The sequence below is a fragment of the Bacillus sp. FSL K6-6540 genome, assembly GCF_038007545.1.
The window spans coordinates 1,380,531-1,437,008 of record NZ_JBBOXH010000002.1 but is presented as its reverse complement, the minus strand read 5'-3'; the positions used below and the strand labels follow the sequence as shown (position 1 = coordinate 1,437,008).

The 56,478-nt window shown below is 38.8% G+C and carries 60 protein-coding genes and 7 tRNA genes (2 of these 67 running past the window's edge); 30 read left to right on the top strand and 37 right to left on the bottom strand.

All coding sequences use genetic code 11. From position 1 onward, the window contains the following. Positions 1-389: the 3' portion of a spore coat protein CotP gene (gene cotP / locus MHH82_RS39765; protein ID WP_021481645.1), read on the top strand. The gene continues 43 nt to the left of window position 1, outside the view; the window shows 389 of its 432 coding nt (coding positions 44-432); the start codon falls outside the window, past its left edge; the stop codon is at positions 387-389. 14 nt (positions 390-403) lie between these two features. Here the strand turns inward: cotP and MHH82_RS39760 are convergent, their stop codons facing one another. Continuing rightward, positions 404-1,111 (bottom strand): DUF421 domain-containing protein, encoded by a 708-nt coding sequence (locus tag MHH82_RS39760; RefSeq protein ID WP_072175204.1) that lies wholly within the window; start codon positions 1,109-1,111, stop codon positions 404-406. A 206-nt stretch (positions 1,112-1,317) separates the two neighbouring features. Between MHH82_RS39760 and MHH82_RS39755 the strand changes: the two genes are divergently transcribed. From MHH82_RS39755 to MHH82_RS39740, 4 genes are all read left to right on the top strand, one after another. After that, the gene (locus MHH82_RS39755) at positions 1,318-1,902 is read left to right on the top strand and encodes a DUF421 domain-containing protein (protein WP_038827547.1); all 585 of its coding nucleotides are present in this window, start codon (positions 1,318-1,320) and stop codon (positions 1,900-1,902) included. Positions 1,903-2,025: 123 nt separating this feature from the next. Beyond that, complete coding sequence (locus MHH82_RS39750; protein WP_038827548.1) at positions 2,026-2,256, top strand: spore germination protein; 231 nt, start codon at positions 2,026-2,028, stop codon at positions 2,254-2,256. A gap of 32 nt (positions 2,257-2,288) precedes the next feature. Continuing rightward, the gene (locus tag MHH82_RS39745) at positions 2,289-2,582 is read left to right on the top strand and encodes a hypothetical protein (protein WP_072175202.1); all 294 of its coding nucleotides are present in this window, start codon (positions 2,289-2,291) and stop codon (positions 2,580-2,582) included. A gap of 204 nt (positions 2,583-2,786) precedes the next feature. After that, on the top strand, positions 2,787-3,023 hold the full coding sequence (locus tag MHH82_RS39740; protein ID WP_003244342.1) for a spore germination protein: 237 nt from the start codon (positions 2,787-2,789) through the stop codon (positions 3,021-3,023). Positions 3,024-3,076: 53 nt separating this feature from the next. Here the strand turns inward: MHH82_RS39740 and MHH82_RS39735 are convergent, their stop codons facing one another. From MHH82_RS39735 to MHH82_RS39720, 4 genes are all read right to left on the bottom strand, one after another. Further along, a complete protein-coding gene (locus MHH82_RS39735; RefSeq protein WP_014475948.1) occupies positions 3,077-3,415 on the bottom strand; it encodes a thioredoxin family protein in 339 nt (112 codons plus the stop codon). 185 nt (positions 3,416-3,600) lie between these two features. Next, positions 3,601-3,990 carry a DoxX family protein gene (locus MHH82_RS39730; RefSeq protein WP_014475946.1) on the bottom strand — a complete coding sequence of 130 codons (390 nt, stop codon included), beginning with the start codon at positions 3,988-3,990 and terminating at the stop codon, positions 3,601-3,603. Between the two features lie 98 nt (positions 3,991-4,088). Next, positions 4,089-5,027 (bottom strand): ring-cleaving dioxygenase, encoded by a 939-nt coding sequence (locus MHH82_RS39725; RefSeq protein WP_014475945.1) that lies wholly within the window; start codon positions 5,025-5,027, stop codon positions 4,089-4,091. A gap of 15 nt (positions 5,028-5,042) precedes the next feature. Next, complete coding sequence (locus tag MHH82_RS39720; RefSeq protein WP_340796740.1) at positions 5,043-5,663, bottom strand: nitroreductase family protein; 621 nt, start codon at positions 5,661-5,663, stop codon at positions 5,043-5,045. 472 nt (positions 5,664-6,135) lie between these two features. Between MHH82_RS39720 and mneP the strand changes: the two genes are divergently transcribed. The 3 genes from mneP to MHH82_RS39705 all read left to right on the top strand — a co-directional run bounded on the left by mneP (position 6,136) and on the right by MHH82_RS39705 (position 8,732). Beyond that, positions 6,136-7,029 (top strand): manganese transporter MneP, encoded by an 894-nt coding sequence (mneP, locus tag MHH82_RS39715; RefSeq protein ID WP_340796739.1) that lies wholly within the window; start codon positions 6,136-6,138, stop codon positions 7,027-7,029. A gap of 111 nt (positions 7,030-7,140) precedes the next feature. Then, positions 7,141-7,953: a MerR family transcriptional regulator gene (locus MHH82_RS39710; RefSeq protein WP_032727134.1), complete on the top strand. Its 813-nt coding sequence runs from the start codon at positions 7,141-7,143 to the stop codon at positions 7,951-7,953. An 89-nt stretch (positions 7,954-8,042) separates the two neighbouring features. Continuing rightward, entirely contained in the window at positions 8,043-8,732 is a 690-nt protein-coding gene (locus MHH82_RS39705) for a DUF554 domain-containing protein (RefSeq protein WP_015252719.1), read from the top strand. 57 nt (positions 8,733-8,789) lie between these two features. On the opposite strand, the gene MHH82_RS39700 is transcribed toward MHH82_RS39705, so the two are convergent. The 3 genes from MHH82_RS39700 to ydfH all read right to left on the bottom strand — a co-directional run bounded on the left by MHH82_RS39700 (position 8,790) and on the right by ydfH (position 12,934). After that, positions 8,790-10,961 carry an MMPL family transporter gene (locus MHH82_RS39700; protein ID WP_021481654.1) on the bottom strand — a complete coding sequence of 724 codons (2,172 nt, stop codon included), beginning with the start codon at positions 10,959-10,961 and terminating at the stop codon, positions 8,790-8,792. 115 nt (positions 10,962-11,076) lie between these two features. Beyond that, positions 11,077-11,718 (bottom strand): two-component system response regulator YdfI, encoded by a 642-nt coding sequence (gene ydfI, locus MHH82_RS39695; RefSeq protein ID WP_003244318.1) that lies wholly within the window; start codon positions 11,716-11,718, stop codon positions 11,077-11,079. Then, entirely contained in the window at positions 11,711-12,934 is a 1,224-nt protein-coding gene (gene ydfH / locus MHH82_RS39690) for a two-component system sensor histidine kinase YdfH (RefSeq protein ID WP_072175195.1), read from the bottom strand. The genes ydfI and ydfH overlap by 8 nt, the downstream gene beginning before the upstream one ends. A gap of 267 nt (positions 12,935-13,201) precedes the next feature. Between ydfH and MHH82_RS39685 the strand changes: the two genes are divergently transcribed. From MHH82_RS39685 to MHH82_RS39675, 3 genes are all read left to right on the top strand, one after another. Then, complete coding sequence (locus MHH82_RS39685; RefSeq protein ID WP_072175194.1) at positions 13,202-13,342, top strand: hypothetical protein; 141 nt, start codon at positions 13,202-13,204, stop codon at positions 13,340-13,342. Further along, entirely contained in the window at positions 13,339-13,518 is a 180-nt protein-coding gene (locus tag MHH82_RS39680; RefSeq protein ID WP_072175193.1) for a hypothetical protein, read from the top strand. The genes MHH82_RS39685 and MHH82_RS39680 overlap by 4 nt, the downstream gene beginning before the upstream one ends. Positions 13,519-13,603: 85 nt before the next feature. After that, complete coding sequence (locus MHH82_RS39675) at positions 13,604-14,047, top strand: carboxymuconolactone decarboxylase family protein (protein ID WP_072175192.1); 444 nt, start codon at positions 13,604-13,606, stop codon at positions 14,045-14,047. 80 nt (positions 14,048-14,127) lie between these two features. On the opposite strand, the gene MHH82_RS39670 is transcribed toward MHH82_RS39675, so the two are convergent. After that, positions 14,128-14,808 (bottom strand): ArsR/SmtB family transcription factor, encoded by a 681-nt coding sequence (locus MHH82_RS39670; RefSeq protein ID WP_072175191.1) that lies wholly within the window; start codon positions 14,806-14,808, stop codon positions 14,128-14,130. 89 nt (positions 14,809-14,897) lie between these two features. Here MHH82_RS39670 and MHH82_RS39665 point away from each other — a divergent pair, with 89 nt between their 5' ends. After that, a complete protein-coding gene (locus MHH82_RS39665; RefSeq protein WP_072175190.1) occupies positions 14,898-15,521 on the top strand; it encodes a flavin reductase family protein in 624 nt (207 codons plus the stop codon). 117 nt (positions 15,522-15,638) lie between these two features. On the opposite strand, the gene MHH82_RS39660 is transcribed toward MHH82_RS39665, so the two are convergent. Next, the gene (locus tag MHH82_RS39660) at positions 15,639-17,087 is read right to left on the bottom strand and encodes an aminotransferase-like domain-containing protein (RefSeq protein ID WP_072175189.1); all 1,449 of its coding nucleotides are present in this window, start codon (positions 17,085-17,087) and stop codon (positions 15,639-15,641) included. Positions 17,088-17,219: 132 nt separating this feature from the next. On the opposite strand from MHH82_RS39660, the gene MHH82_RS39655 reads away from it, so the two are divergent. The 6 genes from MHH82_RS39655 to MHH82_RS39630 all read left to right on the top strand — a co-directional run bounded on the left by MHH82_RS39655 (position 17,220) and on the right by MHH82_RS39630 (position 23,780). After that, positions 17,220-18,122: a DMT family transporter gene (locus MHH82_RS39655; protein ID WP_072175188.1), complete on the top strand. Its 903-nt coding sequence runs from the start codon at positions 17,220-17,222 to the stop codon at positions 18,120-18,122. Between the two features lie 251 nt (positions 18,123-18,373). After that, the gene (locus tag MHH82_RS39650; protein WP_031315634.1) at positions 18,374-19,075 is read left to right on the top strand and encodes a response regulator transcription factor; all 702 of its coding nucleotides are present in this window, start codon (positions 18,374-18,376) and stop codon (positions 19,073-19,075) included. Positions 19,076-19,078: 3 nt separating this feature from the next. Further along, entirely contained in the window at positions 19,079-20,527 is a 1,449-nt protein-coding gene (locus MHH82_RS39645; protein WP_072175187.1) for a HAMP domain-containing sensor histidine kinase, read from the top strand. Beyond that, positions 20,524-21,663, top strand: a complete 1,140-nt coding sequence (locus MHH82_RS39640) for a hypothetical protein (protein WP_080375691.1) — start codon at positions 20,524-20,526, stop codon at positions 21,661-21,663. The genes MHH82_RS39645 and MHH82_RS39640 overlap by 4 nt, the downstream gene beginning before the upstream one ends. A 246-nt stretch (positions 21,664-21,909) precedes the next feature. Continuing rightward, positions 21,910-22,737 (top strand): polysaccharide deacetylase family protein, encoded by an 828-nt coding sequence (locus MHH82_RS39635; RefSeq protein ID WP_072175186.1) that lies wholly within the window; start codon positions 21,910-21,912, stop codon positions 22,735-22,737. A 155-nt stretch (positions 22,738-22,892) separates the two neighbouring features. Then, positions 22,893-23,780: an LCP family glycopolymer transferase gene (locus MHH82_RS39630; RefSeq protein ID WP_029878427.1), complete on the top strand. Its 888-nt coding sequence runs from the start codon at positions 22,893-22,895 to the stop codon at positions 23,778-23,780. A gap of 69 nt (positions 23,781-23,849) precedes the next feature. Here MHH82_RS39630 and MHH82_RS39625 read toward each other — a convergent pair whose 3' ends face one another. The 5 genes from MHH82_RS39625 to MHH82_RS39605 all read right to left on the bottom strand — a co-directional run bounded on the left by MHH82_RS39625 (position 23,850) and on the right by MHH82_RS39605 (position 28,377). After that, positions 23,850-24,641 carry a GNAT family N-acetyltransferase gene (locus tag MHH82_RS39625; protein WP_072175221.1) on the bottom strand — a complete coding sequence of 264 codons (792 nt, stop codon included), beginning with the start codon at positions 24,639-24,641 and terminating at the stop codon, positions 23,850-23,852. Between the two features lie 183 nt (positions 24,642-24,824). Further along, positions 24,825-25,244, bottom strand: a complete 420-nt coding sequence (gene arsC / locus MHH82_RS39620; RefSeq protein ID WP_041336952.1) for an arsenate reductase (thioredoxin) — start codon at positions 25,242-25,244, stop codon at positions 24,825-24,827. Between the two features lie 15 nt (positions 25,245-25,259). Continuing rightward, positions 25,260-26,567 (bottom strand): arsenic transporter, encoded by a 1,308-nt coding sequence (locus MHH82_RS39615; RefSeq protein WP_072175185.1) that lies wholly within the window; start codon positions 26,565-26,567, stop codon positions 25,260-25,262. Between the two features lie 12 nt (positions 26,568-26,579). Next, positions 26,580-26,915, bottom strand: coding sequence for a metal-responsive transcriptional regulator AseR (aseR, locus tag MHH82_RS39610; protein WP_015482851.1), 336 nt, complete (start codon positions 26,913-26,915; stop codon positions 26,580-26,582). 589 nt (positions 26,916-27,504) lie between these two features. After that, positions 27,505-28,377 carry a YitT family protein gene (locus MHH82_RS39605; RefSeq protein ID WP_021481667.1) on the bottom strand — a complete coding sequence of 291 codons (873 nt, stop codon included), beginning with the start codon at positions 28,375-28,377 and terminating at the stop codon, positions 27,505-27,507. Positions 28,378-28,632: 255 nt separating this feature from the next. Between MHH82_RS39605 and MHH82_RS39600 the strand changes: the two genes are divergently transcribed. After that, the gene (locus MHH82_RS39600; protein WP_072175184.1) at positions 28,633-28,962 is read left to right on the top strand and encodes a winged helix-turn-helix transcriptional regulator; all 330 of its coding nucleotides are present in this window, start codon (positions 28,633-28,635) and stop codon (positions 28,960-28,962) included. 82 nt (positions 28,963-29,044) lie between these two features. Then, positions 29,045-29,617 (top strand): alpha/beta hydrolase, encoded by a 573-nt coding sequence (locus tag MHH82_RS39595; RefSeq protein ID WP_072175220.1) that lies wholly within the window; start codon positions 29,045-29,047, stop codon positions 29,615-29,617. Between the two features lie 52 nt (positions 29,618-29,669). On the opposite strand, the gene MHH82_RS39590 is transcribed toward MHH82_RS39595, so the two are convergent. Both MHH82_RS39590 and pdxR read right to left on the bottom strand, forming a co-directional pair. Beyond that, positions 29,670-30,095 (bottom strand): MaoC family dehydratase, encoded by a 426-nt coding sequence (locus tag MHH82_RS39590; protein WP_021481670.1) that lies wholly within the window; start codon positions 30,093-30,095, stop codon positions 29,670-29,672. 193 nt (positions 30,096-30,288) lie between these two features. Then, complete coding sequence (pdxR, locus tag MHH82_RS39585) at positions 30,289-31,680, bottom strand: MocR-like pyridoxine biosynthesis transcription factor PdxR (RefSeq protein ID WP_072175183.1); 1,392 nt, start codon at positions 31,678-31,680, stop codon at positions 30,289-30,291. A 154-nt stretch (positions 31,681-31,834) separates the two neighbouring features. Between pdxR and MHH82_RS39580 the strand changes: the two genes are divergently transcribed. Then, positions 31,835-32,698 carry a DMT family transporter gene (locus MHH82_RS39580; protein WP_072175182.1) on the top strand — a complete coding sequence of 288 codons (864 nt, stop codon included), beginning with the start codon at positions 31,835-31,837 and terminating at the stop codon, positions 32,696-32,698. A 420-nt stretch (positions 32,699-33,118) separates the two neighbouring features. Beyond that, positions 33,119-33,778 (top strand): lipoprotein, encoded by a 660-nt coding sequence (locus tag MHH82_RS39575; RefSeq protein WP_003243990.1) that lies wholly within the window; start codon positions 33,119-33,121, stop codon positions 33,776-33,778. A gap of 351 nt (positions 33,779-34,129) precedes the next feature. Here the strand turns inward: MHH82_RS39575 and MHH82_RS39570 are convergent, their stop codons facing one another. From MHH82_RS39570 to MHH82_RS39555, 4 genes are all read right to left on the bottom strand, one after another. After that, entirely contained in the window at positions 34,130-34,723 is a 594-nt protein-coding gene (locus MHH82_RS39570; RefSeq protein ID WP_003234230.1) for a YdeI/OmpD-associated family protein, read from the bottom strand. Between the two features lie 236 nt (positions 34,724-34,959). Continuing rightward, positions 34,960-35,334: a hypothetical protein gene (locus tag MHH82_RS39565; protein WP_175291438.1), complete on the bottom strand. Its 375-nt coding sequence runs from the start codon at positions 35,332-35,334 to the stop codon at positions 34,960-34,962. Between the two features lie 230 nt (positions 35,335-35,564). Further along, positions 35,565-36,857, bottom strand: a complete 1,293-nt coding sequence (locus MHH82_RS39560; protein WP_072175219.1) for an MFS transporter — start codon at positions 36,855-36,857, stop codon at positions 35,565-35,567. Between the two features lie 109 nt (positions 36,858-36,966). Next, positions 36,967-38,355, bottom strand: a complete 1,389-nt coding sequence (locus MHH82_RS39555; RefSeq protein ID WP_125121448.1) for an aminotransferase-like domain-containing protein — start codon at positions 38,353-38,355, stop codon at positions 36,967-36,969. 226 nt (positions 38,356-38,581) lie between these two features. Here MHH82_RS39555 and MHH82_RS39550 point away from each other — a divergent pair, with 226 nt between their 5' ends. Beyond that, positions 38,582-39,454: an AraC family transcriptional regulator gene (locus MHH82_RS39550; RefSeq protein WP_072175179.1), complete on the top strand. Its 873-nt coding sequence runs from the start codon at positions 38,582-38,584 to the stop codon at positions 39,452-39,454. Positions 39,455-39,606: 152 nt separating this feature from the next. Here MHH82_RS39550 and MHH82_RS39545 read toward each other — a convergent pair whose 3' ends face one another. Next, positions 39,607-40,566 (bottom strand): DMT family transporter, encoded by a 960-nt coding sequence (locus MHH82_RS39545; RefSeq protein ID WP_072175178.1) that lies wholly within the window; start codon positions 40,564-40,566, stop codon positions 39,607-39,609. A gap of 112 nt (positions 40,567-40,678) precedes the next feature. Between MHH82_RS39545 and MHH82_RS39540 the strand changes: the two genes are divergently transcribed. Both MHH82_RS39540 and MHH82_RS39535 read left to right on the top strand, forming a co-directional pair. Further along, positions 40,679-41,566: an AraC family transcriptional regulator gene (locus MHH82_RS39540; protein WP_072175177.1), complete on the top strand. Its 888-nt coding sequence runs from the start codon at positions 40,679-40,681 to the stop codon at positions 41,564-41,566. 564 nt (positions 41,567-42,130) lie between these two features. Continuing rightward, positions 42,131-42,592: a CarD family transcriptional regulator gene (locus MHH82_RS39535; RefSeq protein WP_024572643.1), complete on the top strand. Its 462-nt coding sequence runs from the start codon at positions 42,131-42,133 to the stop codon at positions 42,590-42,592. Positions 42,593-43,279: 687 nt separating this feature from the next. On the opposite strand, the gene cspC is transcribed toward MHH82_RS39535, so the two are convergent. Further along, complete coding sequence (gene cspC / locus MHH82_RS39530; RefSeq protein WP_003234247.1) at positions 43,280-43,480, bottom strand: cold shock protein CspC; 201 nt, start codon at positions 43,478-43,480, stop codon at positions 43,280-43,282. A gap of 409 nt (positions 43,481-43,889) precedes the next feature. Further along, positions 43,890-44,048 carry a molecular chaperone TorD family protein gene (locus MHH82_RS41720; RefSeq protein ID WP_349897605.1) on the bottom strand — a complete coding sequence of 53 codons (159 nt, stop codon included), beginning with the start codon at positions 44,046-44,048 and terminating at the stop codon, positions 43,890-43,892. A gap of 139 nt (positions 44,049-44,187) precedes the next feature. Between MHH82_RS41720 and MHH82_RS39525 the strand changes: the two genes are divergently transcribed. Next, positions 44,188-45,216, top strand: coding sequence for a fatty acid desaturase (locus MHH82_RS39525; RefSeq protein WP_072175176.1), 1,029 nt, complete (start codon positions 44,188-44,190; stop codon positions 45,214-45,216). A gap of 482 nt (positions 45,217-45,698) precedes the next feature. Here the strand turns inward: MHH82_RS39525 and MHH82_RS39520 are convergent, their stop codons facing one another. Next, entirely contained in the window at positions 45,699-46,172 is a 474-nt protein-coding gene (locus MHH82_RS39520) for a hypothetical protein (RefSeq protein WP_072175175.1), read from the bottom strand. A 163-nt stretch (positions 46,173-46,335) separates the two neighbouring features. On the opposite strand from MHH82_RS39520, the gene MHH82_RS39515 reads away from it, so the two are divergent. From MHH82_RS39515 to MHH82_RS39505, 3 genes are read left to right on the top strand one after another with little or no spacing between them, the layout of a single operon-like run. Next, positions 46,336-48,057 (top strand): ribonuclease YeeF family protein, encoded by a 1,722-nt coding sequence (locus MHH82_RS39515; RefSeq protein WP_072175174.1) that lies wholly within the window; start codon positions 46,336-46,338, stop codon positions 48,055-48,057. Between the two features lie 10 nt (positions 48,058-48,067). After that, a complete protein-coding gene (locus MHH82_RS39510) occupies positions 48,068-48,586 on the top strand; it encodes a hypothetical protein (protein ID WP_038827582.1) in 519 nt (172 codons plus the stop codon). Between the two features lie 8 nt (positions 48,587-48,594). Further along, positions 48,595-49,056: an SMI1/KNR4 family protein gene (locus MHH82_RS39505; RefSeq protein ID WP_072175173.1), complete on the top strand. Its 462-nt coding sequence runs from the start codon at positions 48,595-48,597 to the stop codon at positions 49,054-49,056. A 211-nt stretch (positions 49,057-49,267) separates the two neighbouring features. On the opposite strand, the gene MHH82_RS39500 is transcribed toward MHH82_RS39505, so the two are convergent. The 9 genes from MHH82_RS39500 to MHH82_RS39460 all read right to left on the bottom strand — a co-directional run bounded on the left by MHH82_RS39500 (position 49,268) and on the right by MHH82_RS39460 (position 53,199). Next, the gene (locus MHH82_RS39500; protein ID WP_072175172.1) at positions 49,268-51,637 is read right to left on the bottom strand and encodes a P-loop ATPase, Sll1717 family; all 2,370 of its coding nucleotides are present in this window, start codon (positions 51,635-51,637) and stop codon (positions 49,268-49,270) included. A gap of 270 nt (positions 51,638-51,907) precedes the next feature. Continuing rightward, positions 51,908-51,991: transfer RNA gene (locus MHH82_RS39495), tRNA-Leu, on the bottom strand. An 81-nt stretch (positions 51,992-52,072) separates the two neighbouring features. Continuing rightward, positions 52,073-52,154, bottom strand: a tRNA-Leu gene (locus MHH82_RS39490). An 11-nt stretch (positions 52,155-52,165) separates the two neighbouring features. Then, positions 52,166-52,241 (bottom strand) — tRNA-Lys (locus MHH82_RS39485). A gap of 26 nt (positions 52,242-52,267) precedes the next feature. After that, positions 52,268-52,342: transfer RNA gene (locus MHH82_RS39480), tRNA-Gln, on the bottom strand. Positions 52,343-52,353: 11 nt separating this feature from the next. Then, a tRNA-Glu gene (locus tag MHH82_RS39475) sits at positions 52,354-52,425 on the bottom strand. Positions 52,426-52,454: 29 nt separating this feature from the next. Continuing rightward, positions 52,455-52,545: transfer RNA gene (locus MHH82_RS39470), tRNA-Ser, on the bottom strand. Positions 52,546-52,549: 4 nt separating this feature from the next. Then, positions 52,550-52,624, bottom strand: a tRNA-Asn gene (locus MHH82_RS39465). A 122-nt stretch (positions 52,625-52,746) separates the two neighbouring features. Beyond that, positions 52,747-53,199, bottom strand: coding sequence for a SprT family protein (locus MHH82_RS39460; protein ID WP_072176005.1), 453 nt, complete (start codon positions 53,197-53,199; stop codon positions 52,747-52,749). Between the two features lie 103 nt (positions 53,200-53,302). Between MHH82_RS39460 and cmpA the strand changes: the two genes are divergently transcribed. Further along, the gene (cmpA, locus tag MHH82_RS39455; protein WP_003225207.1) at positions 53,303-53,416 is read left to right on the top strand and encodes a cortex morphogenetic protein CmpA; all 114 of its coding nucleotides are present in this window, start codon (positions 53,303-53,305) and stop codon (positions 53,414-53,416) included. 9 nt (positions 53,417-53,425) lie between these two features. On the opposite strand, the gene MHH82_RS39450 is transcribed toward cmpA, so the two are convergent. From MHH82_RS39450 to MHH82_RS39440, 3 genes are all read right to left on the bottom strand, one after another. Next, positions 53,426-55,585, bottom strand: a complete 2,160-nt coding sequence (locus MHH82_RS39450) for a Tex family protein (protein ID WP_015252761.1) — start codon at positions 55,583-55,585, stop codon at positions 53,426-53,428. 93 nt (positions 55,586-55,678) lie between these two features. After that, positions 55,679-56,122, bottom strand: a complete 444-nt coding sequence (locus tag MHH82_RS39445; RefSeq protein ID WP_014475883.1) for a MarR family winged helix-turn-helix transcriptional regulator — start codon at positions 56,120-56,122, stop codon at positions 55,679-55,681. After that, positions 56,106-56,478: the 3' portion of an EVE domain-containing protein gene (locus MHH82_RS39440; RefSeq protein WP_049139597.1), read on the bottom strand. The gene runs 68 nt beyond the window's last position; 373 of the gene's 441 nt are visible here — the last part of the coding sequence; the start codon falls outside the window, past its right edge; its stop codon occupies positions 56,106-56,108. Before MHH82_RS39440 ends, MHH82_RS39445 begins: the two co-directional genes overlap by 17 nt.

Here is a 56,478-nt window from a genome sequence, read left to right as displayed (position 1 = left end):
AATATAAGCAAAATGACTTTTGGACAAATGTGCTCAAGTATAAAGCCCCGGAACAATTTTTTAATACCAACACCTATACGCTCGTTTACGACTTTTATCAAGATGAAGAAGATAATTTTATCATTGTGGAAATGCCCGGTGTGTATGAGGAAGAATTAACGATCCGCTTACTATCTAAAACCCAGCTGCTGATCAAAGGAACGATCACGCCTGTTTTTCCAGCCGAAATGGAAGTGCTGCGTGAACGGTATTACGGAGAAATTGAGCGAATCATTCAGCTTCCCGAAGCCACTGAATCTCATTTGTTACAGATTCAGCTGTTAAACGGGCTTCTGCACATTTCGTACCCAAGACAAGTTGAAACCATTGCGTTCAATAAGGGACTTTAAGATTGATTGTTCCTTCATTCCTTATCCATAGGGACTGATATATGGTCTTTATATTGATCCACATAAATATCCCCATTACCCAGCAGCACTGCGTACACGGTCTCTTTCACCTTTATGTCTCTTTTTCGCAATTCCTCCAAAAGCCAGGATTCCGTCAAACGATTCTGCTTTAAATTATTCTCAATGATTTCTCCGTCCATAATAAGCTCTATCGGAAGCCTGTGTTCTTGGTTTACCGCAATCATTAAATCCTGTTTGGTCACATGCCGGAATTGCGGTTTTCTTAACACAGTCAGCTGACCATTCGTTTCAAGAATGGCAAAAAGAACTTCTTCGATATTAAATATTTCTTTTTCCCGTAATTGCTGATTTAAATAATCAAGTGTGTAACGCATTTTCCTCATATTTGATTCAAGTATCTTCCCGTTTTGAATCAGCACTGTTGGATCTCCGGCAAAAAATTTCCTCAGCTTCCTGTTCTTTATCGACAGAAACGAAATTAGAAAAATGGTTAACACAAAAATACTAAACGAAATGGCCATATTGTGCGGTTTTATTGAAGTATTGTAAGCTAATCCACCAGCAATCGCCCCTAGTGTGATCGCCGCAATAAAATCAAAAATCGTCATTTGAGAAATTGTCTGTTTGCCTAAAATTCGTTCTGCGATTAACAGCAAGCCAAAGCTGGCAACCGTTCTAATGACAACTTCAAGTTCAATCATCTTATGGCGCTCCCCGCTTCCCAGATTGTTTCGGCCAAAAAACTCCTGCTGCTATCATTGTTTGGCTTAATATATCCATCTATACCAAAAATATTGTTCGGTTTAGGACAGAATGAAAAACTGCCTTTCGGATATATTAAATTGCGATTGGCCGAAGAAAAGCCAATCCCATGACAAATCTAATTCATCATTGGTCAGGTGGTAGCATGAATTTCACTTGGGAATCTCTTGTTCTCATTGTAGCCGGAGTCATTTTGCTGAGAGTTTCAGGAATGAAATCAATCGCACAAATGACTTCAACTCAAACGGTTGTCATGATTTCAATCGGAACTATTATCGTGCAGCCAATCATCAAGTACAGCCTTTTCAAAACATTAATTGCGGCGGCAATTTTCACAATAACACTCATCGTAATAGAATGGATCCAAATGAGATCGAACTTCATTGAAAAGATGTTGACCGGAAAAGCAAAAGTTGTTATTGAAAACGGACAGCTTCATATCGAAAACTTAAAGAAGATGAGACTTACAGTTGATCAGCTTGAAATGCATCTAAGGCTTCACGGCGTTACGGCTATACAAGATGTCAAAATTGCGACATTAGAGGCAAACGGGCAATTAGGAATAGAATTAACTGATGACGCCAAACCTTTAACTGTCAGGGATCTAAAAAAACTCATTCACCCGAATTTCATTAATAAGGACGGACAAGCCCATTTGTCTAGCAATCAGAATATTTTTGATGAAATTGGCAAAAAGAATAAAAAAAACATCCCTAAAAAACTGCATTAACAAAAGGCACTTGGAGAATTTTGCAGGTTTTTGTCTCTCACTGAATGTTTTTGCCGTTTTGTTTAAGCAATTGCTGCTCTCACACCATATTGTATAAACAGTCATAACGGAGAGGAGAGATGAATGATGAAATTCCCAGTTTATATTCATTCGATATCCGGAAACAGCGTTTTTAATAACGGTTTTGCATTCTCCATCAGCCCTTTCTCTGTTTCTAAAGAGACAGATGGTTCCGGAGGGAATAATACAGGTTTGGTTTTTGAATCCAATGCTTTAAGCCAAACAAGCTCCGCCAATCAAGCCCTACATGTTACAAATGCGGTCCAAGAACTGCTTTCCAAGCTTTTAGCGTAAACATAAGAAATGAACACTTCATGAGGTGCCGTATGGATTTTCCAATTATTCACACAAACTTTTGGGATGCTGTGATAGCTATTCCAATCATCATACTGATAACCCAAATCCTCAAAATATTATTGAAAATCCCCAAAACTTTTGTACCATCAGTTGCCTTAATAACAGGCCTTGGCATTTCTGTTTTCATAAGCCATCGACACAGCCTCTTTTCTGGCGTATTTATGGGCTGGTTTTATGGCTACGCTGCTATAGGCTCCTACTCATCATTAAAAACGACCATCTTATCCTTTAGGCAAACGAAAAACGATACATCAAATTCATAGATGACATATAACGATCTGCCGCCTCTTTATCAGGCGGCTTTATTTCTGCTGATAGGTTGATCATCTTCAAAAGAGACTCATTCACTCGCTATTATTTTTACCATTATGTTGATGCAATGATATAAAAACGCAATATCATAGAAGTAAATAGACTGCCAGCGTCCTCTATGACGGCTACTTCTGAGTGAAAGGAGTTTTTGAAGCATGCGATCTCAAATCAATATCTCAAATCTCACGATAAATGGAATGACACAAAACGCCAATACAGATATCGGACAAAACTTGCAAAACAGCCATACTGCGAACAGCAAAAATTACGGTGTCAATTTCACATTAGGAGATTACTCTCCTTCTCATTCAATTATTATTTCAGCAAGTTGTGATAATGATACAAGTGATCAAGGGCAGGTTGATAACCCTTCTTCGCCTAGTGAAGAATAAATTGATGCAAAAAAAAAAGAACTCATTTGAGTTCTTTTTTTTGCCTTATTTCTTTATTCGCCTTCATATAATCGATAAACCCTTTTCAGCTTTTGTTCAAGCTGTTCAAAATGAACAAAACGGGCTTCTCTTAGAAACTCAGTCCCATCAATGAACAAAAGAAGCACAGGAACGGTGAAAACTGAAAATCTGCCGGCGACCTCTGCTACATCGTCAGCATTGATATGCGCCAATTTGATGTTTGGAAACTGATCCAATACTATTCTGAGCTGGGGCAGAACTGCGTGACATACTGTACAGCCAGGCCTTGATATATAAATAAAACTGAATTTGTGCTGTTTGATAAAATTTTCTATAGAATCTAATGAATGTAATTCTGTCATCTCTTTCATCCATTTACTCCTTCAAATAGGTCTGTTTTCATGACCAAGCTCATCAATACGTATCATTCACTATACAGATTTTTATTTATGATATCCGCTTTTTTGCCTTGCAGAGTACCTGTAAGCTTGCCGGAAAATGTAAAAACAAAAGAACAGTTACTGACAAGCAGCAACTGTTCTTACATACTTTCTTATTAAAAATGCAAAGCGTAAGCTCCTGAACCGATGAGTGCAACCCCTACGGAAACTGCAATGAGCACCAGGTTATATTCAAAACCTCCCGCGCCATTCGCAAAACCTTTCGCTCCATGGACTTTTACGATGGCACCTAACATAATGATCGTTATGATAGCAGCTCCAAGCGGGAGGAATACGCCTAAAATAAATAGAATTCCGCTTACTAACTCCCCAAGACCTGATAGAGCGGCCGCAACGTTTCCTGGTTTCACCCCAATTGACTCGAACCATTGTCCGGTTCCTTTAATCCCGTATCCGCCAAACCAGCCGAATAATTTTTGTGTGCCATAAAACAAAAACACCACACCAATCATTATACGAATAAGCAACAGTCCTGCATCTTCCATTTGTATCTCTCCTCATCTTTGATTTTATCTAATTCTTTGCTGACGGTATCCAGCAATCATCAATTGAATATATGTTTCTTTATTTTTTATGTGTCAAATCAATCTAACTCTCTTACTTCAAACGGCAGCAGCCCTTGTTCAATTTGTGTGCGATGCGGTTCATATTGCACAGGCAGCATCAGTTTTTCGCCCATTGTATCCTGTGTTTCATCATGTGCAAAGCCCGGGGGATCAGTTGCGATTTCAAACAGGATTTCCCCATGTTCCCTGAAGTAAATGGCATTAAAATAGTTTCTATCCCGAACAGGAGTTACACCATATCCGTGGGAAGCAATATATCTTTGCCAATCTAACTGATCTTCATCATCGTTAGCCCGCCAAGCGATGTGATGCACCGTTCCGGCCCCCATTTGCCCGCGGCCAATAGGCGTTAACTTAAGGTCAATCACATTTCCGATATCACCGGCGGAACGATAACGAACGAAGTCCCCTTCTTTGCCGACTCGCTCCAGCCCCATGATGTTTTCTAAAAGGTCAGCGGTTTTGTCAGGCTGCGCTGATAATAGGGTTGCACCCCCAAAACCTTTAATGGCAACATCGGGCGTTACTTCTCCGAAAGTCCACGTATTAGCCTCTCCTTCTTCTCTTTCCACGATTTCTAAGTGCAGTCCATGAGGATCATCAAATTCTACATATTGTTCCCCAAAGCGCTCGATTTTGGTGTATGGAACGTTGAACTTTTCTAGTCTCTTTTCCCAAAATGCCATAGCCCCTTTCGGCACGACATACGAAGTCACACCAACTTGACCGTCTCCAATGACGCCTTGGCGGGCTCCGGCCCACGGAAAGAAGGTAATGATTGTTCCCGGCTTCCCGCCTTCATTCCCAAAATAAAGATGATACGTACCTGGGTCATCAAAATTGACAGTTTGCTTGACCAAACGAAGCCCAAGCACTCCTGCGTAAAAATCTGTGTTCTCTTGAGGGTGACCGACAATCGCTGTAATATGATGAATTCCCATCGTTTTTTTCGCCATTTTTATCCGCTCCTTTTACATATACTCAACAAACTCATTCACAGGCTTCCGGTAGCCGCGCGGTCTTCTGCTCTCTGTTTTTTCTTTTCCAATCGTAATCATCATGACAACCTCAAATTGGTCGTCTATGTTCAAAATCCGTTTTACGGCTTCCGCATCAAAGCCGATCATCGGGCAGGTATCCCAGCCTTTTTCCTTAGCACTCAGCATAAACATCATCGCAGAAAGTGAAGCATTCCTTATCGCCTCATCTCTCTTAAATTGTTCTCCCCTGTTTTCATAAAACGAAACGGTGTCGTGTACCATGTGGTCATACTCTTGCTTATTTAATATCCCCAATACCTTTAAACCTTCATAGATATCGGCCGCTTGTTGATATGCCAGCTTATCCCCTAATACCAAGAGAACTGCAGAAGAGCTAACCACTTTAAATTGTCCGTTTGCGGCCTGCTTCAGTTTTTCTTTTACGTCCTGGTCAAGAACCGTCACATATTTTGTATGCTGCAAATTAAAAGCCGATGGTGCCAATGCAACCAATTCAAACATCTCATTGAGATCTTCTTTTGTGATTGGATGACCTGAAAGAAAATTGCTTGCAGATCGTCTTTCATTGACTAAATGTGTAAATTCAGCCATTACGCTACACTCCCTTTTATCTCGAATTCGAGATATTATGTTATAAAAAATCATATTGAATATTGTGTAAAAGAACGACAACGATTGAACACTTAGAATTGCGCTTGATCGCTGATCTTTTCGACCAAATATCTCGAATTAAAATATCTTGAATATGAGATAATAGTAAAATACAGATCTTCTCATGTCAATAGGTTTTTGAAAATTAGGTGGAAATTTTTCACTGACGGCAGCATTTTAATAACGATCATCACTGTTGTTACATAAGAACTCATTTGTTTGCTGTATGACCTTTTAGCATAGCTCCAACTTTTTTTCTGTCACCTTATTTATTAGTAAACAGGAAACAACGTTGCTATAGACCCACTCGAAATTGAATTGGTATGATAAGCAAAGTGATTACACAGGAAAAGATACGGAGAGCGTATATAGAGCACTCCTATTTTTTTGTGCAGTTTTATAGGAGGAAAAAATGGCAAGTGAAAGAGAACAAATAAGCAGAAAAGTTGCTTTGATAGCATTGATCGCCAATCTGATCTTAATGGCAGGAAAGGTCTTTTTTGGGCTGGCAGGCGATAGTGAAGCCGTGTTTGCAGACGGAATACATTCCGCGGCAGATGTCGTTGCTTCGATTGCAGTCTTGGCAGTGATCGGCATTTCCAATAAACCGCCCGATCAAGACCATCCTTTTGGTCACGGAAAAGCCGAAGTCATTAGTGAGGCGATTGTAGGAATTATCTTAGTGATCGTATCCATTTATATCCTCATAGAAGCGATTCTGTCCTTTGTTAAAGGGCCAAGCGTTCCCCAATACAGCGCATTGTTTGCGGCTCTGATTTCGTACATGGCTAAGGAAATCTTATATCGTTATTCTATAAAGCAAGGGGAAAAATGGAACAGCAAAGCGATTATAGCGATTGCGTACGATCATAAAGGCGATATCGTTGCCTCTCTTGCCGCTTTTATCGGCGTCCTGTTGGCTATCATCGGAAACACCCGCGGCTGGCCCTATCTGTTGTACGCCGATGCCATTGCCAGTGCAATCGTTGCTTACCTCATTTTTAAGATTTCAATGGAATTAATCAGGCCGTCTGTTGATGTGCTCATGGAAAAGAGTGTTGATCCCGAGCTGATAGAGGAATATAAAGCTGTTATTTTTCAATGTGATCAAGTAAAACGAATTGATAGAATCCGCGCGCGAGAACATGGCCACTATAAATTGCTTGATGTCCGTTTATCTTTGGATCATGATTTGACAATTAAGCAGGGACACGATATTGCCCGCGAAATTCGAAATGAAATCAAAAGACAGTTTTCAGATGTAGAAGAAGTGCTCATCCATGTGAATCCTTATTTCGAAGAATGAAAAGCTCCTTTTTAGAAGGAGTTTTTTCTTTATGCTGCAAACTTTACCTTTAGAACTCGCCGTACTATATAATGTGTGTATATCAATCATAGGGACAGAAAGGTTGTTAGAATGAAGGAATTTTTTTCGATTGGAGAAGTGTCAAAGTTATTCAATGTGAAAATCTCTGCTCTTCGGTATTATGATGACATCGGCCTTTTGAAACCGGAATATAAAGATGAGCAAACGAACTATAGATATTATTCTACCCAACAGTTTGAGCGGCTTGATACCATCAAGTATTTGAGGGCCCTAGGCCTGCCAATCAATAAGCTTCTTGATTTTTATAACTCTCAAAATACAAACACTCTTCTTCATTTACTAAAAAGCCAGCAGGCTGAAATTGATCGCAAGAAGAAAGAATTGGAACGCATTGAACGAAAGATCTCCCGGCGCATCACACATATAGAAGATGCCGTTAACATGCCGTTACATCAAATTTCAAAAATCAAACTTCCCGCAATGCGTGTGGCTTACTTGCAGCATGAATATGTTCTCGGCCATGATATCGAACATTCGTTAGCTGAATTGAGAACCCACCTGAATGTAAACGAAGATATATTCATAGGCAAGATTGGTTTATCCATTTCTGCAGCAAATGTGAAAGCAAAACAGTTTGACAAATATTCCAGTATATTTATGATTCTTGAAGATGAAAATGAAAAAACTTCTTCAGAAATCATCTTTCCTTCAAGAGAATATCTGCAAATTCGGTTTAAAGGGTCACATCCAGAAGCCGAACCATACTACAAAAAATTACTGGCATATATGAAAAAACATCATTATGAGGTAGCAGGGGACTCAATCGAAATCACACTCATTGATTATGGCATTACGAATAACCTAGATAATTATGTGACTGAAATCCTGCTGCCCATCAAATAATCTCATGAATATGTTTTGATCTCCCTTGACTCTCTACTAACTAGAGGGTTTATTTTTTATGCAGGAATGATTTTTGGAGGAGAAAGCTTATGTTTGGAACGATTTTTAACACAGTGATGATCATTGCAGGAAGCATAATCGGGGGGATATTCAAAAAAGGCATTAAAGATGAATACCAGGATATTTTGATGCAGGCAATGGGATTCGCTGCAGTCGCGCTGGGGATCAACGCCATTACACAGCATTTGCCTGATAGTAAATACCCCATTCTATTCATTGTGAGTTTAGCCATTGGAGGTTTGCTAGGCCAGATCATCAATTTAGAATTACGATTCAACAAGCTGGTGAACAAATTTTCTAAAAGCAATTTAGCAGAGGGCTTATCTACTGCGGTCTTATTATTTTGTATAGGTTCGCTGTCAATATTGGGCCCTGTTGAAGCCGCTTTGCATGGAGATTATACATACCTCCTGACAAACGGGATGTTAGATGGGATCACCTCCATTGTGCTCGCTTCAACTTTTGGTTTTGGAATAGCGGCTGCCGCCATTGTATTATTTGCCTGGCAGGGCTCCATCTATTTATTTGCTAAAGTAATGGAGAGCGCAATCAATACAGACCTTATTAATGAAATCACAATTGTGGGAGGCATACTCATCCTCAGTTCAGGTCTAAGCATTCTTGGAATCAAGAAGTTCAAAACATTGAATTTGCTGCCTTCCCTCTTGATCCCTCCTGTTGTGATTTTTGTGATTCATGCATTTGGATTGCGGTTTTAATGCTATTACTTTAACTATTTAACAAAAAAGCAGATCATAAAAGATCTGCTTTTTCTATTACATGATTTGCTTCTTTTGTTCATGATCTATTTCTGGCTGTATTTCCTTTGTCAGTTGATGCCCTTCTATATCCACGTTCGGAATCATCTTGTCCAGCCATTTCGGCAAATACCAGGCTGCATTCCCCATCAGCTTCATGACACTTGGAATCAGTGTCATTCTTACAATAAAGGCATCAAAGAGCACACCAAAGGAAAGAGCTAATCCGTTGGCTTTAATAGAAGCTTCGCCGGCAAAGATAAATCCTGCAAAAACGAAAATCATGATCAAGCCGGCTGCTGTAACAACAGGACCGCTATGTTTTAATCCAGCCTGAATGGCTTGTACTGGATTGTTTGTTTTTACATATTCTTCACGCATTCTGCTGACAAGGAATACTTGATAATCCATGGCTAACCCGAACAGAATCCCAATCGATAAAATCGGCAGGAAGGCGAGTATCGGCCCTCTTTCAGGTATTTTGAAAAAGTCGATGAGATTCCCGTCTTGCAAGACAAATACACAGATCCCAAGAGTGGCTGTCATCGTCAACACGAAACCTGCAACAGCAACAAGCGGCACAAGCAGCGAACGGAAAACGATGGTCAGCAATACAAACGCAAAGCCAACAATAAGTACAGCAAACACCGGTATCGCATCATTCAATCGATCTGAAATGTCAATATTCACTGCAGTCGATCCAGTAACAAGCAAATCTACTCCGTTTTTATCTGACAAACTGCGTACATCGTGTACCAAATCTTTCGTTGTGACATCATTTGGACCTGTTTCCGGAACGACAGTAATGATGGCAAAGTTCCCTTCTTTATTAGACATTGCAGGGGTGACACTTGCTACATGGTCTAAGCCCTTTATTTCTTTCGCTGCATCTGCGAAAGCCTCCGCCTTATTTTCTGTAGCATTTGTGGCATCCGCTACGATTGTTAATTGGCCATTAAATCCTTCTCCAAAGCCTTCGGCAAGCAAGTCATATGCCCGGCGATCCGGATTATCCTTAGCTTTCATCCCAGCATCAGGCAAGCCCAGTTCCAAATGCATAGATGGGATACTAATGACGATCAAAATCAGAATGCTGCATACACTTAGCATGATAGGATTTTTGGTGACAAAGCGTCCCCAGACATTTGTTTCAGTGCTTTGTTTTTCTATTTTCTTGTTTGATTTCGGAATCATCCGCTTCCCTGCAATCGATAAGACCGCAGGCACAAGTGTGATTGAAGCCAAAACAGCCATCAGTACACTAAGCCCTGCTGTCAGCCCCATCGCAGACATAAAAGGAATGTTAACAACAGTCAATCCGCAAAGTGCAACGATAACAGTAAGTCCGGCAAAAACGACTGCGCTTCCCGCTGTTCCCACGGCTCTCGCAATTGATTCATTCTTTTGTATGCCTTCGCCTAAAAACTGGCGGTGTTTCATAAAAATAAATAAAGCATAATCAATACCAACAGCAAGGCCAATCATTCCGGCTAATGAAAGACTGACGGAAGCAATATCAAATACTTGTGTCCCAATCAAAACCAGTCCAATACTTACACCTAAACCAATCAGTGCAGTTAAAATCGGCAAACCTGCTATTAATAAAGAACCGAATGTAATGGCTAAAACGACAAAAGCCAAGATAATGCCGACAATTTCAGAGACACCGCCTATCTCCATCTCGGCTCCCGGTACATCTCCGCTTAGCTCAGTTTGCAATCCTTCATCATCAGCCATTTTCAAACTGTCTTTTAAGTGTTTGATAGAGTAATCCTTTATATCATCTGCTGATGATTTATACTTGATATCAGCATAGGCAACTGTGCCATCTTTCGCGATTGTCCCTGTCACAAAAGGACTTGCAATCGAGTCAACAGAATCATCTTTACTGATTTCTTTGAGCGTATCTTCTATTGCTTTTTTTGCTGGCTTCCCAGTAAGTTTCTCCCCATCACCAGCACCGAAAATAACCCGTATGCTCCCTTTATCAGGACCGTGAGGAAATTCTTTCTGAATCACATCCATCGCTTTTTCCGAAGGTGTGTCAGGTATGGACATATCCTCAGAAAAATTTGGTTTCAAGGTGACTGCAAGGCCTATCGCAGCAACTAACACAACGATCCACGCACATATTGCTTTTATGCGATTGCGAGCAACCCATCCTCCTAATGTATATAACATTTTTGACATGATAATCTCCTTTCAACACATTGCTTGATCACATTCTTTCTCATTGTAGTTGACAATGAAATGAAAAAAACGTACATTCGGGCATGTACGTTTGGGCAATTTTCAAATATGCAGTTTAGTTGTCTATTGTCAGAATACCTTTTTGCATGGCAATCGTTACTGCCTCAGTTCTTGAATTCGCGCCTAATTTATTGTAAATGGACGTTAATCTGGACTTTACTGTTCGCTCAGAGACGCCCAAATCAAAGGCAATCGCTTTGCTTTTAAGACCTTTAGCAATTGCTTTTAGAACAATGACTTCCTTTTCTGTCAGCTGCGTCTCATTGCGCTGCTTTTTCATCCGCTCAAATTGGATTTCTTGCAAACGTTTGAGGATATCAGGCTGCAACAGCACATTTCCTCTGATCGCTGCATCCATTGTGTGAAAAAGGGTTTCTGAACTCGTATCCTTTAACAGATATCCTTTCGCTCCTAATTCAATTCCTTCGATCATTAAGTGATCTTCATTATATGTAGTCAAAATAATGATGGGGGTATCGTGTTTTTCTTTTATTTGTTTAATGGCCTCTAACCCGCTCATCTCCGGCATATACAAATCCATCAGAATGATATCCGGTTCTAATTCATCTGCAAGACGGACTGCGACTTTTCCATTTTCCGCCTCTCCTATAATGGTGTATTGATCATTCGTTTCAATTAAAAGCTTCAGACCTTCCCTCACGACAAGATGGTCATCAACGATTAAAACCTTATTCATCTTGCATCTCTCCCTGAATTGGTACAGTGATCTCAATTTGTGTTCCTTTCAATTTTGTACTCTTGATATTGAATTGGCCATTTATTGCCCTGACACGTTCTTGTATGCCAAGAAGCCCATAATGTCCTCTCTTTTTCTTTCCTTTTTCAACATCAAATCCCTTGCCGTTATCCTTAACTGTTAAATGGAGCCTTCCCTTTTCATCATCCCAAATGGATATCCAGATTGTTTTCGCCTCAGCATGCTTTGCCGCATTCGTCATGCATTCTCCAATGATGTAATAACAGTTTTCAGCTGTACGCACATCCAGCACCTGGTGCAATCTGTAATCTAATAAACAAGCCATGCCTGTCGACTCTATAAAATGATCCATTAGCGAGGTAATTCTTTCTTTTAAAACACCGATTTCTTCTGATTTGCTGCGGAGATCGTCAATAGCTGAACGTGCATCAGCTAATGTGCTTTTTACTCTTTTCATCGATTGTTGTATGATTTCCTTCGCTCTCTCTGTGTTGCCTTTGGCGAGATGAACATGAATCGCATCCAGCTGCATATTTAAACTGACAAGACCTTGAGCAAGCGTATCGTGTAAGTCTCGGGCCATCCGCTGTCTTTCGTTCTGCAGCGTCAGCTGTTCTACCTGCTGATGAGCCAGCTCCAGCCTTTCAAGAGTCAATTGAGCTTTTATTTTTTCATCGACTTGGGCAAAAAATGTTGCAGCATAAGTGATGATGACAATCATGATCGGCGCAGCAATAACAATAAAATGCAAAACTTCACCTTTATGAAGGTGAAACGCCGAATTTATGACCAGCAGCAGCAATAGATAAAGAATGGGAATCGTCCTTCTTCTGTCTGCCATTCCTATAATCTGTCCAATCAAAAATGCATAAAGGCCAATGATGACCAGCATAAGGTAGCCAGTCATGAGATTAGCAAGTGTAAAGGTGATCAAACCTTGTATCACAAAATACAGAACCACCCTTTTCTTAACCCAGCGATATGAGTGCCAATGAAGCAAAGCAAAAATGGCGATTAATATGGTAAACGCATAAAGCAATAAAATGGACCAGCCCCCAGAAACAAATTGCAGCACGATAGAGGCTATATAGATCATGAGAATAAAAGCCAGGCCCGGCACTCTGAGTGCAAGCATGTTTAATGCCCGCCTATCATGTGAGTAATATTTATCTTTGAAAGGATTCCTTATAAGCAAACCTTATCCACTTCCTTTACCTGTTTCACCGAATAGAGATTCATGACAATCGAACCCATATTTCAACGTGCAAACATACATGTATCCAATCATTTTATAGGAAGAGAAGGAACACAACAATATCAGGTGCAGGGAAACATTAGAGTTTCCAATAAGTGATCATTGCCCAAACGTACATGAACGTTCTGCCTCTATGTACGTTTTATCTTTTCAAATTTACCTTTAAAATCATAAGGAACTTACTATTCATTGAAGGAATGATCATCATTGAAATCGATTGATCTCACAATTTTATCATTAAAGAGAAAAGGAATCCGGACTGAGAAGGTATTAAAAAATCAGAACCCTGATCGATTAAGCCATATGACCAAAAATGCGCAACCAAAAAGCAAGGAAAAAGAGGATTGAACATGTATTGGTTTCTAGGTGCTTTATTATATTTTCTGATCGGTACTTATATATTCATTAGAGTCACTAGAGACAGCCAATCAGGCTCATGGATACTGCTTGCATTAGCAGCTCCACTCATCATTGCTGGCTACCCTTATTTTTATTTAAAGAAACTTCTTTCCAAAAGACGGTGATACAGCTGTCATTCAAACCGCACATTGGTAAAATGATCAATACCGGGATACAATCTAGGTATTCTATGGAAAGGAGTCTTGCCTTATGAGTCAAAGAGTGTCCTACTATGAGATTGCACCTGAAGGTATGAAAATCATGATGGATATGGAGAAATACACGAAACAATCCTCAATTAACCGAACGACGAGAGAACTAATCAAAATCAGAGTCTCTCAAATGAACGGCTGTGCCTTCTGCATAGATATGCATACGTCCGATGCCCGCAAAATGGGAGAAACTGAACGGCGAATTTACTGTTTACATGCTTGGAATGAATGTGATTTTTACTCACCTGAAGAGAAAGCGGCTCTCGAACTATCTGAACACATCACGCTCATTCCATCTAAAAGGGTTCCTGATGAGCTATATCATCGGGTGCGGGAACATTATGATGAAAAACAATATGTTGACCTTGTTCTGATCATTAATCAAATAAACAGTTGGAACCGCATCTCAATTGCAATGGGGAATCGAGCTGCTTCAAAATAAGAAGAAGGAGTAAGATTAGAACAAATCTTACTCCTCCCTAGATTTCGTACCGCATCATCTGATGTTTCCGTTTCAACATCCTAAATCTTCACGTTTAGGTGCTTTTCAAACGCGATTTTCCCGCTTTGTGTAATCCTAATCGCTCTCGTTTTCGGCATACGAACGATCCACTCTTCTTCTAACATGCGCACCAATAGGGCATTTCCTAATGCTCCTGCAATATGATGCTGCCGTTCACTCCAATCCAAACAGCAGCGGGCAAAGACTCTCCTCTTATTCCGTTGTTGCTCTTCATTGATGCCTAACTTTGAAAAGAATAAAGCACCCTCTGAAGTCACCTCAAAGTTTAAATCAACTTTTTTTAACATCCCCTGCTCAACTAATGAATGTGCCATTTGCACGCCCACATAACCTGCCAAATGATCATAACAGGTACGGGCGAAATGCAAGTCCTTTTTCTCTTTTGACTCTTTTAAAGATTTGACTTTTGCTTTAGGCGCAATATGAAGCAATTGTTCGATCACATTTGCAGCATCTGAGTCAGACAATCTGTAATACCGATGTCTCCCATGCTTCTCTACGCTAATCAGCTTTGCTTCAAGCAATTTATTCAGGTGAAAACTGGCGGTTTGAGGTTTAATGTTAGCGAGATATGCAAGCTCTCCCGCAGGGTGTATCCTGCCATCCATCAGACTGAGAAGAATGGAAGAACGCGAGGGATCTGATAGCAACGAAGAGATTTTTGCAATATTAGGATTCATGATTTTCCTCCTTACATTCATATTTCGATGATAGTTGAAATGTTAGTCCTTTACAATATAAATGTAAGCGTGACAAGGAGGAAAAAACGTTGGACATCAAAAAACAAGACACTCGTCGATTTAAGGAAATCAAACCCAAGATCATGTATTATGGTACCTCGACATTTCTTCTAACCACATTGAATGAGGATGGAACCACTAATATTAGTCCTATGTCTTCTTCTTGGGCTCTTGGACATTATATAATCCTTGGAGTAGGACTGGGAGGAAAAGCCATCGACAATCTGGAAAGACACAAAGAATGTGTCATAAACTTGCCTGGCCCGGAATTATGGGAAAACGTTGAAAGAATTTCATCTTATAGCGGAAAAAAGAGTATACCGCCTTTGAAGAAACAGCTCGGATTTTCATATAAAAAAGAAAAATACGAGGCAGCAGGGTTAACGCCTTTACAATCAAAAACAGTATCACCAACACGAATTAAAGAATGCCCTATCCAAATCGAAGCCGAAGTGAAACACATTCGGCTTCCAGAATATGAATCGTCATTCGCAATTGTAGAGACGCAGGCACTACATTTTCATGCCGAGGAAAGTATCATTCTGGACGAAAACCATATCAACCCTTCCAAATGGAGCCCGCTTATCTATAATTTCAGACATTATTTTGGTTTAGGAAGAGAAGTCGGAAAGACTTTTCGTTCAGAGACATGATCATTTTAAGACCGAACCATGATTTGGTCTATCTTAGTAACCCTTGTTATTATCAGATCAAGCGATCATTAGGCTTGATCTTTTTTTTAGTGAAGCATCCATTTAAGGATATAAAGGTTACTTACTTGCCAATTCTTTTATCATTAAACCCAACTCATAAATCCCCTTTTGAAGGTCTTCAAGAGATGCATAAGCATATGATAAGCGAATATAATTCCCTTTTTCCTGAGCATAGATATTGCCGAGATTGAGCAGAATCCCTTTTGATAAGGCTTTAGTATAAAGTAATTTCATTGATATGGAAGGCAATATTTTTATCCAGACAAAAAATCCTCCTTTTGGGATATTCCATGTCGCCACATCTTTCAAATGAGTTTCTAAAACACTCAAGGCCAATTCTCTTCTCACCTTTAATTGCTGCCTAACCTTTTCTACATGCTGCTGGTAGTGGCCGGAAGTAAACCACTCTGCCGCTACTCTCTGGGATAGCGAACTGGATCCGTAATCTGTTTGCATTTTAATGTCAGATAAACGTTCAATCACCGGTTCCGGTCCGACGATCCATCCAATCCTCAAACCTGGGCTTAATGTTTTCGATAAACTTCCTATGTACAGTACGTGTCCATTTTTATCAATTGTTTTAATAGGATATGGCGGAATTTCATCGATCCATAACTCACGATAAATGTCATCTTCAATAATAGGAAGCTGTGTATTCTCACTTACTGCCAGGATCTCTTCACGCCGCTTTTTAGACATAAGAATACCAGTCGGATTGTGAAAACATGGATTTGTATATAAGATAGCCCTTCCCCGCTCTCCTCTTGTTAAATGAACATTTTCAGGCAAAAGTCCTTCATTATCCATAGGAAGTCCAGTCAGCTTCATACCAGCTGATTGAAATACGTGTAATGAATAAAGGTAGGAGGGCCGATCAAGATAAACGGTTGATCCTCTTTGTAACAGCCCCATTGATATCAGCTGCAAGGCTTGCAACGCTCCTGAGACAATCAGAATGGAAGAAGATGAGACGTTGATTCCAATGGTTTTTAAATAGTTGCTTAATGCCTCCCTCAAAGGTAAGTAACCTTTTGGTTCTTCATATCCGAATGCCTCCATGTGTTGAGATACCTTCCCCATCATCTCTTTCATAACAGACAAAGGAAAAATCTCAGCTGAAAGTTCACCTTTACTGAGCTGTATAAGGTCTGTATTTGATTCTGATTGATTTATCTCTTGAACGATTTTTCGGCTTGGCATCTGAATGCCAGAGGTGACATATTGATCCCAATTGGGAGCAGAATTCTTAGCCATCAGTGTCCATGTGTTGTTGATAACAACTGTGCCTTTCCCCATTGTGCCTTCTATTAACCCATCGGCCATCAATTCCTCTAAGGCTGTAATCACTGTGCTCCGATTTACCTGAAAATCTTTTGCAAGCGTGCGCTGGCTTGGAATCTTGCTTCCAATCGGCCACTCTCCATTTCCTATTTTCTCTTTAATAAAATGAACGATTTGTCTGTACTTAGGGAGCTTTTTCATCTTTTTTTCTTCTGGAAAGCTCATAGAATCGGTCTCCTTAAAATAAATTGGTTGGGTCAAAATCCGTTTAACTGGTTGAAGCCATATCACCAAATCTTTATTAATATAAAAACACATTAAATAACTGGTTGGTTTTTGTAAAGAGGAGTGGGAAATATGCAAAAGAAAACAGTTCTATTGATAACCTCAAACAGTCTGATGATTGGTTTATGGGCATCTGCTTTTCCGGGAATTCGTGCAGGACTAGAAGGGTACACGCCAGAACACCTTGCTTTATTTCGTTTGTTAATCGGCTCTATGGCATTATTGCTTTTTGCTGTTTTGACTCAGATGCGCCTACCCGACTTGAAAGACATTCCTGCCATTTTTCTTTTAGGGTGTTTAGGTTTTGCCCTGTATCACATTTTGCTGAACATCGGTGAAAAAACAGTTAGTGCCGGAGTTGCAAGCTTACTCGTTACTACGGCACCGATCTTCTCAGCCATGCTATCCCGCCTGTTTTATAAAGAGCATTTTGGATTTACGAAATGGCTTGGCTCTATGATCAGTTTATTGGGTGTATTATTGATTACATTTGGGGCTGGAGACTTTACATATTCAATGAGCGGTATCTTGGTCATCCTGCTGGCAGCATTTTCGGAGAGTATTTATTTCGTTTTTCAAGCCCGCTATATAAAAAAATATGGTTTTATTCCATTCGTTACATTCACCATTTGGGGCGGAACAATACCTATGCTTGTGTTTCTGCCAGGCTTAGGCGAAGAGATGATGAACGCTTCAATAAGCGCAACTTTGTCTATCGTTTACTTAGGATTATTGCCGACGGTTATTCCTTACTTCGCACTAGCATATGTCACTTCACTCGTCGGTGCTTTAGAAGCAACCCTTTCACTTTATGTTACACCGGCTTTAGCCTTGATCATATCTTGGCTCTGGATCGGCGAGATACCCACATTGATCTCTCTGCTAGGCGGAGTGGTTACAGTTGGCGGGGTATGTTTAACCTATTTAACACCCAATAAAATCAAACGATATGGAAACGCTCTTATACATAAATAAAGAAGATACCCGCATCATTTGGTATCTTTTTAATAAGCTCATTTATCAATTAAAATTGTTTACCATAGTTCTCTAATCCAACGATAGCTCAATTCCCCCGATTTTGTTGACGATGGTGAAAATATATCCAATTATAGTTTGATCTGAAGTTCTGAATAACCGCTATTAAAAAGGATGCTATAATGAGTGATATTGCAGACTCTAAGATAGATATATTCAATTTAATCATGAAACAGGGAATGAATGAAATAATGGATAAAACGAAAATACTTATTATTGAAGATGATGGAGCAATAGCAGATCTGCTTTCATACGGGCTTACGCAGGAAGGTTTTCAAACATGTACTGAATCTAACGGAACTTTAGGGATGAAACAGTTAGACCAATTCAAACCCGATCTTCTGCTGCTTGATTGGATGCTGCCAGATTGCAGCGGATTGGATATCTGTAAAAAAGTGACCCAACGCTATAATATCCCTATACTTATGATCACCGCAAAGTCAGATATCACTGATAAAGTCCTTGGGTTGGAATTTGGGGCTGACGATTATATTACAAAGCCATTTGACTTGCGTGAAGTTATCGCCAGAATTCGTACAATACTCAGGCGTCTTGAACAAGCTAACCACGTGAATGATCGAGGATCGTCTAATGAGGATCATATTCAATTAAAAAATATTGTGATGATCCCAGACGAAAGAATAGTAAAAAAAGATGGAATCATTGTTGATTTGACTCCTAAAGAATTTGATCTGCTTAAGACATTGATTGACCATCGCGGAAAAATCTTTACACGTTCAGAGCTGTTGGAATTTGTTTGGGGCTACGATTTTGCCGGGGATACACGTACGGTAGATACTCATATCCAAAGACTCCGTAAAAAACTGGATGCAAGCGACCTCATTAAAACAGTGTTTGGCATTGGATATAAATTCGAGAAACAGGAGGAGTAGAGAGTGTTACGGACGATCAAGGGTAAATTTATTATTGGTTTTTTTCTGATTTTTTCTCTCTCTTTCCTAGTGCTCAATCAAACGGTCAAAAGCGTCATTTGGTCAAGCAATGAAAAAATTGTGACCTCAGATTTAATAGACTTAAAAAAAAACAGCATCATGTATATCAATCAAGCATTTTTAATCAATCATTATAAAAACAATGAACTATACTTCGGCGATATGGCCGATGAAATAGTGGATAGTTTAACTCATTCAACAGGAAGCAATGTAGGCGTTTATACCGTAGATGGCACTTTGTTGTCTTCTTCTAATAAAACAGTGTTTTCGCAAGGCATTGACGAGGACCTAGCAAAAGCAATTAACGGAAAAAATGCTTATCATATCACCTATGATCGAAATCAAGCACAGGTGTTTTTTTCTTATCCAGTTGTCATTGATGGTGCAAAAGTTGGCATATTGCGTTTTTCTAAAGATTTTAATTTGCTTTATAAACAAAGCGGAGAGATTTTAAATATTATTTTTTATATCGCTCTTGCGATATTTGTGGCGGCGTTTCTTTTCTCTTATATACTCTCCAGACACATCACGATTCCAATCGTCAAGCTGACAGAGGCCACCTCAGAAGTCAAAAAGGGAAATCTGGATGTGGATATCCATTTTTCTAGAAAAGATGAAATTGGCCAGCTTACGGTTAATTTCAATGATATGATCACCAGAATTAGGGATCAAATTTCAACTATCGAAAAAGATCGGGACAGGTTAAAGGAACTTAATGAACAGGAAAAACGTTTTTTTGACAATATGACCCATGAACTGAAAACACCTCTGACTTCTATTCAAGGCTATGCTGAAATCATAAAACAAAAAGGGGAATCAGATCAGGCGTTTTTTGATAAAGGAATGAATCATATTGTTGAAGAAAGCCGGCGTCTGCACAATTTGGTTATAAAACTTCTTGAGGTATCTAGAGAAACCTCTAAAGAACAATTCGATAGGATTGATGCAGGAACGATTTTGAAAGATGTATGCGAATCTATGAAATTCCGTGCAGAACGATATAAAAAGAAGATCACCTATGAGATAGAAGACAGTCTCTATGTGTATGGTCAAAAGAATAGAGTGCGCCAACTCTTTATTAATCTTTTGGACAATGCGATCAAATACAGTTTATCTCATTCTGAAATCATGATTCAGGCTAAAGTTACGGGAGATCAGGTTCTTTTTATGTTCAAAAATCCAAGTGATCCATATGACGACAACCAATACACAAAAGTGTTTCAGCCATTTTATTCAATAAACCAAAAGGTGACGGAAGAAGGAAGTTTAGGGTTGGGGTTAAGCATAGTTAAAACAATTGTCGAAAAACATGGAGGAACAATCAAGATGTTCTACGAAGAAAACCATACAATCATCACTATTGAACTAGCTTACATAAAGGTTGAGAAATGATCATGAAGAACAAACGGTTTATTATATTGTCAGGGATATTATTGATTTCCTTGATTTTTGTATCCAGCTATAATATGGGCAAGCGATCTGAAACCATTATCATTCCGAACAAGGAAGAGAGCCAGATTGATGACGATCAGAAGTCAGGCTCCTTTCAGGTGAAGAAGATATATCGCCTCCCTCAAGCTGACCAGTTGCTTGGCTGGTCTTCATCGAACTCTGTAGTTGGTTTTTTCAAAGGAAATGACACAACGGAAGGTAAAGCGCAGCATCTTCAGAATGTCTCCTATCCTTTTGAAAAACCTGAAACTCTGCAGAGCATTGACCGCAATACTTCCAACCTTAAGTTGTCTCCCGACGGGAAAAGTATCGCCGGATTAACGATGTCATCAAATAAGATAACACTAAATCTAATATCACTGACGAACAGAAACAAAAAGGAAGTAGCCAGCTTTTCTTCTAGCAAGGATGCCTTTGTACAGGATATTTCATGGTCAAATAATAGCAAATACATTTGTTATCTTGTCATTGACACGACAAAAAATGACCAGACTGCGGTCAATGTATTCAACATAGATTCCGGAACCCTCAAAACGTATCCATTGAAGAATGTTGATGAAAAGGATTCGCTTACGGCAGTTTCCATTTCAAATGATGGACGTAGTTTGCTGCTAACCATGTTACAAGGGCAACAATATCGCATTATGACGGGGACCATCAGCGGTGACAGCATCACTATTCAAAATAAGCGGCAGATTAGCCCCTATGGTAAACCTGTTTGGTTAAACAATGACCAATTTGTATTTTTAGGTATCGGAGAAACCTTATACGAATACGACCTCAGAAACAGTGAGCTCTCTGTTCTGCTCGAAAATGTAGCTGTTTTTACCATATCTAATGATCGAAAGAAGATCGCTTACTCTTTATATGACAAGGACAATACTTATGCAGGAAAGCTGCAAGGGAAAAATGTCCTCTATGCAGAACCTATATACCACGGCGCCAGCCCATCAGAAATATATTGGAGTCCAGATGGCAGCAACCTGCTCGTTTATGAACAAAACCAGTATACTTCTATGGAAAACTCATCAGCCCGATTTTTTGACGATCGCTCTTATATCATATCCTTCAAGTAAACCTTATTTCTATTGAATAGAAATAAGGTTTTTTCTTATACCTGCAAGATATTACATAACAATGATTCCTTCATTTGTTGACATTTTGTTTACAAGTTGATCAAACTTCTGCGATAACTACCATCTATATTAAAAGAGCATCATTTTTACCGGGCTTTGTCTCCAAAGTTTCATTGGCCTTCTAATTTATGTGACTCGTTCGCGAGAAAACTAGTTTTGATATCTACAATTGAGGAGTTGGAAAAAGTGTCAAATTCACCAAGAAGGGATCGTAAGTTGAATCAAATAGGAAAAATAGGTTTTGGGATATTGATTATTCTAGGTGTAACGTTACTATGCATTTCCTGGAAGGCACTTGCCGGCCCAAAGCAGGAACCAATAAAAGAAAGTACAAACGCTACTGAGCAGGCGCATATAGAAACACACAAAAATTCAGCACAGAAAAAAGAACAAAAAAAACCTGCTGAAATCGGGAAGGTCGTTTATTTGACATTTGATGACGGACCAAACCCTGCTGCTTCAGAGAAAATTATGGATTTGCTTCATAAATACAATGCAAAGGGAACGTTTTTTATGTTAAAACCAAATATCGAGCGAAATCCTAATATTGTGAGAAAAATGGCGGAAAACGGTCATTCTGTTGGGTCTCACGGCGTGACGCATCAGGTTTCCGAAATCTATAAATCCCCTGAAAGCTTTGCTGCAGAAATGAACGATACATTGGACTACATTAAAGAAACAACCAAAGTCAACACGCATTTAATAAGAGCACCTTACGGGTCAAAGCCTTACATTACTGGCCCTTTTAGAGATGTTGTGGAGCGTGATCATTTTAACCTGTGGGATTGGACGGTTGACTCAGAGGACTGGAAGTACACTCATGGAGAGTTTGTTAAGAGTGTCATTCAGCAAGTCAAAACCCTTGAAGGAAAAGAGCCGCTTATTGTATTAATGCATGAAAAGCCGACTACCGCGGCGTATTTGGAACAATTATTAAAATATTTCCGGGAAAGCGGATACGAAATGAAAGCAATTCATGATTCAATCAAACCGGTACAATTCAGATTCAATTGAAGTATAAATTTAAAGTATCTTATATGAACTACAAAATATCACGGAGATAAAAGAATTATTTATTAGAGAACCGTTAAGAACCAGTACAACATATAAATATTCAAACTTGATCAGGAAGGAATTTGATAGTGAAAATCGGGAGAAGGAAACTGAAAATGCAGAGTATTTTATTGTTTGTTCTAGCCCTCTTGTTAACCATTGGAGGCCTGACCTGCTATAGCATTTACCGAAACGTAGCAAAATCGGTCAACCATATGTATGAACCTTTGCAAAGAGATTCTAAGCAACAAGATGCTAGTCTTGGACATGATCCTATATCGATTCTTTTGCTGGGAGTAGATGAGCGCCCCGGTGATAAAGGACGACCTGATTCGATGATCGTACTGACTTTAAATCCAGAGACGAAAACATCGACGATGGTAAGTATACCGCGTGATACCAGAGTATTTATGCGATCAAAGAATACCAATATTAAAATGAACGCAGCATATACTTACGAGGGTATTGAAGGTGCCGTTCAAACCGTTGAACAATTTTTAAATATCCCAATCAATTATTATATCAAAGTGAATATGGAAGGGTTTAAAGATATTGTAGATGAGATTGGCGGAATCACAGTGAATAATGATTTCCCTTTTACCCTTGAAGGGGTGCATATACCAAAAGGGGAACAGCACCTGGATGGAAAGGTTGCCCTTAAATACGCACGGATGAGAAAAGAAGATCCTCGCGGTGATTTTGGGCGGCAGCAGCGGCAGCGAGAAATCATTAACCAAATTATTCACGAAGGAGCACAATTAAAATCATTAAAAAACTATCAAGGAATTTTGGCTGCCTTAGAAAAAAATATACAAACAAACTTAACACTTGATAAAATGATTGATATTCAACGCTCTTATAAAGAAGCCGTTCAACATGTCAAACAGATCGAAATAAAAGGTGAGGATAAAAAGATAGATCACTTATGGTATCATGTTGTAACTGATGAAACGAGAAAGGACTTATCGAAGAAACTTCGCCAGCAATTAAATCTAGATTCTTAATAAAATAAAAACCGGTATTCACCAGCCGTTTACTCATGTAAAGAGAAGAGATCTTACCTCTTCTCTTTTTTATGATTTCCCGGAATAAAAAAGAGAGTATTCGATTATTTTCTTAAACCCTAGTTTAGCTGCTAATGCAATGGACGAATTGTTGCAGATATCACAATCCCAGCTAGGAACAATCCCATTTTCCATACAAAACGCTATAAACCTATTTGCTACGCAATAAGCTAACCCCAGTCCTCTATATTCTTCAAGTGTATAGATATCCATTTCCGCTCGATTATGCCCTAAAAATATTGAAGTACACTCACTTACTACATGATTGCCATGTAATACGGCAAATCCAAAACCTTTTGAAGCAAACTGTGAGACAGAATCCCAATACTCCTCATAATAAGCGCTGTTAAACGCTGTGCTGTGTGAAATGATGTCTTCGTCTATTCTTTTCAATACAAGCCCCTTTGGCAGTTGCAAAGTCTTTTTGAAAGATTTTGGTTGATAAGAAAATGCAGCTCTTCTCATTTGGTTCAAGTCATCTTTCAGTATGGGTTTCAGTACGCTATCCCATGTAACACTGGAAGAAAACAAGGTAAATCGTTTTGATGATTTCACTTGTTCTTCATAATATCCTGCAATGAAATCATGAAAATACCGATTCCCTTGGTCTCCCGCAATAAAATAAATGCCTGATTCAGTTCCTATAAAAAACGATTTAGGAAAGGTTTGATCATTTGCATAAACAGCTCCCGGAATGGTTTGGTCTAATATTGAATAGACAAATGTGGGACAATATTTGTCATCAAACATTGTTTTTAAGCTACTGTATTTTTCTTTTGTTAATTCCTGCAAAACAGACAACTCCTTTAAAACACCGTCTCCTTCATGATTCTGTTCACAAATCAAATTTCCTCTGTCATCAGCTAAATAACTTCCCTGTTACGAATCTCAGACTAATAAAAACAGGTGTCTGCATTCAGCCCGCAGACACCTGTTGAACAGCACATTGCTTTATATAAACCCAATGCTGAGTATATCGATTCTTTATTCCCCAGTTACAGCAAACTGTTTTAAACGGTCACCAATTTCATCACGGACCCTTTGGAAAAATGCCCATTTTTCTTCGTCAGTTCCTTGTGCTTTTGCCGGATCATCAAATCCCCAATGCTCACGTTTTACATGCGGCGGCGTCATTGGGCATTTGTCAGCTGCATCACCACAGAGAGTAACAACGAAATCAGCATTGTTTAAAATGTCCGGATCAATGATATCTGAAGTTTGATTGGAAATATCAATCCCCGCTTCTTTCATTGCTTTGACAGCATTAGGGTTTAATCCATGAGCCTCGATTCCAGCGCTATACACATTCCACTTGTCCCCAAGATATTTTCTCCCCCACCCTTCAGCCATTTGACTGCGGCAAGAGTTACCAGTACATAAAAAATAAATTGTTTTCTTTGACATATTGACCTTCTCCTTTTAGAAACATGAATGGATCACAAGCAGCCAAATATACAGGCCGACAAGTGTGATCAATAAAGTGGGTATCGTGAGGATAATTCCTGTTTTAAAATACGTGCCCCAGGAAATCTTCATACCTTTGTGAGAAAGAACATGAAGCCATAATAATGTCGCCAAGGAACCAATCGGCGTTATTTTAGGCCCTAAATCTGAACCGATCACATTTGCATAAATAAGCGCTTCTCTCATCATCCCATGTGTATCTGTACCGGCAATAGCCAATGCGTCAATCATAACAGTCGGCAAGTTATTCATAATGGAAGAAAGAATCGCCGCAATAAAGCCCATTCCAATTGTCCCAGCAAACAATCCTTGATCAGCTGCGGCTTGAATCACATCTGAAAGGACATCCGTTAATCCGGCATTTCGGACACCATACACAACAACGTACATGCCAATTGAAAAGAATACGATAGCCCACGGCGCCTCTTTCACCACTTTCTTTGTATGGACGGCCGGACTCTTTTGCGCAGCGATTAAGAAAATGATCGCAATGCTACCCGCTACCACTGATACAGGGATAGAAAAAAATTCACTTGCAAAATATCCAATTAACAGCAGCCCTAAGATATACCATGACAGTCTGAACATGTTTTGATCTTTAATTGCTTCAACAGGTTTTTTAACCTCAGTCAGATCATAGCGTTTTGGTATACTTTTTCTAAAGAAAAGGTAAAGTACAATGATGCTCGCCAGCAGCGAAAACAAGTAAGGGACAACCATTCTGGATGCATAATCAATAAACGTAATATGAAAATAGTCCGCTGAAACAATGTTGACCAAATTGCTCACTACTAAAGGAAGCGAAGTGGTATCCGCAATAAATCCGCTGGCAATGATAAAAGGAAAAACTAATTTTTCATTAAAATGTAATGCTCTGACCATCGCTAATACGATTGGTGTCAATATAAGAGCTGCACCGTCATTTGCAAATAACGCAGCGACGATAGCTCCTAATAGAGATACATAAACGAACATCCGCACACCGTTTCCTTTTGCAGCCTTAGCCATATGAAGCGCTGCCCATTCAAAGAAACCGATATTATCAAGAATTAACGATATCAGTATGATGGCCACAAAAGCCAAGGTCGCATTCCAAACAATCCCTGTCACAGTTAACACATCATGAAAATTGACAACACCTGCTATTAGAGCTAAAACTGCGCCTCCACAGGCTGACCACCCTATAGATAAATTTTTCGGCTGCCATATGACCAATACTAGAGTTAATAAAAAGATGAATACTGCCAAAATCATTGATGTCAATCTAATGCCTCCTTACTGGCAACACGCTTGAGTTTTCTTTTGTTTGATATGGTTTAACAATTCATCCTCCTGATCGATTTGATGTAAGATCAATTGCAATGTATCAAACTCAGGACAGGAACCATTTATTGAATAATAACGCCATTGGCCTCTTCTGTCCTCATTCACAAAACCTGCGTTTTTTAATTTCCGCAAATGCTGGCTTATGGCGGGCTGGCTCATTTCGAACATATCAACCAATTGACAGACACAATATTCTTTTTCAAGAAATAATCTCATCATGATAAGCCTAGTTTGATCACTAAGTGTTTTCAAACAACGAGTCATCGCCGCAACATCAATCGTCATATGAGTTCCTCCTTCCCAAATCAATATATAAGCAAATCGTTATATACACGCCAAATGATTATACATTCCCCTTTACGCTTCCATATGTAGCGCTCCGTATATCTTAAGGATCAAAACTTTGAAACGAAAACCTGAGTAGCTCCCCGCGTTTCCTTAGCGCCCCCGTCATTATATAAACTTTTATTTATATAAACAATCCCTTATATTTGGAACATCAGATATGTTTGATTCAATTAATATCAATCTCTTTATAAGAACTCTCTTTATTTTCCTTTACCCATTGTACATTGAACCGAGTACGGCAATATAGCTTGTATTTGATTTTGTTTTTTGGCAGGAAGGATGGCCAGGACAACACTTATGGCGGACAAAGCATTTCATTCCCAAATCAGTAACTGAAATGGATATCGGACGGGAAAGCATAATACAATAAGCAATCAGCAAAATACAAAAAATACCAAGGGTTTTGATACCCTTGGTATTTATGATTGAGACCTTCACCGGTTATTCACCCACAAGCCTCAAAAAAGTGTTTTTGATTAAATTACCCGCGGCATGTCAGTTACGGTTAAAAAGGTCATTCTATTTTTTAGTGATGATTAAGATTTCTAAAATTGCTGCCCTTCACTTCAGCTACGTCATATACGGTGACAAAGGCGGATTTATCAATATCATTAATAATTTCCTTTAGTTTGGTTTCTTCTAAACGGTTGATGACACATGTGATTTCTTTAAATTTCTCGTGGGAAAAACCCCCGTAAGCTTCTTTATATGTGGCGCTTCGGCCTAATTGATCACGTATTGTCTCTACCATTAATTCAGGTTGGGTTGTAATAATTTGAAAGGTTTTAGAGCCGCTTAAGCCTTCCTCCACAACATGAATCACTTTGGATGCAATGTAGTAAGCAATGACTGAAAGCAATGCCCCTTGTAAGCCAAATACTGTGGAAACAAAAATAAACACAAATAGGTTTAAGAATAGAATGAGATCGCTCGTTCCGAAGGGCAGTTTTCGGGATAGCAGCACAGCAAGCATGTCAATACCATCTAATGCGCCGCCATTACGCAGCGCCAGCCCCATTCCAAATCCAAGGATAATCCCGCCGACAACGGTAATTAACAGGGTATCTCCTTCTATGATTGCGGGTGTGTGGTGGAAAAAGCTTGTCCCCGCGGCAAGCGATACGATTCCGATAATTGATAATAATGCAAAGCTTTTCCCTATTTGCTTATATCCTAACCAGACAAATGGAATGTTGATCACTGCAATCAAAATCCCCAGTGGCAAGTTGAATAGCTGTGAACCAACGATGCTAAGACCCGTCACCCCTCCATCAGATACACTGTTTGGAATGAGCACTGTTTCTAGTCCATATGCCGCTATGATTCCTCCAATGATAACCATGATGATTTGGAAAATCATTTTCGCTTTAAATTTCTTATGTTTTTTGGTTGTATTCATACCATTCCTCATTTCTCAAATATTTCGTTATATTTAAATATAACATAATAGATATTTTCAGCTAAAAACATGCGTTTTTTTAAATAAAGTAATTAACAGTAAGGTAACCCTCTTTGACTTAGAACATTCATGTACCGTGCCGCCTGTTGAGCAAGCGGCCCCTTTCACTTCAGATCGTGAATCGCCCTCAAACTTCAAACACCGAAAATCCTAATTTATTCTGATATGATACTTAAAAAAGGAGGTTTGATTACAATGAATAACCTGTGCCGCAGTAAACAATCCCCATTTGAATACACCTTATCTCTTATAGGGGGCAAATGGAAAATGAGAATTCTCTATGAGTTAGGGTGTGAAAAAACGATGAGATACGGCGAGCTGAAAAGGGCTGTGCCCTTCATCACCCATAAAATGTTAAGCGCACAGCTTAAGGAATTGCAAACTGACGGCCTTATTCATCGGTATGAGGTTTCTCAAACCCCACTGAAAGTAGAGTATTCGTTATCTGACAGAGGGCGATCTTTGTATCCCCTCATAGATGAAATGTGTAAGTGGGGAATGGCACAAGGAATGCCTCATATGTAAAACTACTTACAAAAAAGTGCGTACTTGTTTCCCATTGAGAGGAATTTTATACTGAATGAAAATGCTTCTTGTGGAGGAAAAAATGACAAAACAGGTCTATATCATTCATGGCTACGGAGCCTCCTCAACAAATCATTGGTTCCCTTGGCTGAAAAAACGCCTGCTCGCAGATGGGGTCAAAGCAGACATTTTAAACATGCCTAATCCGCTCCAGCCAAGACTTGAGGATTGGCTGGATACACTCTCTTTATATCAGCACACTTTACATGAAAATACGTATTTGGTTGCGCACAGCTTAGGTTGCCCCGCCATTTTGAGATTTTTGGAACATCTTCAATTACGAAAACAGCTTGGGGGAATCATACTTGTTTCCGGCTTTGCCAAATCATTGCCCACTTTAAAGATGTTAGATGAATTTACACAGGGATCGTTTGATCATCAAACAATCATTGAGTCCGCGAAGCACCGTGCTGTCATTGCTTCTAAGGACGACCAAATTGTGCCTTTTTCATTCAGCAAGGATCTGGCACAACAAATTGATGCTGCGTTATATGAAGTTCAGCACGGAGGTCATTTTCTAGAAGATGAGGGATTTACTTCTTTGCCTATTGTTTATGATGTTTTAACCTCTTATTTTTCAAAGGAAACTCACTAACATCTTTCACCCATCTGCTTCAATCAAGCCCGCGAAAAGCGGGCTTTCTGAGTTATCGTTTGATCAATACAGATAACTCACCTTCAAACACTTTTACTTCTTTTTGATTATAAGTAGATAGCAATACTGTGAGTATTCCCAATTCATTTCTCTTTGGCTGCTTATCAAGAACCTTAACAATTGTAAACAATTCATCATCCGGATATACAGGTTTTATGAATGTCATATGATTCATCTCTGTTCCGGCTATAATATCGTCTCCATAGAAACCTTCTTCAATCCAAAGTTTAAAAGATATGGCCAGTGTTTGTATGCCGGAAGCGATAATTCCATTAAATCTGCCTTTATTCGCTTTTTCTTCATCTACATGCATATACTGAGGGTCAAATTCACCCGCAAACCGCATAATATCATCTTTTGATACTTTTAATGATTTCGTTTTGAAGACCTGGCCAATTGTAAACTCATCTAACTTCATTCTTACACCTCTATTTTTTCAATTGTCTATTTTGTTTATTTTAGCACTGTGATGAGCAAATAAAAAATTCTGTTTTTCGCTAAACAGACGTATCGTGGCCTGGACTGCAGGCACTCATCATATACTTAAATAATATTGAACAGCTCTCAACACTTAGTCGTCACTTGGCCGTTTTGCTAAACTGAAAGCTCCCTCATATCTTCCAGGCAGCCTTCAGTTTTTTTATGCCTTCTCTTATGTCGGATTCAGAAACCCCAGCAAACCCGAGCGAAACCGTATTTGTAGGAGGATGATGTTGATAAGAAAGAGAAACAGGATAAATTTTTACTCCATGTTTTTTCGCCTTCTCAATTAACTCTTTTTCACCAAATGGCAAATAAACGTCAAGTAAGATACGAAGCCCAGAGTTTTCTCCGCGAATTCTGACATGCTCTCCTAATTCCCTTTGCACTGCCTCTAATACAATGGCTCTTTTTTTGCGGTAAAGTTTTCTCATTCTGTTGATGTGTTTTTGCCACTCTCCATTTTTTATAAATTCAGCTAGGGTTAGCTGACTGTGGCAGGACACTGTCTGCTTATATAAGGACGTGATTTCATGCCCCTTTTTTAAAAGAGGCGAAGGAAGAATCATATAGCTGATACGCAGCGAGGGCAAAAGAGACTTAGAAAAAGTGCCCATATAAATGACACGGTTATGCTGATCAAGCCCTTGCAGAGAAGGAACCGGCTGTCCTGTGTACCTAAATTCCCCGTCATAATCATCCTCTATGATAAAGGATTGATGTTCAGCCGCCCATTTGAGCAGCTGAATTCTTCTGTTGATCGTCATGATTGTTCCCAGCGTAAATTGATGGGAAGGTGTGACATATACAAGGTTTGGCTGCTGTTCTTTGATCTTCTGTATACAGATTCCTTCATCATCGACTGGTATCGGAACAATATGCATGCGATTGGCTTCAAAAATTTTGCGTGCTCTTGGATAACCAGGATCCTCATACCCTATAGAAATATTCGGCTCAAAAACTTGGCACAAGATTTGCAGCAGAATAGGGTTCCCGGCACCTATAATCACTTGTTCAGGGCCGCAATGAACACCCCGAGATTGATACAAGTACTCTGCAATGAGTGTTCTCAGCTCAAACTCTCCTAAAACATGTCCCGGCCGATAAAGCTCGTGTCCATATTGGTCTAAGCTATTGACCATGCTTTTTCGCCATGCGGAAAAAGGGAAGTAAGAAGAATCTACATTCCCATAATGAAAATCAATCGATTGTTTATTTTCTTCTGGTTCTTGTTGAATGGGTGTTGTGCTTGGCATTCTATCATAAGCAAAATCAGAATCATGATAATCAGCAAACCACCCGCTTCTTGGCTTGCTCACAATATAGCCCTCAGCAGCGAGCTGTTCATAGGCACGTTCTATAGTCGTTTGGCTGATGGAAAGCTGATTCGCCAAGAGTCTTTTTGAAGGAAGCTTCATTCCTTTTTGAATACGTCCCCGATGCATATTTTCTTTAAAATACCGATAAAGCTGCTGATAAAGCGGACTATCCAGATTTCTATTCAAAAAAGGCGTGATATCCATTTGCGCGTTGTTCTCCTAACTGGTATGCATTTTTTTATGAAAACTGGCCGTTTAAAAAAGGCCAATTCCAGTTTATAGTCATTGTAATCCTTAGCTGCTGGTTTTGTTAAGAAAATACAGACAATGAACAAGAAAGATATGTGGAGTGATTGTAATGAACAAACGAACAAATGGCTGGATAAATGGTTTTATAGGCGTACTCATTTTCAGCGGCTCGCTGCCTGCGACCCGTTTGGCTGTGTCGGACTTCGATCCGCTGTTCCTCACCGTATGCCGCGCTGCGATAGCTGGTGTACTGGCGGGAGGTCTCCTTCTCATCTTCCGGCAGCAGCATCCTTCCAAAAGAGACCTCATTTCATTATTAGTGGTAGCGTTTGGCGTAGTGATTGGTTTCCCGTTGCTGACAGCTTTAGCGCTTCAGCATGTCACTTCCGCACACGCCATTGTCTTCATTGGACTTCTTCCGCTTGCAACGGCGGTCTTCGGCGTACTGCGCGGGGGTGAACGCCCCCGCCCCGTTTTCTGGATTTTCTCAGCCGTTGGCAGCTTGTTAGTAGCAGGTTTCGCCCTCATTCAGGGGGGAGGTACATCCCCGCTTGGCGACGCGTACATGCTGGCTTCTATTGTCGTATGCGGTCTCGGTTATGCAGAAGGGGCAAGGCTTTCACGGCGTCTGGGGAATTGGCAGGTGATCTCATGGGCACTCGTTCTGTCGCTTCCTCTTATGCTGCCTTTGTCGTTCTTTTTTACGCCGGACTCATGGTCGGCGATCGGCGTTCCCGCACTGCTCAGTCTTGCATATGTATCCTTATTCAGCATGCTGATCGGCTTTGTGTTCTGGTATCGAGGTCTTGCCCAAGGCGGAATTGCGGCGGTTGGGCAGCTCCAGCTTCTCCAGCCTTTTTTTGGACTGCTGCTTGCCTCAGTGATTCTGCACGAGAAAGTGGGCTGGGCACTCGTAGCAGTAAATATCGCCGTTATCATGTGTGTTGCTGCTGCACGGCGATTTGCAAAGTAAGGCAGACCTTTATCGTAAACTTCAAAAATGCATGAAGGTATAAAAATACCAAGGGTTGCTGGCCCTTGGTATTTTGCACGCGATCGAGCAGACTTGAGTCTCCCGCTTAGACATATAAGTCAACACCCATTTACCTGCCGCCATTATCAAATCCGCTCTAATAAATCCCCCACTTTTTCTGCCATGACACGAGGTGGATAAGGCATTTCGTTTTTGTTTGCATTTATATCCCACTTTACATTCAATACCTGAAGAAAAAGGGGCAAAACTTCTTAAGATTCTTAGGTTTTCGCGATGCTATTCAAGATCGTTTCCTCTTCTTAAACAGTTTTCAATATCATCCTATCTATTCCATGGTAATATTTAGATACATAAACTTATATATGAAGCTGACCTGAATTAATAGAGAGGAATGAAAAAATGAAGAAACGCAGAAAGATATGTTATTGCAATACTGCCCTGCTGCTTATGATTTTGCTTGCTGGATGTACGGACAGTAAGGATGGAGAAGCACAACAACCTTCAAATCAAGCTTCTGCTGTGCAAACTGACGAAAAACACACTGAGCCTGAAGAGAGCACCAAAATACGCAAGGATGAAGCGGAGCCAATAACAGAATCAGAAGAATCCGCAACAAAAGCTGCAAATGATACCTCTTCAGCAGAAGAGAAAAGCAAAGAAGACAATGTATTGGCAGCATACTCTTCGGAAAAAATTGAATATGCCAGAGTTTGGCTTCAACTTGGACCTAATCAAGAGATAGATGAATTAAATGTTCGACATATTGCGGCTGGCGAGCCAATTAATCCTAATGATGATACAAGTGCCAGCTATCCAGAAAATGTGACCCAGTTGGCAGGTTCTCGTTTAGTGGATGGATCAGTCACTTATCATGGCAATGGGGATGGCACAATTCATGTATATAATGTGCCTTTACGCTGGGATTCCGCTGATGATATAGAAAAAGGCGTCATGCGGGAAGTGACTGAGAGTATCATAAAAAACAGAAAAACAGTGTACGTTGATACAGGCGACGATGAAAAAATCAAGCGGCTCATTGATATCATGATGATTCATTAATCAGTATTCGTTTGTCTGCACCTGACTAAAAACAATGGTTAATAAGGTATATTAATACAAAAACAAAGTTTGGAGTGTAGTAACTTGCTAAAAATCTTCCGGTTCTATTAGTTCTCCTAGGCATTCTAAATGTAATGAGCCATACCATTGAGCTATTTCATTGGATAGATTTCTAGGTGTTGCATTAATATTTTATAACGCTGTCTAGTGGCATACAATGTTAGAAGCATTTCAGCAGTAAGTGAATGTTGTCCTAAGAAAAAACAAGCATCTTACTATGCTTGTTTTTCTTCTATAGAAATGATCTTATTACGCTATGATGCTATTCCTTTAGCCTGAACCTTGGCGTGCCTAATCCTTTAATCCCTTTCCATCGAGAATTTTTTGCACATATTTTTCGACTCTCGATTCTCGGGTTTTGGATTGTTTGGCTTGAGAAAAATAAAGAGTGTACGCTCTTTGCCGTCCCGGGGTCAAAGCTTCAAAAGCAATTTTCAATGCAGGGATTTCATCGAATTTATTTTGAAGTTCTTCAGGAATGTTCAATTCAATATTTTTGTTAACATCCACTTTCAAACCGGCTTTTTCAACTTCAATGGCTTCGTGAATATAGGCTTTCAAAATGTTTTCTAGCTCATTTATTTCCTGAACATTTGTAAACCGAATCTGGCGCGCCGCCTGTACATTCTCCGTTTGTTGAATGAGAATTCCATCTGTATCCTGTAATAAGACGCCTTTGTGGAACAGAAGCGCGCAATATTCTTTAAACCCATGTATTAAAACAATATTTTTATTATGATATGTGTAACAAGGATGCATCCACTTAAAATCTTCAGTCAGCTCACAGTCAAGAATGATGGTTCTCAACTTCTCAAATTCTTCCTTCCACTTTTTCGCTTTACTTAAAAATTCATCAACCTTCGGATTTGTTCTGCTATTTGTCATGAAGGAATTCCCCTCTTTCCAATCTTTTTACATTTACGTGAATTCACAATAATGAAGTCCAGTTTTATTTTTGACATCTCGGTATTTATTTTATTCTTCTATAGGTTCCTTCTCTTATTATTCAATAGATTAAGCTCAAAGTGGGGATGATGCAACAACAAAAAAAGAAGGCCCACAAGCCTTCTCTTTTTGTATAATTATTTCACTGACAATCTGAAAAAATAACAATTCGATGATTATATATCTTTTTTATTCTTGCCAATGCATAAGGTTACGGCAACACTAGCTATACTGACTAAAGTTCCTGCAATAGAAACTAAAATTGTCAAAAAGCCATTGGGAATAAGAAAACCAATTGGAATGAGCCCCAGAAAAGTGAAAACGATAAAACATTGGTATACACCAGATATTATTCTTACAACCAAATTGCCAAAAAAGGACATGACTAATGGAGGGATAAATAATAATACAACGATTCCAATTGAGATCATCAAGATAATAGGTTCATCAAATGAGATGACATGATCTCCAGGCGACTCTTTAGCAGCCGCTAAAACAACAACGATAGACATCATTAGTGTAACAAAAACAAGAGAAAACCTTTTTAACAACGTTATGACTCCTTTACCTAAAGCGAGTAATCCTGCCTTTTTCAAATCCGATAACCATTTTATGTGATTCAATTAAAGAATATGCAGTGAGTGACACAGCTATAAGGAATCCTGGTCAAATCTTTATAATAGATTTAATGGAGCAACTATAGTTAGTTAGAATATTAGACGACGCAATAGACTTTATCTAACAATATAACAAATTAATGTAAATTAAACAATCCTATCCTTTAGCGGCCCCTAGACCATACCACCACCGGAATGAGTAATAAGGACAAAATCCCTCCAATAAGTGATAATGCGAGGTAACTTGAACCTGCCACAATCATTCCAGATAATGCTCCGCCAGCAGCTCCTGACAACGCAATCAGAACATCCACTGTCCCCTGCGTTTTAGCTCGTGTGGCACTATCAGTTGAATCTACAATAAGGGCAGTCCCGCTTATCAAACCAAAATTCCACCCTAATCCCAGTAAAGAAAGAGCAATGACGAGAAGAACCATAGAATCTCCCGGAGCAAATGCTGCTATTACACCTGCCAAAAGCAACGTTGTTCCAGAGGAAATAGCCATTGCGGTACGTCCCAACCTATCTACAAGAACACCTGTAACCAGTGAAGGGAGATACATAGCACCTATATGAAAACCAATAACAAGACCGACTGCACCCAAGTCATGGCCATGATGTCTCATATGAACCGGTGTCATTGTCATAATAGCTACCATTACTATTTGGGTAAGAACCATAACCGTTGCCCCAACGATTATCCCTTTTTTGTTTTCTGTATGCTCAGCTGCCGCCAAATGTCCTTTATCACCAGGCTCTTCATTTGCCGCTTCTATTGTTCTTGCTATAACTAATGGATCTGGACGAAGCATAATGAAAAGGACCACACCTGCTAACATATATGCTGCTGCGGCTAAAATGAAAGGGCCAGCAAGTGATGGAACACCAATAGAAAGAGCGAAATCCCCCATCACATTCACTAAGCTTGGACCTGCCACTGCGCCAAATGTAGTAAAAACCATGGTTATACTAACAGCAGTCGCTCGCTGCTTATGATTTGCTAAGTCTGTACCTGCATAACGGGCCTGTAAATTAGTGGCTGTACCTGCACCGTAAATAAGCAACGAAATAAATAACAAGAAAATACTATTTATGATTGCTGCCATAATAACGCCTATTGCTCCAAGTCCGCCAATCATAAAGCCAGCTGAAAGACCTGTTCGACGGCCATAACGTTGAGAAAGTCTTCCAACAATTAATGCAGATCCTGCTGACCCTAAAGTAAACAAAGCAGAAGGAAGACCAGCAAACGCATCAGTGCCAAGCATTTGCTGTGCAATAAGCGCACCGACAGTCACTCCTGCCGCCAGCCCCGCACCGCCAAAAATTTGTGAGATACTCACAACGAATAGTGTACGCTTGTATAACGATTTTTGTTTTTCTGGTGAACTGATGTAGCTTTGTAATGAAGCAGTTTGAACATCTATTGCTTTTACGCTGTCCTTGTCTAACATCATCTGACCTTCCTTTCTAAAAGCCAATTTTGTATAAACCTCCCTCTAGATGTGGATCATCATAACACGCACAAAAAAGCCATACAATGTCATAATTGTATGGCAAACAATATTAGGTAAGATCGTCTAGCAAACGTCTCATGATCATTAATCCTTGTTCAAGCTCTTCAAGTGTTTTTGGTGCACAGACAGAAACCCTTACAGCCCTTTCAGGACAACTATTTCCCACTACAAAGCGTTCAGCCGCATACACTTGCACGCCATGTCGAGCAGCCAACTCTTCAAATTGAGCGCCAGTTATTTTACCCGGTAACATCAACCAACGAAAAATGCCTGTTTCAACACCTAAACATGTATATCCCGCAACATAACGGTTTACGATTTGATTTCTGCGAATGGTTTGTTCACGATGACTCTCAATTAAGACTTCAAACTGATTTGATACAATCGTGCGAGCAGTAAGTTCAGCTAATAGCGGGGAAACGGTTATATTTAAATTATAAAGCGCCTTTGATATTGGCTCCTTATATTGTCTCGGCACTGCTACATAAGCCAAACGCAGGCCTGGCGCTAACGATTTTGATAAACTTGCAATATGAATAACCTGTTGCGGTGCGAATGAGGCGAGTGCCGGAAGCGGCTTTTTGCTAAGAAGATGGTACGATGCATCCTCAATAACAAACAGATTATATTTCTTTGCAATGTCTGCAACCATTCTTCGATTCTCAACAGACATAAAGGAAGTCGTCGGATTATGATAATCCGGGATTAAATACAAACCTTTAATATTTTCGTTTTTACACGCATATTCAAGTGACTCCGGACTCATTTCATCGTTTTCTGATTTTATCGGTACGATTTGCACACTAAGCAATGATGCAACAGTTTTTAATCCAGGGTACGTATGATGGTCAACACCGATGCGGTCTCCAGGCTTACAAAGACTCGCCAAAGTCGCAGCAATCGCATTTTGTCCCCCATTTGCAAATAAAATGTGTTCAACAGTTGTTTCAAACCCGCCTCTTTGGATGAGCTTTACAGCTGCATCTTTTTGCCAAAGGCTTTCACCTGCCCGGCCATAGCTAAACCATTTTTCATAATCCTCCTCATGAACCATGTTTTTTAGTTGGTGTAACAAGGGCTCATATGAAGCGTGATCTGGAAGTATTGCTCCCATTTCAATTAAATGTTTCGGCTTTGTATCCTCAAGTAAATACGCATTCGACAACGCATCATACGATACAAATGTGCCGCTCCCTACAGTCGCACTTAACAACCCCTTTAACTCACACACTTTAAATGCTTTTGAAATCGTACTCACATTTAAATCTAGATAATCGGCCAATTCTCGCTGCGGAGGAAGTTTTGTTCCAGGTAATAAAACTCCGTTTAAAATATCCTGTTCCAATTGCCCTGCAAGTGCTTTATAAATAGGCTTTTCAGCTTTATCAATTGATGGCTTCCAGCTCATCGGATAGTTTTCAAAAGAATTGATAGGCATGATACGCATCCTTTTTCACTCAATTATATGAATGTGCCGTTTATAAGACAATTATAACTTTCTTTTATTGATGCTTTTTTATGAACAGCATGCTTCAATAAAACCTGTACAAATACAAGTGAATCACTTACTTTATTTCATATAAGTCATCCTGCAAAACTGTGCACAGAATGTCGGATAAATACATTTCACTCCTGTTATTCTTTGGTTAAAGGAGGCCAAATAAATGGATTTGCTTAAAAGTATGAATAGGGCGTTAAAGTATATTGAAGAAAACCTCACTAACGATATTGATTTTCAAGAGGCAGCAAAGCTTGCTTTCTGCTCTGAATATCATTTTAAAAGGATGTTTTCCTTCCTTTCAGGTATTTCATTATCGGAATATATTCGTCGCAGACGTCTTACTCTTGCAGCTTTTGAACTGAAAGACAGCAATGTAAAAGTGATTGATATTGCAATAAAGTACGGTTATAACTCACCAGATTCTTTTGCACGGGCATTCCAAAATTTACATGGCATAAACCCATCAAAAGCCAGATTTAATGGCCATCCCCTTAAAGCTTATCCACGAATGACCTTCCAGCTAACAATTAAAGGAGGAAATGAAATGAACTACCGTATTGAAGAAAAAGAGGCATTTCGCATCGTTGGCATTAAAAAAAGAGTTCCTATTATTTTCAAAGGAATTAATCCGGAAATTGCATCTATGTGGGAAAGTTTAGATGAAAAAGCAATAAATAAACTAAAAGAGCTATCTAATGTAGCACCATCAGGCCTCATTAGTGCATCCACGAATTTTTCTGAAGGTCGGACAGAGGAAAACGGAGAGCTCGATCACTATATTGGCGCAGCCACAACGAAACGGTGTCCAGATAACTTCTCACGGCTTGAAGTTCCTGCCTCAACATGGGCTGTATTCGTATCAATCGGGCCATTTCCGGATACACTGCAAGAAGTATGGGGACGCATTTATTCCGAATGGTTTCCATCGTCAAATTACGAACAAATAGAAGGTCCAGAAATATTGTGGAACGAGCATAAGGATGTAACATCACCATCTTTTAAAAGTGAAATTTGGATACCAATCACAAAAAAGTAATACGTTTTTCGATCAAAGAAGAAAAATTGAAGGTTCTTGAAGAAAAAATACCAAGGGCGTCAAAACCCTTGGTATTTTTGATACTGCCGAGAGGGCTCAAACTCCACCAGTGTTTTTCATTGCCGGACCGGTCATGTAAGCAAAAAAAGCCCCTATATATCCCGATTTGCATGATTCCTAATCTTTAATATCGATTTTTCACTCTCCATAGAAGGCTCTTTATTTAAAGCCAATATTAAAGTTATCCCTATAATACAAATAGCACCAATCCATTGAAAAGAACCAAATGGCGCTTTTAACCAAACGACAGTTGTTACAACAGCTGATAGAGGCTCTAGACTGCCTAGTAGGCTTGTTTCTTTGGGAGAGAGGCTTTCCAAGCTTTTTATGAAGAACCAAAACGCAATCATTGTTCCAAATAATATCACGAATAAGATATATGCATACGCCTCAGCAGTTAATCGTTGAAAATCCAGTTGCCATGGCGGATGGATAAAACCCAATGCAAAACCGCCAATAATCATAGCCCAACCTACAACGACAAGAGAATCAAATTTATTTAATAAACCAACGGCATACAAAGTATAAAAAGCTGCCGCGAATCCTGATAAAACTCCCCATACTACTGCAGCTGCCGGCACTGAAAGTTGAGACATTGAACCATTTGTTAACAAAAAAAAGCAACCCACTAAAGCAAGTACAACAGTTATGATATCTTGTTTGGTAAGAACCGTTTGTTTTCGCAACAGCGTGTAGATAATGACGATTACTGGGGATAAATATTGCAATAACGTAGCAACGGCAGCATTCCCATGTTGAATGGATGCCATATATGTGTACTGCACAGCTAGCATTCCCAATAGGCCAAAAATAAGAAGCTGGCCAGCCGACGCTTTGTTTTTCCAAACCTCAATAACCTGAGACCGTTCCTTTCTGAACAGTTGCAACATTAAAAGTAACATTCCAGCCGTAAGCAAGCGTGTCGTTACAAGCCAATTGACATCAATTTGATATTCTTGAAAAAGCTTTTTGGCTACTGTGCCTCCAATCCCCCAACATGTCGCCCCTGTTATAACATAGAACAATCCCATTCTTCTATTGGAAGTATTCATACATGACTCCTCACTAATAAATATAATAATAGTGTTATAATAAATGCAAAACATGATAAAAAATACTCAAATTGAATGAAAAAATATAAATATATTGAGGTGAGAAGTCAGAATGAAGAATTTTGTGATCGATCAAAATTTAAAAGAATTAACAGAGCACCGAACGGTAGAATTACCAGTTGCCTGTTACAAGACAACGATCAATCAAAATATAAATGGCTATATTCCGCTTCATTGGCATGATGAAATCCAATTTGTTTTGATACTAAAAGGGATAGCTCTCTTTCAAATAAATGAAGAAAAAATAGAGGTTCACGAAGGGGATGGATTATTTATCAATAGTGGCTGCCTGCACATGGCCGAAGAAAAGGAAGGCTCGGATTGTACGTATATTTGCTTGAATGTGTCACCCCATTTCGTTTTATCTCAGGAACTGTATTCAAGCTATGTTCAGCCCTATATGTTTTCAACCAATTTGTCCTATTTATTTTTGGATGGAAATCAACAGTGGGCAAAAAATATTCTAGATGCTGTTAAAAAAATAAATCAATTGATTCAACAAAAGACATCGCTCTATGAGATTGACATTACGATGCAATTAACGTTAATGTGGAAAAACCTGGTCGTTAATGGTTTTCAATTAGAGTACGATCAATCTGAAATGATAAAAAGTCATCGAATGAAACAAATGTTAAACTGGATCCATCTCCATTATGCTGAAAAAATCACATTAGAGGACATTGCAAAAGCTGGCCAACTGAGCCGTTCTGAGTGCTGCCGTTATTTTAAACGAATGCTGAATAAGACGCCATTACGTTATGTAATGGATTATAGAATTCAAAAAAGCTTATTATTACTGCAACACCCTGAATCCAATGTGACAGAAGTGTCTTATCAAGTTGGATTTAACAGTACCAGTTATTTCATAAGTAAATTTCAACAAGCGATGAATTTAACACCATTATCATACAAAAAAATTTATATGAGACATAGTCATTAAAGAGAAAGAAAAAGAAGTGAATTCATAACAAAAAGAAAAGCAAACTATTTTATATAGTTTGCTTTTCAATTAACTTTGTTCTTTCCCCTTTACTTTTCTTTTTGTTCTGGTCTTCATTTATAATCTCTCCTTTCTTTATTTTTCTTCTCGGCTCAATACCCATTTGAAGGTTATTTCCCTGATAATAAACATAATGCCAATCTCGGTAGCAAAATGTTCAATGTCAGCACACCTTTTTCTGTCCGCGAAATAAGTGAAAATGCATCATTAAGTAAGTGGGCTGTTATCCATACATGAATTCCAAAGGAAATTGAATAACTCATTTTCAATGAAAAACTGATCTATGTTAATTAGTCGAGGTTTCAGGATATACACATCACAATTGACCTTTCCTTATCGGGAATCCGACACGTTCCCTATTGTTTTGATGTTGTTTTTGCTTGATCTGTTTTTTCAAAAAAGTTATTGACATCAAAAATTCGATCATGTTATTATTAAAATTTTGATATTACACCTCCATATATGGTAATCTTAAGAAGGATACCATATATGGAGGTGGATGATATGTTTCAAATTGGCGATAACATTGTTTATCCAATGCACGGAGCAGGTATAATTGAAGCCATAGAAGAAAAAGAATTCTTAGAGGAAAAACAACAGTATTATGTCATAAGAATGTCAATCAGTAATATGACAGTTATGATTCCAACGCGTAAAATATTGAGTTCGAATATACGACCAGTTACTGATATACTTGCATTAAAACACATTATGCACATTTTTCAGCATGGAGAATCAGATAGGTTACTGCCATGGAAGCAAAGGTATAAAATAAACACGGACAAAATAAAAACGGGTGAAATACAAGAAGGCGCTGAAGTTGTACGTGATTTAATGCGTATGAAGAAAGAAAAAGCACTTAATGCAAGCGAAAAAAAAATGCTGGATAATGCATATGAATTTTTGATTAGTGAACTGGAAGTAATTAAAGGAATCACTGAAAAACAAATAAAAAGTTTTGGTTAGATAGTGTATTGCATCCCAAAAAATATTTCGGAATATTATGATGAAAAGCAAATCTTCTCCAACTTATGTTTAGAACATTAACGACCTCTTTTGTTATTCCTACATTCTAATCCATTTTTATTATTTACATTTCTTCTGCGAAGATTGAAGTTTTACCAAAAAACTCAATAAAATAGTCACTTTTTTTAGTATCCTGATTCACACAGGCACGGACAAGGAGCCGTAAGGATGGAAGAGAGGTAGGGCTTTCATTGTTTTAGGTATCTCTAAGTGATTTTATTTCCAGGAGAAAAAAACAATCGATCTCCTCATTATTTTTAAGAATTTCTTATATCCACTGCCACATTGAATAATAATTGTTTATCTTCTTTTCATAAAAGAGATATGCGAGTTGATAACATCCAGATGAAACCATTTTTATAATTCATTAATCTTACTTAAATGAACGAACAGGTTAGTGAAAAAAAGAGCTATATTTGAACAAAACATTAAATAATTTATATACATTCCGCATATTGTCAATCCAGTATGTTATACTGTAAACAAACCTTTGAAGTTTTAAATCTTTTTCTATACCTTGTAGCATCTCCCTACTCGAACGTTGAGTAGGGTTTTTTATTGAGTATGATATAGACATAAAAAAAACAGGCCCTATATAAAGAGCCTGTTTGTATAAACGATTGAAGATTAAGCTTTTTGAACGTTAGCAGCTTGAGCTCCACGAGCACCTTGCTCAACGTCAAACGATACTTTTTGACCTTCGTCTAAAGATTTGAATCCGTCACTTTGGATTGCAGAAAAGTGTACGAATACATCGTCTCCATTTTCGCGTTCGATAAAGCCAAAACCTTTTTCTGCATTAAACCATTTAACTGTACCTTGTTCCATTTTTGTTGCCTCCTAGTGTGTAACCACACAGTATATACTATCCTTGCCCAAAGTATCATCAAGACGAAAAGTCAATCTTCATACTATCCTTTACACCGAACAAAAATAATTCTTCTTTATTATATCAGGAATCGGAAATAACTGCAAATTATATTTACGATTTATTCATGGCATTATTTGTTAAACATGTGTATACCAGCGCAGAATAAGAGGCCTATTAAAAACTATGGTTTGAAAACACCGTGAAAAATGAATCACGAGTTGTCTTCAAACCTTTTTCTTTGCTTAATAGTACTTAGCTCAGCTGTTTCTTGTTCAAGAGCAAGATAATCTTTTAAAAGCAGGGCTGTTCACTTGTAAAACTTTGTTTCTGCAGATGTTTCCAAACAGTCACTCATGGATATACCCATTACTTCATTCCTTTTTTCCTCAAACAATCAATGTTCACGGTCAAATAAATCGATCCCCATGGGGGAGCATTGAGAGAGTTTGACCCAATAAAGTGCTGGGTATAATCTTCATACGCCTTTTGTATCCCGGCTGACTCTGCTAATAATAAACTGGAAATCAGTTTATTATTTCCAATAATTTTACAGGTGAATAGGAAGAATACTTATCATATATGGGGTGTATAACGTTGGACCTCCAAAGGCTATAAACCGTTTTCTACACTTAGAAGATCACCAGGGAAGGGGAAACTTTTGAATATGAAAGAACAAAACCTAAGGACTTTGAGAAAACTGGTTACACCTTATGAAAAGTCCGATTTACACAAAAGCATTTGTCAAATCATTAACACATTGGTGCCATTTTTCCTATTATGGTGTTTGGCATATAAGAGCTTGTCGATTTCTTATTTCCTTACATTAGCAATTTCTGTTGTTGCGGCAGGTTTTTTAGTGAGAACCTTCATCATCTTTCATGATTGCTGCCACTATTCCTTTTTTAAGAACAGAAAGGCGAATCGAATCCTTGGAACATTAACAGGAATTCTGACTCTGCATCCTTTTGATCATTGGGCACACGACCATTCTGTCCATCATGCGACAAGCAGCAATCTGGACAAACGCGGTACAGGCGATATTTGGGTACTGACGGTTGAGGAATATAAGAAAGCCTCAACTAAGACAAAAATAATGTACCGATTGTACAGAAATCCGTTTGTTATGTTTATTATTGGGCCGATTTACGTTTTCGGGATTGCCAATCGTTTTAATCGAAAAGGGGCAAAACGCAAAGAACGGATGAATACTTATGTAACGAACCTGGGGATCGTCGCTTTGGCAGCACTTTTATGTTGGGCTATTGGCTGGCAAAACTTCCTGCTGGTTCAGGTGCCGATTTTTATGATATCAGGCTCTCTCGGAATTTGGATGTTTTATATTCAGCATACGTTTGAGGATTCTTATTTTGAAGAAGATGAGCATTGGGAATATGTAAAAGCACCAGTTGAAGGAAGCTCTTTTTATAAGCTTCCAAAAGTCATGCAGTGGCTAACAGGCAATATCGGTTTTCATCATGTTCATCATTTAAGCCCGAGAGTCCCAAACTATAAGCTTGAAAAAGTGCATAACAACACTGAACCATTGCAAAACGTTCCGACCATTACACTGGCAACAAGCCTTAAGTCGTTAAAGTTCCGCCTATGGGATGAAGAAGGCAAAAAATTTGTTGGTTTTAGCCACTTAAAAAAAGCTTCTAAAAGCCAAGTATCGGCGCGGCTAACAACGGATTAAAATAAACTCCCCATAATCGCAGAATAAAAGTGCAGACTCGCGCAACGATGTTGTGCAGAGGTCAGCACTTTTTTAGTGAACTCCACAATGCGGTACATTTGTTGCCGTATTTTCCGCAAAAAATAACACCAAAGATGGTTAAGCCCTTGGTATTATTGGGATGCGGTCGAGAGAACTTGAACCTTTACGGGTTATTCCCCCACTGGGCCCTCAATAAAGTGAATCTTTGTTTTCTGTTATAAAACCTTTATATATCAGTGTTTATTTGTATTGATTATAAAGTTTTATAATGATTTATTCATATTGAGGAGTAAAATTGGAGTAGCTGTCTTTTTAAAAAAATTACCTTATTATTGATGTTTACTTAGTAACAGCCCTGCTCGAAGTAATCAGTTAAGGTGAAAAATTAAGATTAAACACAAAAAAGCAGGCGCTATTTACCTGCTTTTTAAAAATTTTTATGCCATGAGAGTATTTTAGCTTTATCCTAAACTTAAAATTCTTTTTATTACATTAGGAATAACAAAAGACCGCTTGATTTCTTTATTTACTTGTATAATGTCTTTTTGTGTTTTCCCATTCTCTTCCCAAGTAACTTCTACTGTATAATCATTATTCATATTTGGTGGATCTCCCATAATCGCTACTGCTATTTTTTTAGCATTTTTAGGTTCATCTGTTGCGTCACCTGATGCCTCAACAACACCATTTTCTTTAAACACAGCCTCTTTTATTGAAAACTCAGAATCCCTTTTCCATGTAATATGAACCGCCCATAAGTCTTGCCTTGCAAGCTCTATGTCTTTTTCAGGAGAATAGATAACACTCCATTTTCCATCTTTTGAATTACCCTTCAAAATAGGAGGTTGGTGGGTGCCAGCATAAATAAACCATGCTAAAAAAACTAGCAGCCCAACAGAAACAATACTCGCTAAAATAAAGTTACTTTTTTTCATTGTTAACTCCAATCTCTATATGTAATAAATGGGATGTAAGCTTATTTTACACCAATGAATTCTCATTTCGTTCAATTCATTACCTATCCTTAAATAATTTTTTCGAACTTCATAACTTATCCATGGTAATATTTAGATATAAACTTACTAAAAGGATTGGACAATGAAGGTATTTGAAGCTAAGTCTTTGTTATCTGAAGCTGAAAACCGAGCAAAAGATTATAAAGAATTGAAAAATCAAATGATTAAACTAAGAAAAGCATTTAAGGCTGTTGCTGATTTGGATGACAGTGAGTTCTCTGGCAAGGGAGCAAACAATATCAAAGCATTTTATCACGATCATGTGGGTGTCACTGATCAATGGATTGATTTAATTGAAATGAAGATCGCTTTCCTTACTAGTATCTCCGGTGTTTTAGAAGATGCCAGCTTATCTGATGCATATATCGAGGAATCCTTCTTAGAACATGAATTAGCAAACGCATATAAAAAATCAAAATCAATTATGTCTGAGCAGAAGAAAGCAATGAAAGATATTCTGAATGACATCGATGACATTCTTCCACTTGATTTATTTTCAACAGAGACTTTTAAGGATGAGCTCTCTTCTGCCGAAAACAAACGGAAAAAGACTGTTGATAAAATAGGCGATGTGGACGAAAACTTAAAAACTGAATATGCAATAACTGAACCTAACGAACAATTCATTAAAGCAGACTTTCAAAAGTTACAGGAATCAACAGGTAAGGGCAAGAATGCTACACCCCTTCACTATAATGCCAAGGCATATCGTGAGAGCGATATACATAAGCAAAAAAGCGATATCGAGAAGCAGTCTGAAGCTTATTTGAAGATCAAAAAAGAAGAAGCTAAAAAACGTGAAATAAAAGATTTGAAAAAACAGCTTGTAAAGGTAACAGATCCAGACGAGTATTTAAAAATTGCGAAGAAAATAGGATACGAGAATTTGGAACCTGACCAGCAAGTTTATTTTCGCCAACTCGAAGAACTCCAACAAAAAGCTGAAATTGGAAAAGGTATTGCAGTGGGAATGTATGAAGCAGGTAAAGATACAGTGATGGGTCTCTATCAACTTGCAAGACACCCGTTTGAATCGCTTTCTGGAACTGTGAACGCAGCCTTACATCCAATCGATACTTATAAGATCATAGCAAAAGACATAGAAGACACATTTCAACGTGATATGATTAATGGAGATAGCTACAGTAGAGCAAAATGGGTGTCCTACGTCGGCAGCACTGTTGTTCTTGCAATAGTTGGTCCAAAAGGTATTGATAAAGTATCCAAAGTTGCAAAAGCCGGTTCAAAAGTTGCTGCAATTAAGACACTTGAAGCTTCAAAAGCAGGAATAAAAAAAGGTATTGAATACGTTAAAATACCAAATGTTTTTGAACAACAGTATGCAATGGCTGGTGGTTCAAGGACTTTTCCTTTCAACGTGATTGATGGAGAGAATTATAAAAGCTCTGCACTTGAAATATTCAAGACCTCGTCTAATGTACAAGGATTAAAGAAAGCTAAGCCGCATGAGGTTGTAAACGAATTAAAAACTTTTCAAAGCAGAAAATACACTTTTGGAGGACAATCATTCCTCATTGATAAGCGAGGAATGAAGCATATTTTAGAGCGCCACCATCCCAATTTATGGGATGGTTCAATTAAATCTCAACAATCTTTTCTCAATAAAGAGATGACTGTTAACGATGTTGCAGATGCGATAGAATCAATTATGAAACAAAACCATGAAGAGTTAACGAAAAAAGGAACTAAATTTAGTTATCAAATTAGAGGAACATATGAGGGTCAAAAATATGTTGTTGGCTTTCAAAAAGGAAGAGTAGGACAATTCTATCCGGAAAAATAGGAGAGGTAAAATGTTTTATATTCAATCACTAATTCTTAGGCCAAATAAGAAGATAAACGATCTTTCAATCTTAAAAAATAATATTGACGATTACTTTGTTCCACTTAGCAATATAGAGGGACTAAAGAACATAAAACCACAGTTAGACTCTTACTATTTATCTGGGGCGATTATTTTAAAATATGGTGAACAAGATTTGCTTGATGTCACTATGTGGGACTTGGTTGACCAATTGTGGGCTTATTTTTTAAATCTAATTGAAGAAGCTATTGAAACAGGAAAAAGCGAAACTTATTTTCCAGATCAACCCCTTCTATTGAAAATGAAATCAATATCGAATGATATGTTGTTATTTGAAATTGATCATAAACAAAAAGTATTACTACCGAAACTTGATTTTTTTGAATCACTCTTAAAGAATGCGAAAAGTTTCTTTGAAACTATGAATTTTGTTTTAGAAGAAAACTGTGATTATGAGTATGAACTTAATAAGATCGATGAATTGCAAACCAAAATCAAATGTATGTGAGGTTAAATGTGAATTACTCTAGAGTGAAAAAATTCTTTGATGAGAATAAAGAATATTCAATTCTTACTGGAGGCGTCACTGACAAACATATTAAAGAGATAGAAAAAGATCTCAAAGTAACCCTACCAGACAGTTATAAGTGGTTTTTAACTGAGTATGGTTCAGGAGGCGCGTTTGGGACTATGATACTCGGTTATGACTCTCATGGAGCTGAAGTTGTAGAGCAAACCAAAGAATACAGAACGTTCTACAATCTTATACCAGGTCTTGTTGTTATTGAGTATATAGATGAATTCTCTTATTGTCTTGATACAAATAAAATGGTAGATGGAGAATGTCCTGTTATCCTTTGGGACAACCATGAAGGATATGGTTATACTGCTGCAAATAGTTTTCTTGAATTCCTTCTTCAGCAACTTAAAAATGGTAAAGAGGATTTTGACGAAGATGAAGATTTTACACCCTTTTAAAAAAGAGCACAAAAACACAAATAATAATCAAATATTAAATTATTGTTAAAAATAACAATTTTACTATTTAGTTAGTATTAAAGCACCAGCTCAACCAAATAGGGCTGGTTTCTTCTTTTATACATATTAATTCAGTAACACCTCATACAGGTAAAGGGAAATTAAAATAAAAAAACACACCAAATTAGTTTGGTATGTTTTTTATTTTAATTTAAATTATTTGATCAAATGTCTTTACTGGCTCAATACCAAGGTAAGCATAAAAGGCTGGGTTTATCTGATACCTTTTAGAATTTTTATTTCTTTGAGCAAGTTTGTCTGAGAGTTTATCAATTATTTTGGCAGGTCTTTTACCACCATAAAATTCAAATTTCCCCTTTTGTGTTTCTTGTCCAACAAACGTTAATTCACAGAGAATTTTTATTACCTCATCTATATTTTGAGAGGTACAATTTTTTAAACATTCTATAAGCCTTTCTTCAGAAAGTATTGGCTGTTCTCCTACAAATTCATAAAAAATAGATTCAAGATCCCCAACTCTGTTGCCATTTTCAGGAAATAAGGAAGACAAGGCATATTCTGAATAAGCGTATTCAGCAGCTAGAAAATCTTCTTCTTCAACTTTAGCATGTCCCTTATTCACTGCTTCTTGTAAAGCAGATTTAAAAAAGAAAATTATATCCCTAGGACGAGGGATTATTAAATTAGAAATAAATTCTTTCAGTGGAACCCCATTTACATTCTCACAAAAATACTCTTTCCAAAGTGCTTCAGGGCTAGTAACACCGTTACTGCTATAGTCAATTCTATTTTCAATAATTCTGAAAAGCATTAAAGGTTCATTCCAGGACAAATTTTTATAAGGGACCTTGTCTCTCTCGTCAACAAAACTCATAAGTCTAGAAAAGATATCACTTCTTAAAAAAACTATTAAAGAAAGATTGACTTTTACGTGTTTATATGAACTTTTATGAAATTCATCTGTAATTTTATGAACAACATTCAATAGTCCTGATAATAATTGACTCATACTTTCTAGATCAGCACTATCATTCCATCCCTTGTCTAGGTTATCTATTAAAATAGTAACTTTCTCCTTATCCTCCAAAACCATCCCCAGATGATTTCTTAACTCTCTTATCATAGTTTCATGTAAATATTCACTTACTCTTAATCTACTTTCTTCCATACTCTCTTCGGCTGATATAGAACTTAAGTTTTTAACTACATTTTCAAGCCTTAATGTAAAATCAGCGTTTATTATTCTTTCGTGTGTCTTAACAAAACTTATAAAATTATCTTCCCCTTCAGTTTTTTGATAATGAAGAGGTAAATTATCAAGAAACTCAAAAAACTGTCTACCTATCTCAGTGTATATTAGAAATTTCCATACACTCTCTATTAAGTGCCCTTGTTCTGATCCTTTCTTTAAGCTGCTAATAATTTTTAATACACCTTCAAATTCATGACCTTGTGGCTGAATAGATACCACAAAATTTCTCTTGTCATCTCTCATTTCACTGCGAATTTTAATTAAATTCGCAGTTTTCCCAGTACCTTTTCGTCCTACAAATAACACTTGTTGTGCATTTAACGCTTCTTTATACTCAGCAGTTTCTAGAAAATACTCGATTAAATCATGATTTTCATTTTCTGCTACATGATCACCTATTAAAAGGTTCGATAACTTTCCTAGAGCTTTTTTTTCTTGTTTAAACTCTGAATGCTCTGAACTTTTCTCATTGAATTTGTTAACAATTGGTTCAAACCATTCTTTAAATAATGATTCACATTCCTCTGTATTCCTATGCGTCTTTAAAATATCCTCAAAATCCAATGGAGATTTAAACGGATCATGAGCTAGCAATAAAGTTTTTTTACCTAACCCAACTGACAAACCCGCTATAAGAGATTTTCTCGCAGTAATCAATGGCTTATCTTCTTTAGTATCCTTATTGTGAAAATGTATTACTGTTCCTAAAGCATTCGGCAATAAATTTAGATACCACCTTAATTGTTCACGTCCCTCATAAGGATCATCCATCTTTTTTGGTAATCTTGATTTATTTATTATAGAGTCTATTCTGCTCGACTCATTTGTATTGACCTCGCATTTCATATATATTAAATTACTGTTTATTTCTGCATGTTCAGGTCTAAGGTCAATTTTAGTTAATGTTCTGTACGGGTTATCGTGATAAAATTTTTCAACAAGCTGATCAGAATTTTCGTAACCATTGTAACCAATAGTAGTAATAGCACTTAACATTTTGTAATTTTTAACAGAATCACGATGTGCAGTATTTAGGGTAATCCATATTTTTTTTTCTTTTGCAATAGCATAACCTAGTTCATACAGTACATTAGGATTTAAGTATGTAAGATCACACATAAAAAGGTCACATTGTTCAATTGCATTTAAAATGTTATCTATTATAAATTTTCCAGAAATCTCGTAATCTTCCCATGTTGTAATTTTAATAGATCGTCCTCTATTGATTTCCTCAACTGATTCACGAATATTTTGTAATAAGTCATCCCTATGTGATGGATATGCATAAAAAGCCTTGGGAATTGCCATTGTCAACATCTCCTTTGAATTAATTATATCACCTAGAGATTTTTAACAAAAGAATTTATTGGAACAAATTCCATTTTTGGTTAGACACCGTTCTTCCATTGCTCAAGGCTCAGAAATTTAACCGCTATGGACACAGAAACAAAAAAAATTTCGATTTGGAGACTTACTATAGGTAACTGGTGAGTTTTGGTGAGCAACTCTTCTCTCATAGCCGTATTTCCGCACAAAAAAATAATACCAAAGGTGGTTAAACCCTTGGTATTATTGGGATGCGGCCGAGAGGACTTGAACCTCCACGGGTTATTCACCCACTAGGCCCTCAACCTAGCGCGTCTGCCATTCCGCCACGACCGCGTGATCATTAAATTGTGTTTGTGCTGGTTTAGTAGGCTCTTAACCTAGTAAAACCGATTTGCGTGCACTTTGTAAATAAAGTGCGGGTGAAGGGACTCGAACCCCCACGTCGTAAGACACTAGATCCTAAGTCTAGCGCGTCTGCCAATTCCGCCACACCCGCAAAAAGACAAATGGTGAGCCATGAAGGACTCGAACCTTCGACCCTCTGATTAAAAGTCAGATGCTCTACCAACTGAGCTAATGGCTCTTACTATTAGATTTCAAAAATAAAAATGGCTGGGCTAGCTGGATTCGAACCAACGCATGACGGAGTCAAAGTCCGTTGCCTTACCGCTTGGCTATAGCCCAACGAAATGGAATGACCCGTACGGGATTCGAACCCGTGTTACCGCCGTGAAAGGGCGGTGTCTTAACCGCTTGACCAACGGGCCGATGGTTGAGAACTTATATCGAAATCTTATGGCGGAGAAGGAGGGATTTGAACCCTCGCGCCGCTTACGCGACCTACACCCTTAGCAGGGGCGCCTCTTCAGCCACTTGAGTACTTCTCCAATATGGCTCCACAGGCAGGATTCGAACCTGCGACCGATCGGTTAACAGCCGATAGCTCTACCACTGAGCTACTGTGGAATAATGAGACAAGACTTATTATATCAGCCTTGATTTGCAGTGTCAAGAGGTAAATGTTTTTATTTATCTCTCGTGACGACTTTTATAATGTAACATAGGCTTGCCATATTCGTCAACCTTTTTCACGAAAAAATTCTTTTTATTTTTCCGCGGCATTTTCCGCATCTGTAACTGTCAGGGTTCATGGCGCGCTTCTTTATATACTGTTGGCCGCAGGCCGTACAGATATACATATAAGTTTTTTTGTTTTCCGCTTTTTTCTTAAGGGGTGTACAGAACCTCGGCGCGTTGACCTGCTGCAGTAGCATTCTAAAATCTCTGTCTCTGTGCTTGTACCCTTTTCCTTCAAGGTGGAGATGATAATGGCAGAGCTCGTGCTTGATGATGCCGATCAGCTCCTCCCTGCCGTGTTCAATCAGATATTTTCTGTTCAATTCAATGTTATGAGAGGTTAACAGGTACCTTCCGCCCGTGGTTTTAAGCCTGTCATTAAAAAGCGCCTGATGGCGGAACGGCTTTTTAAAATATGTTTTAGAAATATCCTCTGTCAGCTTTTGAAGCTCTATATTATCCATGGTGCACCTCACTTAAAAAACATTGAACGGGACAATTCACCGTTCGCATACAATATGGTAATCACCGTCCCTCTTATGATAAAAGCTGAGGAGGAATGAGCCTATGCCAAATTGGCTTAAAAAGCAGATGCAAAAAGCGTTCCTTGAAAAAGATAATTACCAAATTAAACTGCTGAATCAATGCTGGTATTTCTATAGGAAAAAACACTGCTCGTAAGCAGTGCTTTTATTTTACCATAGACAGCGATACTCTGCCTTTTTGTACATCTACGCCGTCAACCCAAACTGTCACGATATCGCCCACAGATACGACATCAAGAGGATGCTTGACGAATTGATTGCTCAGTTTTGAGATATGCACAAGCCCGTCTTGTTTGACTCCGATATCAACAAACGCTCCGAAGTCCACTACATTGCGCACGGTGCCCTGCAGTTCCATTCCCTCTTTCAAATCTTCCAGCTGAAGGACGTCTGTTTTCAGCAAAGGCTTAGGCACCTCATCGCGCGGATCGCGTTCCGGCCTTGTCAGCTGTTCACAAATGTCTTTCAGAGTGATTTCGCCGATTCCCAGCTCTTTTGCCGTTTCAGAAAGCGCCAGCTGATTGATTTTGTCCTTCAATTCCGCCGTGCCGATATGTTCTGTTGAAAGTCCGAGTTTTTTCAAAAGCGCTTTTGTTTCTTTATAGCTTTCCGGGTGGATGCCTGTTCTATCCAAAGGCTCTGTCCCTTCCTGCACTCTTAAGAAACCGATACATTGCTCATAGGTTTTCGCACCGAGCCTTGGGATGTCCTTCAGTTCCTTTCGATTTGAAAACTTTCCGATTTCCTCACGTTTTTTGACAACGTTGCCTGCTACAGACTTCGATAATCCAGCTACATATTGAAGCAGCGCGGCGGAGGCTGTGTTGACGTTTACTCCCACCTGGTTTACGACAGTTTCGACGACAAACCGCAGAGATTCATTTAAGCGTTTTTGGCTGACGTCATGCTGATACTGTCCGACACCAACAGACTTCGGATCGATCTTAACGAGCTCCGCGAGCGGGTCTTGAAGTCTTCGCGCAATAGACACGGCACTGCGCTCTTCAACCTTAAGGTCAGGGAATTCTTCTCGGGCCAGCTCTGAAGCCGAATAGACGCTTGCACCCGCTTCATTGACGATCACATAATAAATTTTGCGCGGCATGTCTTTCAGTACATTGACGATGAATTGTTCTGTTTCTCTGGATGCTGTGCCGTTTCCGATCGCCACCATCTCGACTTGATACTGCTCAAGAATCTTTTTCACTTTTTCATGGGCTTCTTTTGTTTTGTTGACTGGCGCATGCGGATAGATCACATCAATTTTCAGGACTTTTCCAGTCTCATCTGACACAGCAAGCTTACAGCCGGTTCGAAAGGCTGGGTCAACACCGAGAACGGTTTTGCCTTTCATCGGCGGCTGCAAAAGAAGTTTTCTCAAGTTCTCTGAGAAAATATGAATCGCCTGTTCATCAGCTTTTTCTGAGAGCTCTTTCCTGATTTCACGCTCGATTGCCGGCTGGATCAGCCTTTTATAGCTGTCTTCAATTGTCTCCTGCAAAATCTCTTTTACGGATGTTGAGCGATTTTTAATGATTTGTTTTTCTAAATACGCCTTAATGTGATCCGCAGGCGGTTCGATTGACACCTTTAAAATATCTTCTTTTTCGCCGCGGTTCATTGCCAGTACCCTATGCGGAACGACTTTTGCAATTGGCTCTTCATACTCGTAATACATTTCATACACATTTTTCTCATCGGTGTCTGCCGACTTTCCGGCTGCGGACTTAATGGTTCCTCTTTTGAAGGTTTCCTGGCGAATCCACTTTCTGAAGGTCGGCTCGTCTGAAATTTGTTCCGCAATAATGTGCTTGGCGCCTTCAATCGCTTCTTCTCGTGTGAACACTTCTTTTTCTTCGCTGATGTATTGGTCTGCTGTTGCTGCCAGACGATCATCTTGGGGAAGTGTCAGGATATAGTCGGCTAGCGGCTCAAGGCCTTTGCTTTTGGCGACTGTCGCCTTTGTTTTACGTTTTTGTTTATAAGGACGATAAAGGTCTTCCACTTCCTGAAGCTTCACCGATTGCTCGATTTTACGTTTTAGATCATCTGTCAGTTTATCCTGCTCTGCAATCAGCCTGATGACTTCTTCTTTTCGCTGATTCAGGTTTTGTATGTATTGCCAGCGTTCAGAAATCGTCTGAATCTGAACCTCATCCATTGAACCCGTCTGCTCTTTTCGATACCGGGCAATAAACGGGACTGTATTGCCGTCCTCAAGCAGGCGGATGACACTTTCAACGTGTTTTTGTGATAAACCTATTTCTTTCGCAATTTGCTGTTTTAAAAGGGCTGACGTTTCCATGTAACCAAAGCCTCCAATTTTGTCGTTCTGTCTCTAGTGTATCAAAAACCGAAAAAAACACATAAAAAAAGACAGCTGACGCTGCCCGTCTCTTTACTCATGTTTCAATAGTTCCTGTAATCCGCTCAGAAAATTCTCTTTTTTCATCGCAGCTGCAAAGAAGGCTTGATCAATCTTCTCAACAATTGGCAAAGCCGCTGTTACTTTTTCTCCTCCTGTTTCTGTAAGAGACAGGAGAACCTCTCTTTTATCTTGGGGATTTTTGCTTCTTTCGATAAATCCTTTTTTCTCAAGCGTCCGCACAACCTCCGAAACCATCATGATATTGGTCTGGCTGAAGCTTGCAAGTTTTTTTTGCGTGACGGTTTCTCCGTGAGCAATCATATACTTGCACGAGGTCAGCAGAACAAATTGAACGTGGGTCAGGTCAAACTCAGCCAATGCTTTTCCCACTTTCCGCTGCCAGCTTTGCGTGGCCTGCCATAATAAAAAGCCCGGGCTTGTGTTCGGACCGCTAAATTTAGAGTGCCATTCCACTTATGTTAACTCCCATCGCTTGTGCTATTGTCAAAAAATCTTTTTTGCTTATTTCAAAGTGTCCACTGCGAAATAAAAAGCCAAGATGCTTGGTTTCCTGAACAAATTCAAGCTTTGATTTAATGTCGTAAAAACCGATTTTATGGCATGGATAATAGTCTATATCTAATCGGTATGGAATAAAATTCGGAGCCATTTGATACGGATAGATGTTTCCGCTTTTTACTTTGCCGATCGCAGTAAAGCTTCGCAGCAGTTTGCCGTCTGGATATGCGTCTCTCGGAGAATAATAAATCAGCCAATCTCCCTCTTTCATTTTGGCGAGCGGGGCTTTTTTTCCATGGCACAGCTGTGCA

Excerpts from the sequence above, each read along its gene's own strand:
- MHH82_RS39640 (WP_080375691.1), top strand. The coding sequence starts at position 20,524 with ATGATCATGAAGAACAAACGGTTTATTATATTGTCAGGGATATTATTG.
- MHH82_RS39605 (WP_021481667.1), bottom strand. The coding sequence starts at position 28,377 with ATGAATACAACCAAAAAACATAAGAAATTTAAAGCGAAAATGATTTTC.
- mneP (WP_340796739.1), top strand. The coding sequence starts at position 6,136 with ATGGCAAGTGAAAGAGAACAAATAAGCAGAAAAGTTGCTTTGATAGCA.
- MHH82_RS39740 (WP_003244342.1), top strand. The coding sequence starts at position 2,787 with ATGCGATCTCAAATCAATATCTCAAATCTCACGATAAATGGAATGACA.
- MHH82_RS39575 (WP_003243990.1), top strand. The coding sequence starts at position 33,119 with ATGAAGAAACGCAGAAAGATATGTTATTGCAATACTGCCCTGCTGCTT.
- cmpA (WP_003225207.1), top strand. The coding sequence starts at position 53,303 with ATGCCAAATTGGCTTAAAAAGCAGATGCAAAAAGCGTTCCTTGAAAAA.
- MHH82_RS39700 (WP_021481654.1), bottom strand. The coding sequence starts at position 10,961 with ATGTCAAAAATGTTATATACATTAGGAGGATGGGTTGCTCGCAATCGC.
- MHH82_RS39540 (WP_072175177.1), top strand. The coding sequence starts at position 40,679 with ATGAAGAATTTTGTGATCGATCAAAATTTAAAAGAATTAACAGAGCAC.
- MHH82_RS39660 (WP_072175189.1), bottom strand. The coding sequence starts at position 17,087 with ATGAGCTTTCCAGAAGAAAAAAAGATGAAAAAGCTCCCTAAGTACAGA.
- MHH82_RS39525 (WP_072175176.1), top strand. The coding sequence starts at position 44,188 with ATGAAAGAACAAAACCTAAGGACTTTGAGAAAACTGGTTACACCTTAT.
- MHH82_RS39630 (WP_029878427.1), top strand. The coding sequence starts at position 22,893 with ATGCAGAGTATTTTATTGTTTGTTCTAGCCCTCTTGTTAACCATTGGA.
- MHH82_RS39750 (WP_038827548.1), top strand. The coding sequence starts at position 2,026 with ATGATGAAATTCCCAGTTTATATTCATTCGATATCCGGAAACAGCGTT.
- MHH82_RS39595 (WP_072175220.1), top strand. The coding sequence starts at position 29,045 with ATGACAAAACAGGTCTATATCATTCATGGCTACGGAGCCTCCTCAACA.
- MHH82_RS39545 (WP_072175178.1), bottom strand. The coding sequence starts at position 40,566 with ATGAATACTTCCAATAGAAGAATGGGATTGTTCTATGTTATAACAGGG.
- MHH82_RS39460 (WP_072176005.1), bottom strand. The coding sequence starts at position 53,199 with ATGGATAATATAGAGCTTCAAAAGCTGACAGAGGATATTTCTAAAACA.
- MHH82_RS39745 (WP_072175202.1), top strand. The coding sequence starts at position 2,289 with ATGGATTTTCCAATTATTCACACAAACTTTTGGGATGCTGTGATAGCT.
- MHH82_RS39500 (WP_072175172.1), bottom strand. The coding sequence starts at position 51,637 with ATGGCAATTCCCAAGGCTTTTTATGCATATCCATCACATAGGGATGAC.
- MHH82_RS39730 (WP_014475946.1), bottom strand. The coding sequence starts at position 3,990 with ATGGAAGATGCAGGACTGTTGCTTATTCGTATAATGATTGGTGTGGTG.
- MHH82_RS39725 (WP_014475945.1), bottom strand. The coding sequence starts at position 5,027 with ATGGCGAAAAAAACGATGGGAATTCATCATATTACAGCGATTGTCGGT.
- MHH82_RS39510 (WP_038827582.1), top strand. The coding sequence starts at position 48,068 with ATGTTTTATATTCAATCACTAATTCTTAGGCCAAATAAGAAGATAAAC.
- arsC (WP_041336952.1), bottom strand. The coding sequence starts at position 25,244 with ATGTCAAAGAAAACAATTTATTTTTTATGTACTGGTAACTCTTGCCGC.
- MHH82_RS39560 (WP_072175219.1), bottom strand. The coding sequence starts at position 36,857 with ATGATGTTAGACAAGGACAGCGTAAAAGCAATAGATGTTCAAACTGCT.
- MHH82_RS39550 (WP_072175179.1), top strand. The coding sequence starts at position 38,582 with ATGGATTTGCTTAAAAGTATGAATAGGGCGTTAAAGTATATTGAAGAA.
- MHH82_RS39535 (WP_024572643.1), top strand. The coding sequence starts at position 42,131 with ATGTTTCAAATTGGCGATAACATTGTTTATCCAATGCACGGAGCAGGT.
- MHH82_RS39580 (WP_072175182.1), top strand. The coding sequence starts at position 31,835 with ATGAACAAACGAACAAATGGCTGGATAAATGGTTTTATAGGCGTACTC.
- MHH82_RS39570 (WP_003234230.1), bottom strand. The coding sequence starts at position 34,723 with ATGACAAATAGCAGAACAAATCCGAAGGTTGATGAATTTTTAAGTAAA.
- ydfI (WP_003244318.1), bottom strand. The coding sequence starts at position 11,718 with ATGAATAAGGTTTTAATCGTTGATGACCATCTTGTCGTGAGGGAAGGT.
- MHH82_RS39655 (WP_072175188.1), top strand. The coding sequence starts at position 17,220 with ATGCAAAAGAAAACAGTTCTATTGATAACCTCAAACAGTCTGATGATT.
- MHH82_RS39515 (WP_072175174.1), top strand. The coding sequence starts at position 46,336 with ATGAAGGTATTTGAAGCTAAGTCTTTGTTATCTGAAGCTGAAAACCGA.
- MHH82_RS39600 (WP_072175184.1), top strand. The coding sequence starts at position 28,633 with ATGAATAACCTGTGCCGCAGTAAACAATCCCCATTTGAATACACCTTA.
- MHH82_RS39450 (WP_015252761.1), bottom strand. The coding sequence starts at position 55,585 with ATGGAAACGTCAGCCCTTTTAAAACAGCAAATTGCGAAAGAAATAGGT.
- MHH82_RS39720 (WP_340796740.1), bottom strand. The coding sequence starts at position 5,663 with ATGGCTGAATTTACACATTTAGTCAATGAAAGACGATCTGCAAGCAAT.
- aseR (WP_015482851.1), bottom strand. The coding sequence starts at position 26,915 with ATGACGATTGATGTTGCGGCGATGACTCGTTGTTTGAAAACACTTAGT.
- MHH82_RS39755 (WP_038827547.1), top strand. The coding sequence starts at position 1,318 with ATGAATTTCACTTGGGAATCTCTTGTTCTCATTGTAGCCGGAGTCATT.
- MHH82_RS39760 (WP_072175204.1), bottom strand. The coding sequence starts at position 1,111 with ATGATTGAACTTGAAGTTGTCATTAGAACGGTTGCCAGCTTTGGCTTG.
- pdxR (WP_072175183.1), bottom strand. The coding sequence starts at position 31,680 with ATGGATATCACGCCTTTTTTGAATAGAAATCTGGATAGTCCGCTTTAT.
- MHH82_RS39710 (WP_032727134.1), top strand. The coding sequence starts at position 7,141 with ATGAAGGAATTTTTTTCGATTGGAGAAGTGTCAAAGTTATTCAATGTG.
- MHH82_RS39520 (WP_072175175.1), bottom strand. The coding sequence starts at position 46,172 with ATGAAAAAAAGTAACTTTATTTTAGCGAGTATTGTTTCTGTTGGGCTG.
- MHH82_RS39705 (WP_015252719.1), top strand. The coding sequence starts at position 8,043 with ATGTTTGGAACGATTTTTAACACAGTGATGATCATTGCAGGAAGCATA.
- MHH82_RS39590 (WP_021481670.1), bottom strand. The coding sequence starts at position 30,095 with ATGAAGTTAGATGAGTTTACAATTGGCCAGGTCTTCAAAACGAAATCA.
- MHH82_RS39555 (WP_125121448.1), bottom strand. The coding sequence starts at position 38,355 with ATGCCTATCAATTCTTTTGAAAACTATCCGATGAGCTGGAAGCCATCA.
- MHH82_RS39650 (WP_031315634.1), top strand. The coding sequence starts at position 18,374 with ATGGATAAAACGAAAATACTTATTATTGAAGATGATGGAGCAATAGCA.
- MHH82_RS39670 (WP_072175191.1), bottom strand. The coding sequence starts at position 14,808 with ATGAATCCTAATATTGCAAAAATCTCTTCGTTGCTATCAGATCCCTCG.
- MHH82_RS39675 (WP_072175192.1), top strand. The coding sequence starts at position 13,604 with ATGAGTCAAAGAGTGTCCTACTATGAGATTGCACCTGAAGGTATGAAA.
- MHH82_RS39735 (WP_014475948.1), bottom strand. The coding sequence starts at position 3,415 with ATGAAAGAGATGACAGAATTACATTCATTAGATTCTATAGAAAATTTT.
- cspC (WP_003234247.1), bottom strand. The coding sequence starts at position 43,480 with ATGGAACAAGGTACAGTTAAATGGTTTAATGCAGAAAAAGGTTTTGGC.